Origin of the sequence: Actinospica durhamensis (assembly GCF_018139695.1) — a bacterium.
GTDB lineage: Bacteria > Actinomycetota > Actinomycetes > Streptomycetales > Catenulisporaceae > Actinospica > Actinospica durhamensis.
In genome coordinates this window covers 1-45614 of record NZ_JAGSOG010000037.1, presented here as the reverse complement: position 1 = coordinate 45614, position 45614 = coordinate 1, and the positions used below count along the sequence as shown (strand labels likewise).

Below are 45614 nucleotides of genomic sequence, written 5' to 3'. Positions count from 1 at the left end.
GTCGATGCGGTGGCCTTCGGGGAGGGACTCGGCGAGCAGGCGGGCGAGTACCGGCCATACGCCGGCCTGCTGCCAGTCGCGCAGGCGGCGCCAGCAGGTCATGCCGCTGCCGAAGCCCAGTTCCTTCGGCAGGCGCTCGAAGCCGATGCCGCGGGCGAGCACCACCAGGATTCCGGTGAGCACCGCGCGGTCGTCGAGCGGCATGCGGCCGGGGTAGCGCCTGCGGCGGGGCTTGACCGGGAGCAGGGGCTCGATCAGGGCCCACAGCTCGTCGGTGATCTCGGGGTCGCGCGCGGGGGGTTCGCTGCGGCGGGGGCGCGGGACCTTGGGCAGGCCCGCGCCGAGTGCGGGCGCGCCGATCGCGCTGGGCGAACCCGGGGCGAGACCGGCCGGGCCGCGCGGGGCGCGGGGGCGCGGCGGAGAGGGCAGGCCGCGCGCCGGAGCTGCGGCCAAGCGGGACAGCGGGGACGCGGGCAGGATCTCGAACGCATCGGGCACGTCCGGTACAACGCTCCTTCCCCCGTTCGGGTCACGCCCCGACCGATTACACTGCGCGACATGCCCTACACCACCCGGGATTGCGCCGCCTGGCCCTTCGGCGACCCGGTCGCCACCGCCCTCCTCGGCCTGCTCGAGGTCGAGTTGCGCGGCCGCGGCCTGCGCTGGCGGGTGGCCGCGCCGGAACGGCTCGAGCTGCACCGCGACGGCGCGATGCGCCCGGGCCGCACCATCGACGTCGCACCGCTGCGGGCCCGGATGGCGCGCGGGGCCAAGGCGGACTGGCCGGATCTGGTGGAGCAGGCGGTGGCCGACTGGCTGGCCGCGGCCGAGCGGGCCGAGGAGGCGGCCGCGCAGGCGGTGGCCCCGTGGGCCGCGCCGCTGCGCTCGCGGCTGCTGCCGGCCCACCTCGCCGCCGCGACGGCCGGGGCGCTGTCCCGGCCCGCGCTGCCGGGGCTGACCGAGGTCGTGCTCTGCGAAACCCCGCAGGGCGGCGGCCGGCTGCTGGCCGCGGAGCAGGCGGGCACCTGGGCCGTGCCGGTCGCCGAGGTCTTCACCGCGGCCCGGGAGAACGTGCGGCGGCAGGGGGCGTTGGAGCGCGAGCGGCTGAACGTGGACGGGGCGAACGTGACGGTGCTGGCCGGGCCCGGACCGTACTGCCCGACGCACGTGTTCTGGCTCTGCGACTACCTCGAGCGCGACGGCTACCCGGCGGTGCCGGACAACGGCGTGCTGGTCGTGCTTCCGCACCGGCACCTGTTGGCCTACCACCCGATCGAGACCACCGAGGCGGTGGCCGCGGCGGGTGCGCTGCTGCGCCTGGCCTGGCGTCAGTTCGAGACCGCGCCGGGCCCGCTGACCGACCAGCTCTACTGGTGGCGCGAGGGCACCGTCAGCGTGCTGCCGGTGGACGCGGTGGGCGAGACCGCGCGCATCCTGCCCACCCCGGAGTTCGAGGCCTTACTCGACCGGCTGCCCGGAGTCTGAGGCCACCGCGCCCGCGGGCACCGGCTCGGCGGTCGCGGGCTCGTCCGCGTCCTCGCCGTCCTCATCCTCGTCGTCGTCCTCGTCGTCCTCGTCGTCCTCGTCGTCCCAGTCCTCGTCGTCCTCGTCATCCCAGTCGTCGTCGTCCTCGAGCGCCGCCCTGGCCTTGTTCTGGATCTCCTGCGACTCGCGGTGCAGCAGCTTGAGCCAGGTGACCGGCATGACCACGGCGAAGACCCACCACTGGACCATGTACGCGATGTACATGGTGTTGTCGTAGCTGGGCCCGGGCACCGGCTGCGCGGCCGTCGCGGCGGTGTTGGCGGGGGACGAGGCGCTCAGCTGGACCGAGCCGTCGTGCAGCGTGTACGGCACCCGGCTCTGCAGATCGGTCTTGGTGATCAGGGCGATCTCGCCGGTCGGCAGCTTCGCGGTGTCGTCGGTGATCCGGGTGTTCGCGGTGGTCTCGTCCGGCTGGAGCCAGCCGGTGACGGTGACGGTTCCGCTCGGCACCGGCGGCAGCGCCGGCATGTCGGTGCTCGGCACGTCGCTGTTGGAGGTGGCGATCCAGCCCTGGTTGACCAGCACCGCGGTGCCGTCGTCGAGCACCAGCGGGGTCACCACGTACCAGCCGGCGTTCTCGTTCTGCGAGCGGTTGCGCACGGCGAACTGGTGCGCGGTGTCGTAGTGGCCGGTCATGGTCACCGTGACCCACTGCTGGGCCTGGCTGACGGTGTGGCCCACCGGGTCCACGCCGTCGATCGCGGCGGGCTTGGCGTCGAGCTTGGCGTAGACCAGCCCCTGCGAGTCCGCCCGGTCCTTCCACAGTGTGCGCTGCCAGTACCCGAGCCCGATGAAGGCGGGGATCAGCAGCAGCCAGACCAGGGCGTGGAAGGCCATCCACCGGGGTGTCAGGGCGAAGCGGTACGAACGCACGGCATCGACCGTACAACCTCATCCCCGCTGGCCTTCGGCCGCCCCCGTCGTAGCCGGAGACCGGGCGCTACTCGCCCGCCGCCACCGGGTCCTCGGCGGCGGCGCCGACCGCCGCGGCCGTCGCGGTGCGCAGGCCGAACGCCCCGGCCAGGGCCGCCCCGATCAGGTCGCCGAGGATCGTGACCAGCCGGGAGACCAGCGTGATCGCGAGGGCCGCGGTGTACGAGTGGACCATGGGCTGGAGCGTGGCGACCAGGATCGGCTCGCGCACGCCGGCGCCGGCCGGGGCGATCACGATCAGGAAGCCGACGCACCAGGCGAAGGCGTAGACGCCGATCGAGGCGAGCAGAGTGTGGCCGCCGTGCGCGCCGAGCCGTACCGCCATCACCCAGATCTGCACGCCGTTGGCGACCCAGGCCAGCATGTTCACGCCGATCGCGCTCGCCGTCGCGCGCAGGGTGAGCGGCTGCTCGGGGGCGGGGCGGCCGATCAGCCGCAGCCCGCGCTCCAGGATTGGGTTGAGCACGCGCGGGTGCAGCACGACCAGCAGCACCGGGATGAACAGGAATGCCCACCAGTAGGTGCCGGTCTTGCCGCTGTCCATGAACGGGATGCCCACCAGCGTGGCGAGCAGGCCGGAGGCCAGGCCGATCGTCATGGTGACGATCGCGATACTGGCCGAGCGCTCGCGCGGCACCTTGTAGGCGCGGCCCAGCTCCATCTGCGTGAGCACCGGCCAGACCGAGCCGGGCAGGTACTTGCCGAGCTGGCCGATGAAGAACACCCGGGAGCCGGCCCGCACCGAGAGGCGCGACCCGGCCGCGGCCAGCAGCCCGCGCCAGACCTGCAGGTTCAGGGCCAGGCCGACCAGGACGCACAGCAGCGCCTCGAAGCCCGCCATGATGCCGATGCTGTCGAGCCCGGTCTTGAAGCCGGACCACTCCCTGACCACGGTCAGCACGCCGAGCGCGACCATGAGCACGACGAAGCCGATCTTGAACGACCGGCTCTCCAGCGCGTGCATGACCCGGCCGAGCAGTCCGCGCCCGCCCTGCGTCGGGGCGTCGGGGGAAGCGTCGTCCGGCGTGGCCGGAGCGGACACAGGCGCTTCGGTGGTGCGGGGCTCGGGCATGGCGGAAGCATACGCGGTCCGACTGAGCGGGCCGCCTTGAGCGTGCGTCCGGCCGGCGTCCGGCCGGTGCCCTGGCACGCTCGGCCTTGCGGGCCGATCCCGCACATGCCCTACTGTTTCCTTCCATGCGGATTCTGTTCTTCGGCACCTACGACGTGACGGCGCACCCCCGGGTCGGAGTGCTGGCCGAGGGACTGCGCAGGCACGGCCACGAGGTCACCGAGTGCAACGCGCCGCTCGGCCTGGACACGGCCTCGCGGGTGGCCATCCTCTCCCAGCCGTGGCGGCTGCCGGTGCTCTTCGCCCGGCTCGCCTCCACCTGGCTGCGCCTGGCCCGCGCCGCGAGCCGCGGGCCCGAGCCGGACGTCGTGGTGGTCGGCTACATGGGCCACTTCGACGTGCGCCTGGCCCGGCTGCTGTTCCGCCGCAAGACGATCGTGCTCGACCACCTGATCGGGGCCAGCGACACCGCGAAGGACCGCAACATCTCCGGCGGCGGGATCAAGTCCAAGCTGCTGCGGGCCATCGACGCCGGCGCCCTCAAGCGCGCGAACGTCATCGTGGTCGACACCGAGGAGCACCTCGAGGCCCTGCCCGAGGCGCACCGCTCCCGCGGCGTGGTGGTGCAGGTGGGCGCCCCCGACGACTGGTTCGCCGCCGCGCCCGCGCCGGACGGCGAGGCTCCGCGGGTGAGTGACGGCCCGCTGCGGGTGGCCTTCTTCGGCCTCTACACCCCGCTGCAGGGCGCCCCGGTGATCGGCGCCGCGCTCGGCCTGCTCGGGGACGCCAAGGTGGAGGTCACCATGATCGGCCGCGGCCAGGAGCTCGCGGCCACGCAGCAGGCGGCCGAGGGGGGCTGCCCGGTCGAGTGGATCGACTGGGTACCCTCGCATGAGCTGCCCGCTCTGGTGGCCGAACACGACGTGTGCCTCGGCATCTTCGGAACCGGTCCCAAGGCGCTGCGCGTCGTGCCGAACAAGGTGTTCCAGGGCGCGGCGGCCGGCTGCGCGATCGTCACCTCGGACACCGCTCCGCAACGCCGGGCCCTGGGCGACGCGGCCCTGTTCGTGCCGCCCGGCGACGCGGAGGCGCTGGCGCAGGAGCTGCGCTCGCTGGCCGAGGACCTGGAGCGGCTGGCCGGGGCGCGGCGGCGGGCCCGCGCGGCGGCCCGCGAGCGCTTCGGCTGCGCGGCCGTGGTGGAACCCCTGACCGCCCGGCTGGGCGCGTGACCGGCCCCGGCCCGGCACCTGTACCTGCGACCTGACTGGGACGAGACTTGACCGGCGATCCGCACGACCTCGGCTCCGGCGGCGTGGGCAGCGACCTCGCGGGCGAGCCCGAGCCCGAGACCGCACCCGCGCCCGCAACCCCGGCGGCGCCCCGGCGCCGACCCTGGCAGCGGCTGCGCCGTCCCCGCCCGCTCGGCGTCCTCGCCGTGCTCGCCCTGGCCTTCTTCGCGCTCTGGGGCATCGGCGGCCCGCTGTTCGGCACCTCCTCGCTCGCCGCGACGAGCACGCTGGTGCAGTCCGGGCCGTACCCGCAGGCCGGGTTCAACGACTCGGCCGGCGGCAACAACCTGCTCTACGACACGTACACCGCGGCCATCCCCGGCACGATCGTGTTCAAGACCGACCTGGAGCACGGGGACTTCGCCGGCTGGGACCCGAACGGCGACGGCGGCGGCGCACTCGGCTCGGTGCCCAACGACGCGCTGCTCTCGCCGCTGACCGTGCCCTACTACGTGCTGCCGACCTGGATGGGTCCGGCGTACACGGAACTGCTCATCGTCATCTGCGGCGCGGGCGGCGCGTTCCTGTTCCTGCGCCGGCTCGGGCTCTCCCGGGTGGCCGGGACGCTCGGCGGACTCGCCTTCGCGAGCAGCGGCTTCATGACGATGTGGGTGGACTTCCCGCAGACCCGCACCGCCGCGTTCATCCCGGCGCTGTTCTGGGTGGTCGAGCGCTTCCTGCAGACCCGCCGGATCAGGGACGCGGCGCTGATCGCGATCCCGGTCGCCTCGATGCTGCTCGGCGGATTCCCCTCGGTCACCGGCTACGCGGTGGCCACGGCCTGCGTCTACGCCCTGGTCCGGCTGCTTTCGGTGCGCGCCGAGGGGCGGCGCAGGGGGCTGCTGGGCGCGGCCGGCGTGCTCGGCGGCATCATCGGCGGCGTGGGCCTGACGGCCTTCCAGCTGCTGCCGTTCGAGTCCTTCATGAAGACCTGGCTGATCATCGGCCGCAGTCAGACCTCTGATCAGCACCTGGCCCCGGCCTCGATCCTGACCATGGTCGCGCCGTGGATCTTCGGCACCGGCAACACCCAGGACCGCAGCTACTACCTGCCCACCAACGCCGTCGAGGCGGTCAACTACCTCGGCGCCGCCGCGGTCGTGCTCGTCCTGGTCGCCCTCGCGCTGCCGTGGCGGGCTCGGCTGGTGCTGCCGCGCAGCGTGTGGAGCTTCTTCGCCGTGGCCACCGGCGTGTGGCTGCTGCTCAACTACGTCGGCGGCCTGCCGCTCGCGGTGCTCCAGCAGACCCCGGTGGTGCGCACGCTGTTCGGGCAGAACTTCATCGGCCGCTCCCGCAGCCTCCTCGGCTTCCTGCTCGCGGTACTCGTCGCCGTCGGCTTCGACGTGGTGGCCCGCCGCCGCGCGGCCGCGGCGGCGCCGGCGCACCGGCTGCGCCCGCTGTGGCCGGCCGCGGTCGCCCTCGGCGCGGTCGGCATCGCCCTCGCGGCGCTGGCCGAAGGCTTCCACGAGGCGCGCACGACCGGGGCGAAGGCGATCGGGCGCTCGGCCGCGGTCAGCCTGTTCGAGCACCAGGCGCTCTACGCCGGCCTGTTCGCCGTGGCCGCGCTGGTGTGCGTCGCCGTGCTCTGGTACACCGGCCGCACCGAGGGCCCGAGCCTGGACGCGGCCGGGGCCTGGCGCTCGGTCCGCTTCGCCGCGGCGGCGGTGCTGCCGGTGCTGCTGGCCTGGCAGGGCTCGACCTTCGTCAGCTCCTACTTCCCGCGCTCGCCGGTCTCCACCTTCTATCCGGTGACCGACACACACGCGTACCTGATGGCGAATCTGGGCGAGGACCGGTACGCCGCGACCACCACCGGCATGGTCTTCGGCACCAACAGCGCGTACCCGGTGCGCGCCGTGAACGGCCACAACTTCGTCAACAAGGCCTTCGCCGCGATGATCGACGCCATCCCCAACGGCACGATCGCCTACGAGACCTACGTGGACTTCCCGGCCGACGTGTCCACCGCGACCAGCCCGATCCTGGACCAGCTCGCCGCCAAGTACTGGGTCTCGGCCCTCTCCGACCCGGTCTTCGGCCAGGCCGTGCCCGCCGCCACCGACGGCACCACGGTGGTGCTGCAGCCGAACCAGCCGGTCACGGTCACCGTCCCGGTCACCGGGCGGCTGCGCGCGGTCGGCTTCACCCCGACCGGCACGGTCACGCCCGGCAAGAACGACTCGGTCGACGTGGTGGTCCACGACTCGGCCGGCACGGTCGCGCACACCGACCGGCTGGCCACCGGGATGAACTCGGGCCACGAGTTCGACGTGCCGGTGGCCGCCGACTCGGTCGCCGCGGGCACCACGCTGACCGCCACCCTCACCTGGCACGGCTCCAAGCCGCTGACCGTCGAGGCCGACCGGTCCGCGCTCGCGCTCGACGCGGTGGCCGGCCAGAACGACGGACTGCGCCTGGTGCACGTCCAGGACTCGGCGATCTACCAGCGCCTCGATTCCCAGCCGCGCATCCGCTGGGCCTCGCAGTCCACCGTCGTGACCGACCAGAGCCAGCGCGTGAAGCTGCTGGCCTCCGGCACCGTCGGGGCGAACCAGGTGGTGCTCTCGGCCGACGGCCCGGCCGCGAGCGGGTCTCCGGCCCAGGTGTCCGTGGACGAGGACGGCAACACCACCGTCAGCGCCACGGTGGACGCCCAGGGCGCCGGATACTTCGTCGTCGCCGACGCCGACCAGGTCGGCTGGAAGGCGAGCGTGGACGGCCACAGCGCCACGCTGCGGGCCGCGGACCAGGGCCTGGTGGCGGTGGCCGTGCCCGCGGGCAAGCACGTGGTCACGCTGACCTTCGACGCCCCGCGCGCCACCCTCGGCCTGGCCGTGACCGCGGTCACGGCGGTGGGCCTGCTCGCCGCCGTGGTGGGCGAGTGGTGGTGGTGGCCGCGCCGGCGCCGCCGGGCCGCGCGCTGAGAGCCGCCTGACGGGCACCTGACGGGGCGTCGGCTTCGGCCGTCGTCCCGTCCGTCTCAGAGCCCGTGTACGCGATGGCGGGACGGCCCGGAGATAATGGGTCGCCGCGTGTCCGAGGTCACCGGTAGCGTCGGGCGGGTGCCCGCCTCTCACATGCCCCCGGAAGTGTTGATCAGGGCCGAAGGCCTGGTCAAGACGTTCAACAAGAAGAACAGCCCGCCCTTCACGGCCGTCGCCGGGGTGGACTTCGAAGTCAGACGCGGCGAGGTGTTCGGATTCCTCGGACCCAACGGCGCCGGAAAATCCACCACGATGCGCATGATCGGCTGTGTCTCGCCGGTCGGCGGTGGCCGGCTGAGCCTGTTCGGCCTCGACCCGGACACCCAGGGCCCGCAGATCCGGGCCAGACTCGGCGTGGTGCCGCAGGAGGACACCCTCGACCTCGAGATGCGGGTCAGGGACAACCTGCACGTCTACGGACGCTACTTCGGCCTGCCGCGCGCCGTCATCCGGGAGCGGGCCGAGCGGCTGCTGGAGTTCGTCCAGCTCACCGACCGCGCCGAGGACAAGGTCGAGCCGCTCTCCGGCGGCATGAAGCGCCGGCTGACCATCGCCCGGGCGCTGATCAACGAACCGGAGATCCTCATCCTGGACGAGCCGACCACCGGACTCGACCCGCAGGCCAGGCACGTGGTGTGGGACCGGCTCTACCGGCTCAAGCAGCAGGGCACCACGCTCATCCTGACCACGCACTACATGGACGAGGCCGAGCAGCTGTGCGACCGGCTCGTGGTCATGGACAAGGGCCGGATCGCGGCCGAGGGCTCCCCGCGGGACCTGATCGAGCGCTACGCCACCCGGGACGTGCTGGAGCTGCGCTTCCCGCTCGGCGAGCAGGAGCAGGCGGTGGAGAAGCTGCAGGGCCTCGGCGAGCGGCTCGAACCGCTGCCGGACCGCGTCCTGGTCTACGCCGACGACGGCGAGGCCGCGCTGTCCGAGGTGAGCACGCGCGGGCTCGAGCCGGTGACCGCGCTGGTGCGCCGCTCCACCCTGGAGGACGTCTTCCTGCACCTGACCGGCCGGACGCTGGTGGACTGAGATGGCCGTCCTCGACCCCGCCTCCGTCCCGGTGCCCTCCCCTTCCGCCTCCGGCCCGCCCGCGCCGAGCGGCTGGGTGCTCACCTGGCGCCAGGCCCGCTACTGGATCACCTTCTTCCGCCGCACCTGGCGCGGCACGGTCCTGTCCGCCGTGCTCGGGCCGCTGATGTACCTGACCGCGATGGGCGTGGGCATCGGCACGCTGGTGGACCAGGACCACAACCTGCCCGGCGGGGTGACCTATCTGTCCTTCATCGCCCCCGGCGTGCTGGCGGCCACCGCCATGCAGAACGGCATCTTCGAGGGCGCCTTCCCGGTGCTCGGCAGCCTGAAGTGGTTCGGCAACTACTGGGCCGCGGTCAACACCCCGCAGCGCCCGCGCGACGTCATGTTCGGCACCGCGCTGCAGGGCGTGGCCCGGATCACGATCCTCTCGACGGTCTTCTTCGCCGCCATGGCCGGCTTCGGCACCATGCACTCGGCCTGGGCCGTGCTGGCGCTGCCGGCGTCGGTGCTCACCGGCACGGTCTTCCTGTTCCCGATGATGGCCTTCACCGTCACCCTGGACAGCGACCAGCCGCTGACCGTGGTGTTCCGCTTCGTGATGACGCCGCTTTTCCTGTTCTCCGGGACCTTCTTCCCGTGGCAGCAGCTGCCGGCCTGGATGCACCCGGTGGCCTTCGCCACGCCGCTGTGGCACGGCGTGGAGCTGTGCCGGGAGCTGACCCTGGGCACGGTGGACCTCGGCTCGGCCCTGCTGCACCTGGCCTACCTGTTCGCCTTCCTGGCCCTCGGCGTGTGGCTGGCCCTGCGCAACTACCGCCGCCGCCTCTACCTCGACCGCTGACCGGGAGACTGACGTGACCTCGCTCGCCCTGCAACCCCGCGTCGTCCCGCGGCTTCCCGGCGCCTTCGGCACCCGGCGCTCGACCCACGTGGTGGAGCGGAACATGACCGCCTACCGGCGGATGTGGCTGATGCTGCTCACCGGGGTGTTCGAGCCGATCTTCTACCTGCTCTCGCTCGGCGTGGGCCTCGGCAAGCTGATCCCGGACGTGGCGGGCCCGACCGGCCCGGTCAAGTACGTCGACTTCGTCGCCCCGGCGCTGCTGGCCACGGCGGCGATGAACGGCGCGATGTACGACTCGACCTTCGGCATCTTCCACCGGCTCAAGTACGACAAGGTCTACGACGCGATCCTGGCCACCCCGCTGACCGCGCCGGACATCGCGCTCGGCGAGCTGATCTGGTGTCTGATGCGCGGCGGCCTGTACGCGGTGGCCTTCACCGCCGTGGTGGCCTGCTTCGGCGTGCTCACCTCGCCCTGGGCGGTGCTGGCCGTCCCGGCCGCGCTGCTGATCGGGGTGGGCTTCGCCGGACTCGGCATGGCCGTGGCCACCTTCATGCGCTCCTGGCAGGACTTCGAGATCATCACCCTGCTGATGATGCCGATGTTCCTGTTCTCCACCACGTTCTTCCCGCTCGGGGTCTACCCGCGCGGACTGCAGCTGTTCGTGGAGGCGACGCCGCTCTACCAGGGCATCGAGATCGTCCGGGGGCTGATGCTCGGCGACGTCGGGCCCATCCTGGCCCTGCGGGCGCTGTACCTGGCCGTGATGGCCGTGCTCGGGCTCTGGATCGCGTCCCGGCGCTTCGGCAAGCTGCTACTCGCCTGAGGACGCCGCGACCGGCTCGGTCCGCGCCGCGTCGGCGCCCGGCGCGTCCTCGTCTTCGTCCTCGAAGTCCTCGAAGTCCTCGTCGTCCTCATCGAGATCGTCGAGTTCGTCCTCGTCCGCCCCGAGCGGGCGGGGACGCAGCTCGCGGCGCAGGTAGACGACGTACCAGGACCCGAGTATGAGGATGAACAGCCACCACTGGAACGCGTAGCAGACGTTGAGCAGGTCCCAGGTCGTCCCGTGCGCCGGCAGCGGGGCCGGGATCAGGGCCAGACTCCCCGCGGAGGCGGCGTCGGTGGCGGTGATGTACGCGTCGCGCAGGTGGTAGGGCCACTGGTTGACCAGCGCGGCCGGGGAGATGAACTGGGTCTCGTTCGGCTTGGTCGCCGCCCCGGTCTGCTCCTGCTGGGTGATGCCGTTGTCGTTGACCTCGCCGGTGGTCGACTCCGGCTCGGCCGCCCAGCCGGTCACGGTGATCCGCCCGCTCGGCGCCGCCGGGATCGCGGGCTCGGCGCCGCCGGTGGCGGCCAGGAAGCCGCGGTTGACCACGATCGCCTGGTCCGAGCCGGTGACCAGCGGGGTCAGCACGTAGTAGCCGGTCCTGCCGTTCAGGGTCCGGCCGGGCACCAGCAGCTGCCGGGCCGAGTCGTAGCTGCCGGCCACGGTCACGGCCTGGCCGACCTCGGTGCCGTTCAGGCCGGTCGAGGTGATCACCGTGTCGATCGGCTGCGGGGTGCGCCAGGTGGCCAGTTCGGCCGCCGTCAGCGGCGCCACCTTGTGGCCGACGTCCCACTGCCAGCGACCGAGCAGAGCGAAGGCAAGCGCGAGCACGACGATGCCCACGTGCGCGGCCAGCCATCCGGGACGGCGCAGATCCTGGGGAGTGAGCCGGGGCGGGGCTTCGGACATCGACACGTCAGCCAGTATCCGCCTCGGCCGCGGGAGCGGGACCACCGGGGTGGCACGGCTCAGGACCCCGCCGGGGTGTCCTGCGGCTCGGCGGCCGTGGCGCCCGCCTGCTTCGGGACGGTCCGGGCGGCACGCTTCGCGGCCTTGGCCCGGGCCCGCGCCTCGGCCTTGGCGGCCTTCTCCGCCTCGCGGCGGTCGATGTGCCGCAGCGTCCAGTGCGCCACCAGCGGCGAGGCGAACGGCAGCAGTCCGGCCAGCGCCATCACCGCCATGTGCGGGATGGACACGCGGTATGCGAAGGCCACCACCAGGCAGACCACGACGTACAGCGGGTACAGGCCCATGCCGTGGACCAGGCCGAGGCCGTTGCCCAGGCCGGGGGAGTGCGCCCACCACTTCAGCGGCAGCGCGACGAGCTCCAGGATCGTGATCGCGGTCCCGGTGATCCAGGCGAGCACGGTGTAGGCCTTGAGCAGGAGGGGGCGGGAGGCGAAGGCGACGCGCGGGGGCGCGCTCGGCGCGGTCTCGGTCATGACGGGCGAACCTCGGTGCGTGCGATCGGGCGTGCGGGCAGGCGGAACTTTCTCCGCTCAGCAGGGTAACGCCACGCCCGTACCCCGCCCGCGCCAGGGGGTGGCGGTGGGCCCCTGGCCGCTCCGACCGGCCAGGGGCCGGGTCCGCGCGGGCGGGGCGGGCGGCCCGGTGGCGGCCCGCGCAGGCACGCCGGACGGACGGGCGCGATGTCGGCGCGCCATTCGAGGTGCCAACAGACACGTCGGTCGGATACCGTCGTGCCATGCCTGAGACGCCGCCGTCCGTCACACAGCCGCCGATCGCCACGCCGCCCGTCGCCATTCCCGCGGGCACCGCCACCGCAGCCGAGGTCCGCCAGGCCGCGGAGACGCTCAAGGCCGCCATCGACGCGCACCTGCGCGCGGTGGAGGCACGGGTGGACGAGCTCGACCCGGCCGTGCTCGAGGCCTTCGACGCGCTCGCGGCCGCCGCCGAGGCGTACGACGAGCTGCTCTACGCCGTCCACGACGAGGTGACCCCGTTCGAGGTCATGACGGAGGCGCCGCCGGACTACGCCGGCCCCGACGAGATCGAGGCGCTGTCGGTCTTCATCCGCCGGGACTACCTGGTGGCCGACCCCGACGCGCTCGCCACGGCGGCCCGCGCGGCGGCCGAGGGTGTGGACCCGGACACGGCCACCACCCGCAGCGCGCTGCTCGACATCTTCGACGCCTACGACGCCGACGAGATCGCCTACCGCGCCGAGGAGCTCGGCCTGCAGCCCGCGGACTCCACGATGTGGGTGGTGGCGGCCGACCCCGAGGGTGTCGTGGGCTGGCATGACGACCCGTTCTCCGAGGTCGACGAGGAGCAGCTGCTCTACCGCGACGACGTGCTCGACGAGGACGAGGACGACGAGGTGGACGAGGACGACGAAGAGGACGACGAGGAGCTCGAGACCGAGGACACGCTGCTCAGCTGAGCTCCGGATCCGGTCGGCTCGGTTTTCACGTACGGGCCGACTCGTATGACGGTATGACGCTCGGATCGCTCCGAGTATGGACGATCGCGGGGCCGTGATGTGCCGCGCCGCCCGCACCCGCGCCAGGTCGGCGCGGTGGCGGACGGCGGCGGTCGGCCTCGGCGGCCCCGAAGCCCCGGCTCACGCGCCGGGTGAGGTCTCCCCTTCGGTGCACACGGCCTCGACGGACAGGTCAGCGGGGATCGCGGCGGCGTGCGCGCCCGACTCGAGCGTCTTGCGCACGGCCACGATCCAACCGGTGGCGTCCGAGGTGGGGCGGCTGGTGATGACGTCGTCGGGGGCGTGGGACAGGGTCCGGCCGGCCGGGGCGGAGACGGTGAAGCCGCCGCCGAGCACACTCTCCTCCGGCGGGCACATCACCGTGCGCTCGGTGCCGTCGGCGCCCCGGGCGATGTTCGCCCCGATGATCGCGCGCGGGGTGAAGTCCGTGTGGACGGCCGCGGCGTGCGCGGGGGCGGCGGCCGCGGCGGCGAGCAGGGCCGTGGCTGCGGTGAGGGTGAGGCGGGCGGCACTGGCCATTTGAGGTTCCTTACTTCGTCGGACCGGTTTGCGGCGCCATTGGACCATGATCCCCGGCGAAACCGGCTCTCCGCCACGCGTGTCTGCATCACATTCGTCACTTCAGCTGCTTCGATAACAGCAGTCACATACCAACCCTGGAGTGTCACTGCTATGCCACGCAGACTGCCTGCGGCGTTCGCCCGCGCCGCCCTCGCCCTGACCACGACTGCGACCCTGTCCGCTGCGGTCGCCGCCGCCCCGGCGCACGCCGCCGCCCATCCGGCCCACCCCGGTTCGCCGATGGTGCGCGACGCGGGCTACCCGGACCCGATCCGCGCGCTGCGGCTCAAGACCCTGACCGATTCGCAGGCCTCGCTCAACGCCCAGTTCACCGACCTGGCCAAGTACGGCCGGTTCACCGACTACTTCTCCTCGCCCGACTTCGGCGACCACATCGCGCTGCTGCCGACCGGCAAGGTGCTGATTTTCTCGTTCGAGCGCGTCACCGACAACCCGCAGCAGGAGCCCGCGCCGACCCAGACCATCGGCAAGGAGAACGCCGGGCGCGCCTACCTGTGGGACCCGAGCCTGGGCACCGGCCTGAACGCGTTCAAGGCGGTGCCGCCGCCCATCGTCGACCTGCCGGACGGGCTCAACCAGCCGCGCCCGGCGCCGCTGTTCTGCGCCGGCCACGCCTACCTGCCCAACGGCATGGTCGCGGTCTTCGGCGGCAACTTCGGCGGCAACAACGGCGCCGGGGCCAAGTTCGTCATGGTCTTCGACCCCTGGCACGAGAAGTGGCTCAGCCAGAAGGACATGGCGGTCGGCCGCTGGTACCCGAGCGCGGTGGAGACCGCCGAGGGCCGGGAGCTGGTCATGTCCGGTCAGACCGAGCTGGGCTGGGGCACCGCCACGCCGCTGATCGAGCAGTTCCCGGCGAGCGGCTCGCCGGTGCCGCTCGGCGAGGACTACACCGAGGGCAACCCGAGCGAGGTGTGGAAGGGGTCGCAGGCGCCCTTCCGGATGGACTACCCGCACCTGTTCTCGCTCAACGACGGCAAGGTCTACGCCTTCGGCCGGGACGCGGACCAGCAGTACGCGTTCGACCCGAAGACGCAGGCGCGCACGCAGCTGCCCAACCGCCCGGACGGCGGGATGCGCGAGTACGGTTCGGCCGTCGCGCTGCCGAACGGCACCAAGGGCCCGGACTCCGTGCTCATCCTCGGCGGCGACAAGGACGACCCGAACACCTACCTGTTCTCGGGCGGCCGGTGGACCAAGAGCACCCCGCGCGCGTTCGGCCGCAACATGGACGACACGCTGATCCTGCCCGACGGCACGCTGATCACGCTCAACGGCTCGTACGGGATCCGCAACTACGGCTTCGGCGACCTCAACCCGAACTCGATCCTGAAGTACCGCCAGGTCGAGATGCGCGACGCCGCGGGCAAGTGGACCCTGGGCCCGGCCGAGCGGCTGCCGCGCGGCTACCACTCCAACGCGGTGCTGCTGCCGGACGGCCGGATCATGGTGACCGGCGACGAGCTGCAGGAGCTGGCCAACAACCCGGACATCAACAACCGGGCCGTGAACGGCACCATCGAGATCTACGAGCCCGCCTACCTGTTCAAGGGCCCGCGCCCGGAGCTGACCTCGGTGCCCGCGCACCCGGTGGGCTACAACCAGTACTTCTCGGTCGGGACCCCGAGCACCGGGATCACCAAGGCCGTCCTGGTCGCGCCGATCACCTCCACCCACTCGGTGGACACCAGCCAGCGCTACCTCGAGGTGCCGATCGTCAACACCGCCCGCAACCAGCTGCTGCTCAAGTCGCCCGAGTCGGCCCAGGCCGCCCCGCCCGGGTACTACATGCTCTTCCTGCTCGACGCGAAGGGCGTGCCCAGCATCGCCAAGTGGGTCCACCTCGACCCCGAGGCCTGAGTTCAGGCGTCTGACCGCAGACCTCTGCGGTCCAGCTCCGGGGGCGGCCGCCGCACGACGGCCGTCCCCGTCCCTCTCTACGACCGCCTACCTCCGCGGAGCACAGCCATGACCAGCAGCGCCACCGTGACCGGGCCCGGGGCCCTGCCGCTGCGCGAGAGCGCCGACATCCAGGGCGACATCCTGGCCGGCTTCAAGAAGGACCACGTCTCGCTGCTGTTCCTGCAGTTCGAGGACGCGGCGCGGGCGCGCTCCTGGCTCGCCGAGCTCGCCCCGCGGATCGCCACGACCCGGCAGGTCGCCGCGTTCAACGAGAGGTTCAGCCAGGCGCGGCGGACCTCGGGCGGCGACGATCCCGAGGCGCTGAACGCCACCTGGCTCGGCGTCAGCCTCACCTATCCCGGCCTGCGGCTGCTGAGCGGCCGGGCGGATCCGCTGCCCGCCGTGCCCACGGGCACCACGCTCGAGGCGTTCGTCCACGGCGCCGCCGCGCGGGCCCGAGCCCTCGGCGACATCGAGGACAGCGCCACCGACCGGTGGCTGTTCGGGCATGAACAGGGCCGCGCCGTGCACGCCGTGCTCACCCTCGCCTCCGACACCGCCGAGGGGCTGCAGCAGGCGATCGACGAGCAGCGCGAGGCGGCCACCCGCGCCGCCGCGCTGCTGGTGTTCCAGCAGAACGCCGCGACGCTGACCGGCGAGCGGCGGGGCAAGGAGCACTTCGGCTTCAAGGACGGGGTGAGCGAGCCCGGGGTCCGCGGCTTCGACGAGGAGGACCCGCAGCGCCCCGGGTACGTCAGGAAGCACCCGGGCACGCGGCTGATCCCGCCCGGCGAGTTCCTGATCGGCCGCCCCCGGGTGCAGCTCGAGGGCGACCGCAGGCGGTTTCCGGCCGAGGCCGTCCCGCCGTGGATGAACGACGGGTCGTTCCAGGTCATCCGCCGCCTCGCGCAGGACGTGCCCGGCTGGTGGGCCCAGGTCGGCGACCAGCTCCAGGTGCTCAAGCGCGGCAAGAACCTGGTGCCGCAGGGCGCGACCGTCGAGTGGCTCGCGGCCCGCATGGTGGGCCGGTGGCGTTCCGGCGCGCCCGTGCACAAGTGCCCGACGCACGACCCGGTCAACGACCGCGCCGCCACCTCCGACAACGACATCAGCTACCGCGACGACCCGGACGGGCTCAAGACGCCGCTGTTCTCGCACCTGCGCCAGTGCGCCCCGCGCGACGGCCTGCTCGACGGCGAACCGGTGCCGGAGCAGTTCATGGACGCGCGCCGCATCATCCGGCGCGGCGCCCCCTACGGCCAGCCCTTCGACCCGGCGCGCGGCACCGCCGGGGGGCCCGACGCCGCCCGCGGGCTGCTGTTCGTCAGCTACCAGGCGGACCTGGTGGAGCAGTTCGAGTTCATCCAGAAGGCCTGGGTCAACACGAGCGACTTCCCGCCGGGACGCGAGCACCGGCCCGGGCCCGACGCCATGATCAGCGGCCGGCTGCCCGAGTCCGACGAGGGCGGTCCGGCGCTCAACGACGGCCTCATCCGGTACGAGAGCGCGAACTCCGAGGGCACCGGACGCCAGAGCACCCCGCTCGCCCTGCGCCGCTTCGTGCGCACCGAGGGAGCCGTCTACGCCTTCGCGCCCTCCATCAGCACCCTCAAAGCCCTGGCCGAGGGGCGGCTGGACGGACACACGCCGACGACGGCGCGCATCGACGAGATCGTCGCGGTCCCGGACCAGTACCGCGTCGGCGGGGTCAGCCGGTACTGGCTCTTCCAGCAGGACCGTCAGCGCGGCATCGTCGTACGCGACGACGAGGAGAGCACCGACCTGGTCCTGCGCCCGAGCGACGACCTCGCGAACTGGCCCGCGCTGGCCGGAGTGCGACGCGTCGACGCCGTCCTGCCGGTTCCGGACCGGCAACGGGTCGGCGGCAAGAGCTGGTACTGGATCTTCCACACCACAGGCGGAACGCAGCTGTGCCGCACCATCTCGATCGCGGACGGCGAGCGGCACGTCAGCGCGCTCGAGGAGGCCGACCGGGCGCTGTCCGGGTGGCGCTCGCTCCAGGGCGTCGCCCACCTCGACGCCGTCCTGCCGGTTCCGGACCGGCAGCGCGTCGGGGGCGAGAGCCTGTACTGGGTCTTCCACACGCCGGCGGCCGCGGGTGGAAGCGAGCGGCAGCTGCACCGGATCATCTCCGTCGCCGACGGAACGCAGCACACCGACACCCTGGTCCGCGCCGACGCCGAGCTGACCACGTGGTCCTCGCTCGCCGGCATCGACAAGGTCGACGCGTTCCTGCCGGTGCCCGCCCTGCAGCGCGCGGCGGGCAAGAGCCACTTCTGGGTCTTCCACCGCGACGGGGTGCGCACCGTCTCCATCGCGGACGGCGCCCGGCACACCGACACCCTGGTCGGCGAGGACCGGGCGCTCGGCCAGTGGGTGAATCTGGGCTGACCGTCGCCGCCTATGAGGCTACGCGGGCGTGCCCCACAGCTTTCCCGGCAGCTCGCCCCGGCTGACCTCGGCCACGCCGCGTTCCGTCACCAGGGCACTGACCAGCGAGCCGGGGGTCACGTCGAAGGCCGGGTTGAAGCCGGGCGAGCGCTCGTCCGCATCCGGGCCGGTCACCTCGTGCGGGGCGCGCAGTTCGATGGGGATGGCGGCGCCGTCCGGCGTGTCCGGGTCCACCGTCGTGGTGGGGGCGGCGACGAGGAACGGTATTCCGGCGTGGGCGCAGGCCAGTGCGACGCCGAGGGTGCCGATCTTGTTGGCGGTGTCGCCGTTCGCCGCGATCCGGTCCGCGCCGACCACCGCGGCGTCCACACCCTGATACAGGATGGTGCTCGCGGCGGCGCCGTCCACCTGCACCACGTGCGCGATGCCCTCCTGCGCGAGCTCCCACGCCGTCAGGCGCGCACCCTGCAGCAGCGGCCTGGTCTCGTCCACGTAGACCAGCTCCACCCGGCCGCGCCGGTGCAGCTCGCGCACCACGCCCAGCGCCGTGCCCCAGCCCGCTGTGGCCAGCGCGCCCGCGTTGCAGTGCGTCAGCAGCCTGAGCGGCCGGTCGTGGCCGGCCCGGGCGAGCAGCCAGTCCGCGCCGAGTTCGGAGAGCCGGCGGTTGGCCGCCACGTCCTCGCGCCGCACCGCCTCGGCTTCTTCGAGCACTGCGGCCACGCCCTCCTCGAGCCGGGCCGCCGCGCGGTCGGTGCCGCGGCGCAGGTTCACCGCGGTCGGCCGGGCGTGCCTGATCCGCTCCACGGCGGCGAGCGTCGCGGCCCGGTCCCAGCCCTCGCGGGCGCCCTGGCGCAGCGCGACCGCCACGCCGAAGGCCCCGGCCACGCCCAGCGCCGGGGCGCCGCGCACGGCCAGGCTGCGGATCGCCTCGACCAGCGCGTCCACGTCGTCGATCAGCACCCGGCGCAGTTCCCCGGGCAGCCGGGTCTGGTCGATCAGCAGCAGGCCGTCGTCGGCCCACCGCACCGGACACGCCGTCAGATCCTCGTCCTGCGCCATGGGCCGCACCTCATTCGGCTCGCCGGGCTCGCTCACTCGGTCCCTCCACTCAGCTGTACACCGCCTGGGCGAGGCGGGTGCGGCAGGGGGAGTGCGGACGCTGCTCCACCGCCTCGGCCAGCGCGCGCCCGGCTCCGTGCACGATCGAGAGGTGACTGTCGGCGGGCACGAACGCGCCGAGCACCGCGGCCCGGGTCAGCGCCGCGGCCGAACCGCCGTCGAAGACCGCGACCACGGCCGGCCAGTGCCCGCCCTGCGCCTCCCGCAGCGTCAGCACCCAGGCGTGCCGCAGACCCCTGGCCTGCACGGCGTCGAGGGTGATTTCGCGCGGCTCGGCCGGGCCGTCTTCGAGGTCGAGGACGGGGATGGGCGCCACCGCCTCGGCGGCTTCGGCTTCGACGGACTCGAGGGTCTCCGCGGCCTCCACGGACTCGGCGCCGTCCTGCTTCGGTCCGCGCCCGCGCGGGGCGGCGCCGTGCGGCGGGTCCAGACGGACCGTCAGCCCCTGCGCGTCGGCCGCGGTGACGGTGCCGGTCTCGCCGCCGCGCAGCCCGAATTCGGCCAGGCCCGCGCCCTCGCGCACCACCACCCGGTCCCCGGCGTCCAGTCCGGCGCACACGCCCGGCCCCGGGTTGAGCCGCTCCTTGAGCGCCGCGTTGAGGTCGTCGGCGCCGGCCGGGCCCTGCTCGCGCACGGCGACGGCCTGCACGTCCGCGCCCTGGAAGCCGAGCGCGCGCGGGATCGAGTCGGTCACCAGCTGAGTCGTGCGCAGCCTGGTCTCGGCCGGGTCGCGCACCGGGATGATCTTCACTTCGGTGGACTGCCCGTCGCCGAGGATCTCCATCGGCGGCAGCCCGCCGTAGCGCACCGCCTCCACCAGCGCGGTGAGCGGCCCGCTCGGGCGGGTCTTGAGCTCGACCCGGGGGACCGCGCCGCCGAACTCGGGGTCGTCGATCTCCAGCAGGTCCCGCAGCAGCCGCCCGGCGCCCGCGGCGGGCAGGGTGGCCGGGTCGCCGCACAGCGCGAGGTGCGCGCCGTCCGGCAGCAGTTCGAGCAGGTTCGCGCCGAGCTCGAGCGGGATCAGCTGGGCGTCCGCGAGCACGATCACCGGCGCCTCGGCGTAGAACTGCGCCTGCTCGGCCAGCGCCCGCAGGTCCAGCGCCGCGAAGCCCTCCGCGGCCAGCGCGCGCAGCCCGGCCGGGCTCGGGCTGGCCAGCACCGCGCCGGGGAACGCCGCGGCCACCTGTCCGGGCAGCAGTGCCGAGCCGCCGGTCACCAGGGTCAGACCCTGCTCGGCCACGGCCTCCACCACCCGCCGCACCCGCTCTATGGTGGCCTGTCCGCCCGGCACGGCCTCCACCGCGGCCACCGTGACCGCCTCGCCGTCCAGCGGCGTGGCGGTGGCCAGCAGCCGCTGTACGGCCTCGGCCGCCGACTGCTCGAGGAAGGCCCACTGGTCCAGCGCCAGCAGCGTGTACGGGCTGGTGAGCATCGCCACCGGATCGTCGTCGTCCCCGGCGTCCAAGGCCTCGAAGTCGGCGTCCTCGTCCTCGTCGGCCGCCCGCGCGGCCCGGTCCTGGGCCGCCTGGATCGCCGCCCGGTCCGCGAACACCAGCGCCGCGCCGTTCTCCACCGCGTCCGCCACCGCCCCGACCGGGTCCGGCACACCCAGGGCCTTGAGTTCCTGCGTGACCGCGTCGGCGGCCGCCGCGGTGTCCCCGCGCCGGGCCGCGCGGGCCAGCAGCCAGCTCACCAGGGCCCTGCTGCGGCGCGGGTCGGCCAGCGCCTCCTCCTTGCCGCCCAGCCGCAGCAGCCGGCGCGCCAGCAGGTCCGCCGAGTCCGGCCGCACCTGCGGGAACTCCAGTACCAGCCACGGATTCTCGGCCAGCAGCTCCTCGGCCTGCGCGCCGAGCTCGGCCCGCAGCGTCCGGGCGAAGCCGGGCGGCGCGCCGAGCTCGGCCAGCCACTGCGCGACCTCGCCCCCGACCGCGGGCTCCTCCCGCGTCCCTCCCTGTTCCGACATCCTTGCTATCCCCTGTTCCAACCGTGATCCGGGTAGCCGGCGGCGGGCGCCGACACGTCGTCCAATGCGGAGCGGATCTCCTGAGGGAGCGTCAGGTCCTCTGTGGCCAGCGCTCCGCGTAGCTGTGCCGGCGTGCGCGCGCCGACGATCGGGGCCACCACCCCGGGCCGGTCGCGCACCCAGGACAGTGCCACTTCGAGCGGGGCCACGCCAAGGCCGTCGGACGCGGTGGCCACCGCGTCCACGATCCGCCGCGCCCCCTCGGTGAGGTAGGGCTCGACGAAGCCGGCGAACCGGTCCGAGGCGGCCCGCGAGTCCGAGGGCGTGCCGGTGCGGTACTTCCCGGTCAGCACGCCCCGGCCGAGCGGCGACCAGGGCAGCAGCCCGACCCCGAGCGCGGCCGCGCCGGGGGCGACCTCGCGTTCGACGCCGCGCTGCAGCAGCGAGTACTCCATCTGCACCGAGGCGATCTGGGCCCGGCCAGGCACCGCGCGCTGCCACGCGGCGGCCGTGGCCAGCTGCCAGCCGGAGTAGTTCGCCACTCCGACGTAGCGCGCCCTGCCGGAGTTGACCGCGATGTCCAGCGCGGCCAGGGTCTCCTCGATCGGGGTCAGCTCGTCGTAGGCGTGCAGCTGCCAGACGTCCACGTAGTCCGTGCCCAGCCGGGCCAGCGAGGCGTCCAGCGCGGACAGCAGGTGGCGGCGCGAGGCGTCGAACCGGCGTTCGCTGTGCGGTACGGAGACGGCCTTCGTCGCGATCACGACCTCGTCCCTGATCCCCTCGACCAGCCGGCCGAGCAGTGCCTCGGCCTCGCCGTCACCGTAGACGTCCGCGGTGTCCACCAGGTTGCCCCCGGCGTCCAGGTACGCCTTGAGCAGGTCGGCCGCCTCGCCCTCGTCCGTGTCCCGGCCCCAGGCCATCGTGCCCAGGCCCAGCCGGGTCACGCGCAGCCCGGTGTGCCCCAGATGCCGTTGCTCCATGCCAGGCAATCTACCGACTGCGGCGGACAAGGCGAGAGGGTGTCACCCGTCCGGCGGCAGGCGCACACTGTGCCCACCCCTTCGGCGTACACCCCGACTCGGCCCTGTCCTGGGCTGTCGCATGAAGTTACCAACGAGTAGTCTCTGCGATGGATCCCTACCGCACCGCGCGAAGAGACGGAGTACGCCGCCGATGAAACTGGGCGTGAACCTCGGATACTGGGGCGCCGGCAACGACGCCGACAACCTCGCTCTGGCCCGCGAGGCCGACCGGCTCGGCTACGCGGTCTGCTGGGCCGCCGAGGCCTACGGTTCGGACGCGGCCACGGTGCTGTCCTGGGTGGCCGCGCAGACCGAGCGGATCGACGTCGGCTCGGCCGTCTTCCAGATCCCCGCGCGCACCCCGGCCATGACCGCGATGACCGCCGCCACCCTCGACTCGCTCTCCGGCGGCCGCTTCCGGCTCGGCCTCGGCGTCTCCGGACCGCAGGTGTCCGAGGGCTGGCACGGCGTGCGCTTCCAGGCCCCGCTCGGACGCACCCGCGAGTACGTGGAGATCGTCAACCTGGCCCTGGCCCGCAAGCGCCTGGAGTATCAGGGCAAGCACTTCCAGCTGCCGCTGCCGGACGGCCCCGGCAAGCGGATCCAGCTCACCGTGCACCCGGTGCGCGAGCACATCCCGGTCTACCTCGCCGCGGTCGGCCCGAAGAACCTGGAGCTGGCCGGGGAGATCGCGGACGGCTGGCTGGCCGTGTTCTTCAGCCCCGCCTTCGCCCACGAGCAGCTCGCCACGATCGCGGCCGGCCGGGCCAAGGCGGGCAAGGCCCTGGACGGGTTCGACGTCGTGCCCACCGTCCCGATCGTGGTGGACGAGGACGTGGAGCGCGCGGCCGAACTCGTGCGCTGGTACGCCGCGCTCTACATCGGCGGCATGGGCAGCCGGGAGCAGAACTTCTACAACCAGCTCGCCTGCCGGATGGGCTTCGAGCGCGAGGCCGAGCGGGTGCAGGAGCTCTACCTGGCCCGGGAGCACCGCAACGCCGCCGCCGCGGTCCCGCTCGAGTTCGTCGACGCCACCTGCCTGCTCGGCTCGCCGGAGCGGATCGCCCGGCGGATGAAGGAGTTCGAGGCCGCCGGGGTGACCACGCTCAGCCTCAGCCCCTTCGCGGCGACCCTGGACGAGCGGCTGGCCGCCCTGGGCACCGCGGCGCGGCTGGTTGACGCCGAGGCGTAACCTGAGTCCGATGACCACAGTCCTGCTCATTCGACACGGGCGCTCCACCGCGAACACGGCGGGCGTGCTGGCCGGGCGCACGCCGGGGATCGACCTCGACGAGCACGGCCGGGACCAAGCCGTACGCCTCGCCGCGCGCCTGGCCGAGGTGGCGCTCGACGCGGTGCTGTGCAGCCCGCTCGAGCGCACCCGGCAGACCGCCCAGCCGCTGCTGGCCGCGCGCCCGGACACCCTGTTCGAACTCGACGAACGCTTCACCGAGTGCGACTACGGCACCTGGTCCGGGCGGACGCTCAAGTCCCTGGCCGAGGAGCCGCTGTGGCGCACGGTCCAGGCCCACCCGGCCGCCGCGTCCTTCCCGGACGGCGAGTCCCTCGCCGCGGTCTCCGCCCGCGCCGTCTCCGCCGTGCGGTCCTGGAACGCCAAGCTGGGCGAGCACGCCACCTACGCGGTGGTCTCGCACGGCGACGTGATCAAGGCCATCGCGGCCGACGCGCTCGGCATGCACCTGGACCTGTTCCAGCGGCTGCAGATCGACCCGTGCTCGCTGACCGTGGTGCGCTACCACGGCACCCGGCCGGCCGTGCTGCGGGTCAACGACGTGGGCAGCGATGTGAGCGCCCTGATCCGCGCGGTCGTGCCCGAGGCCGGGGCGGCCGGAGACGCGCCGGTGGGCGGGGGAGCGGGAGCAGGCGGCTGAGATCCGTTCTACGGGCCGCGATCCATTGTACGGTTAGGTCCGAGGCCGTTCATATGAGCGGCTTCACGCAGACGAGTCAGGAGGCGGACAGCGGTGCCCAGACAACTGTTCGTATACGACCCGCCGGAGCGTTTCGTGGCCGGAACCGTCGGTGAGCCCGGTAGCCGCACCTTCTACCTGCAGGCCCGCTCGGGCTCCCGGGTGACCTCGGTCGCCATGGAGAAGGAGCAGGTGGCGCTGCTCGCCACCCGGCTCGGCGAACTGCTCGACGAGATCGTGCGGCGCACCGGCCCGGTGGCCGGCATCCCGGAGGCGGTCCCGGCGGGGCTCTCCGACACCGCGCCGCTGGAGCAGCCGATCCTGGAGGAGTTCCGGGTCGGCTCGCTCGCCCTGGCCTGGGACGAGGCGCACGCCCGGATCGTGATCGAGGCCGGCGCCGTCACCGACGTGGAGGACGCGGCCGAGCCGCTCTCGGACGACCTGTTCGCCGAGGCCCCGGACGCGCTGCGGGTCTACATCACCGGCGGCCAGGCCCGTGCCTTCGCCGCCCGGGCCGGCGCCGTGGTCGCGGCCGGGCGTCCGCCGTGCCCGCTGTGCGGACTGCCGCTGGACCCCGAGGGCCACGTCTGCCCGCGGCAGAACGGCTACCGGCGCAGGGCCGGGTGAGCGAGCCGGCCGGGCAGGCGGAGGCGGGGGAGGCGACCGTGGACGTGGAACGCGTACTGCGCGACGGTGAGCTCACCGTCGAAGGCAGGCTCACCGAGGCCTCGAACGCCACCCTGTACTGCCGGGTCGAACTCGACGGCGTCGCGCTGGCCTGCGTCTACAAGCCGGTGGCCGGCGAGCGGCCGCTGCACGACTTCCCCGACGGCACCCTCGCCGCCCGCGAGCTGGCCGCGTACGCGGTGAGCGAGGCGGCCGGCTGGCACCTGGTGCCGCGCACAGTGGAGCGCGAGGGCCCGTTCGGGCGCGGCATGTGCCAGCAGTGGATCGAGGAGAGCGACCTGTCCGCCGCGGTCACGGTGCTCGCCGACGCCCAGGCGGACGAGGCGCGGGAGTGGTGTCCGATCCTGGCGGTGCGCCTGTCCGACGGCTCGGACGGGGTGCTGGCCCACCACGACGGCCCGGCGCTGCGCCGCATCGCCGTGTTCGACGCGATCGTCAACAACGCCGACCGCAAGGGCGGGCACCTGCTGCCGCTGGCGGACGGCCGGGTGCTGGGGATCGACCACGGCCTGACCTTCCACACCGAGGACAAGCTGCGCACCCTGCTGTGGGGCTTCGCCGACCGAGCCCTGACCGAGGACGAGCGGGCCGAGCTCACCCGCCTGCGCGAGGACGCCGACCTCGCCGAGCACCTGTCCGCGCTGCTGGCCCCGGACGAGCTCAAGGCGTTCCACGACCGGATCGGGGCGCTGCTGGCCGACGGCGTGCTGCCGGGTCCGGACGGCCGGATGCGCCCGGTGCCCTGGCCGCCGATCTAGCGACGGGGCACGGCGGCGCGGCCAGGCGGCGCGGTCCGGCACACGCCGCGCAGCCGCGATTCCGGCGTCCGCACTGGTCGGCCGAGCGGGACGGACCCTGCAGTACGTGGAGTCGGCGCCCAGCCGTTAGGGTGATGACCATGGATGCCTGGCCTACTTCCCACCTGCCGAAACTGCCCGGACACGGGCACACGCTGCGGCTGCACGACACCTCCACCGCCGCGCTCGCCGCCACGCCCGCCCGTCCCGCCGCGGACGGCCCGGCCAGGATCTACGTGTGCGGAATCACCCCGTACGACGCCACCCACCTCGGCCACGCGGCCACCTACCTGGCCTTCGACCTGGTCCAGCGGGCCTGGCTGGACGCCGGCTACGACGTGCGCTACGTGCAGAACGTGACAGACGTCGATGACCCGCTGCTGGAGCGGGCCGAGCGCGACCAGGACGACTGGCAGGTGCTCGCGATGCGCGAGACCGCGCTGTTCCGCGAGGACATGACGGCGCTGCGGATCCTGCCGCCGTACCGCTACATCGGCGCGGTCGAGTCCATCCCACTCGTGGTCGCCCTGGTGCAGCGGCTGCTCGAGTCCGGCGCGGCCTACCGGGTGGATCAGGACGTGTACTTCGACGTGCACGCCGAGCCGGGCTTCGGCAGCGTCTCAGGGCTCGAGCCCGCGCTGCGCGAGGCCGTCTTCGGCGAGCGCGGCGGGGACCCGCAGCGCCCGGGCAAGCGCCACCCGCTGGACTGCCTGCTCTGGCAGGCCGAGCGCCCGGGCGAGCCGTCCTGGGAGACGTCGCTGGGCAAGGGCCGGCCGGGCTGGCACATCGAGTGCGCCGCGATCGCCCTCGAGTACCTCGGCTCCGGCATCGACGTGCAGGGCGGCGGCAGCGACCTGGCCTTCCCGCACCACGAGATGGGCGCGGCCGAGGCCCAGGTGGTCACCGGCGAGCGGCCCTTCGCGCACACCTACGTGCACACCGGGATGGTCGGCCTGGACGGCGAGAAGATGTCCAAGTCCCGCGGCAACCTGGTGTTCGTCTCCAAGCTGCGGGTGGCCGGGCACGACCCGATGGCGATCCGGCTGGCGCTGCTGGCCCACCACTACCGCGGCGACTGGGAGTGGACGGCCCAGGACCTCGAGCGGGCCGAGGCCAGGCTCGAGCACTGGCGCCGCGCGGTGAGCCGGCCGGACGCCCCCGCGGCGGACGCGCTGCTCGCCCTGCTGCGCGAGCGCCTCGCCGACGACCTCGACGCGCCCGGCGCGCTGGCCGCGATGGACGCCTGGGCCGAGTCCGCGCTGGCCGTCCCGGCCGGCGAGCCGACCGACTCCGGCGCCCCGGGCCTCGCCGCCCGCGCCGTGGACGCCCTGCTCGGCGTCGCGCTCTAACCCACCCGTGCCCTCCGGCGCCGCGGCTGTGCCCGCGGTGCCGAAAGGCACCCCCTGAATACGCATCCGAAATTCCACTTTGATAGCGTGAGCACGTGAGGTTGACGAAGTTCACCGACCTGTCCCTGCGGGCCGTGATGCGGCTCGCCGTGGCCGGCTCGGCGGACGCGCTGACCACACGCGAGGTGGCCGAGGTCATGGACGTGCCCTACACGCACATGGCCAAGGCGATCAGCAGGCTGCAACACCTGGGCGTGGTCCACACCCGCCGGGGCCGCGGCGGCGGGCTCGAGCTCACCGCCCTCGGCCGCCAGGCGAGCGTGGGCTGGCTGGTCAGGCAGCTGGAAGGGGACGAGGAAGTGGTCGCCTGCGAGGGCGATCCGCCGTGTCCGCTGCGCGCCGCCTGCCGGCTGCGCGGCGCGCTGCGCGAGGCGCAGCGGGCCTTCTACGCCGAGCTCGACCGGATCACCGTGGCCGACCTGGTGGCTTCGCCCACCGGTCCCGCCCTGGTGGGACTCGGCGCGCGCCGCACCGGCTGATCCGCCGCACCTCACGCCCCGCCCGCCGCAACGTCGCGGCGGCTGCGACCCGACTGCCCCGACCGCCCGCGCGCGGCCGATCCCCCCTGCCCGGACAAGGCATTCCCGCGCCCTTTAATACGCAGATCACATACCAATTAAGCGCCGAGCTCAGCCGAGCCACACCGAACTAAGGAGCGTCCCATGCTCTCCGAACAGTCCGCCCCGGTCATCCGCGCCACCCTGCCCGTCGTCGGCGCGGCCGTCGAGGACATCACCGAGCTGTTCTACCGGAAGCTGTTCGAGGCCCACCCCGAACTGCTCACCGACCTGTTCAACCGGGGCAACCAGGCCAACGGCGAGCAGCGCAGGGCGCTGGCCGGCGCGGTGGCGGGCTTCGCCGCGGCGCTGGTGGCGAATCCGGGCACCGCGCCCGAGGCGATGCTCTCCCGGATCGCGCACAAGCACGTCTCCCTCGGCATATCCGCGGACCAGTACAAGATCGTGCACCGGCACCTGTTCGCCGCGATCGCCGAGGTCCTCGGCGGTGCGGTCACCCCCGAGGTGGCCGCCGCCTGGGACGAGGTCTACTGGCTGATGGCCGAGTCCCTCATCGCGCTCGAGGCAGGGCTCTACCGCGAGGCCGGGGTGGCCGAAGGCGAGGTGTGGCAGAGCCTGGAGATCGCCGAGCGGATCGAGCAGACCGCGGACGCCGTCACGCTGGTGCTGCGCCGCCCCGACGGCACCCAGGCCGGCCCGTTCCGCCCCGGCCAGTACATCAGTGTGCGGATCGCGCTGCCGGACGGCGCCCGGCAGATCCGCCAGTACAGCCTCGTGGCCGCGCCCGGGCGCGGGGACTGGCGGATCACCGTCAAGCGGGTCCCGGCCGACGCGGCGGGCCCCGCGGGCGAGGTCTCCGCGCACCTGCACGCCCGCGCCCGTCCCGGTGACCGGCTCACCGTCTCCGTGCCCGGCGGCGACCTGGTGCTGCCCGAGGGCGACGCCCCCGTGCTGCTGGCCTCCGCCGGCATCGGCGTCACGCCGGTGCTCGCCATGCTCGACCACCTGGCCGCGAGCGGTTCGAGCCGGCCGGTGACCGTCCTGCACGCCGACCGCACTCCCGCCGACCACGCGCACGAGGCCGACCAGCGCCGCCTCGTCGCCGCCCTGCCCGGGGCCGCGCTGCACCTGTGGTACGAGCAGGCCCCCGAAGGCCTGCCGGACGGCGCCGCGCTGGGCCGCGCCGACCTCGCCGGCATCGACCTGCCCGAAGGGGTGACCGCGTACCTGTGCGGCCCGCTGCCGTTCATGCGGGCCCTGCGGGACGGCCTGATCGAGCGCGGCGTACCCGCCGAGTCCGTCCACTACGAGGTCTTCGGCCCCGACCTGTGGATGGCGAACTGAGCAGCCCGAGGGCGTGTCGGCTGACGCTGCGTCAGCCGACACGCCCCCGGTGATCGGTGAATCAGTGCTCAGTAGAGCGTGGTCGAGGCCGCGGGCAGCTCCGAGTAGCAGATGCCGCCGTCGAGCTGGTAGGCGTACCCGTAGACGACGCGCGCCGTCGAGTAGCCGGTGACCGAGTGCGAGGTCAACCAGATGGTGGACCAGGACCAGTCGGAGTCGAGGTAGTCGTAGAACTCCTCGGTGCCGGTGCCCGCCGAGTCGGTGACCGCCACGTCCCAGTCGTAGTAGTAGGCGCTGGAACCGACCAGGCTGAAGCCGGTGTAGACGGTGGCCTTCTTACTCCCGATTGCGGTGTATTCCATGAACGAAGAGCCGCAGTTGCCGCTCAGCGTCACCTCGTTCTGGGGCTGCAGGGCGAGCGCGGACTGGGAGAGCCCGGCCTCCGAAGCCTTGACCGAGTACTCCCGGCCCTGCGCGTCCTTCTTGATCACGTAGCCGTGCGCCTTGGCGATGGCGGCGTCGAAACCGATGATCTTCGCCGGCGCCGTCACGTACGACGTCGTGGCGATGGTGCTGGTGGCGCTGCTCTTCGCGGCGGCCGAGCCCGTGCTCGCGGCCTGCGCGCTCGCGGCCGGCCCGGCGACGACCGCCAGGGCCAGGACGGCGGCGAACGCGCCGCCGATCTTGAAGGGATGGAGGAATCGTCTGTGCGGCATCGTCTACTCCCCAGGTATGAAACCGTCAGAACTCGTGCGCGGCACGGAGTCCGGGCAGCCCCGACCCGGGCACGCCGTGGCGAGCCCTCCCCGTCGACACCCCCGTGTTTCCCCGTTAGCCTGAGCCAGAGTATCAGCGCTCTGGCTTTAGGGGAATCAGTATGCGCAGATTAGACCGCGGGGGCACCGGCTCGGTGATGGTCAGCGACGATATGGCCTGGCAGTGGCTGTACTTCATGCACGGGGAGACGACGTCCGAGGACCTCGCGCTCCCGGCCGGATCCGGCCGTCCCGCGGTGTGGGACCCGTCCGTGCCGGAGCAGTGGGAGCGGCTGCGAGAGCGGCACACCGCGGCCCTGTGCGCGCCGCGCGTCTTCGGCTCGGACCTGGACGAGTCGCGGCCGCCGCCCGGATTGGACGAACCCGGATTCGACTCACTGCGCGACCTGCCGGGGCTGCGCGACTGGTGCATGCCGCTGTGGCCGGCGTTCCTCGCGTGGAACCGCGGGCGTGAGAACGCCCGCTCGCACGGGCACCAGGCCGCCCCGAGGCGCACCCGCCGCGATCTGATGACCCGTGCGCTTCAGCCCCGGCTGCCGGCCGACCGGGCCGTGCGGATCATCGAGGTGGGCCTGCGCCCGCAGCGCGTGCTGCACCGCTGCCGCGCCGAGACGCCCACCGGCACCGTCGTCGGCCTCGTCGTCACCACCGCCCTGCTGGACGACGAGGAGTTCTTCACCGGTGCCTGCCGCCGTGAACTGTTCGACTGACCGACGTGCTCGCGCCGGAGCGCGGCGGCCGCCAGGCCCGGCGTCAGTTCCCCGTCGCCGGACCGTCCTCGCCCGCGACCCCGCCGCCGCGGCGGCGCCGCTCGTGCCGGCGCAGGTAGCGCTCGAACTCCAGCGCGATCGCCTCACCGCTGGCCTCGGGCAGGTCCGCGGTGTCCTTCGCCTCCTCGAGGCTGCGCACGTACTCCGCCACCTCGCTGTCCTCCCCGGCCAGCTCGTCCACCCCGGTCTCCCACTCCTGCGCCTCCTGCGGCAGGTCGCCCACCGGGATGGTCAGGTCGAGTACGTCCTCGAGCCGGCGGATCAGCGCCAGGGTGGCCTTCGGGCACGGCGCCTGCGCCACGTAGTGCGGCACCGCGGCCCAGAACGAGGCCAGCGGGATCTCCTCCTGCCTGGCCAGTTCCTGCAGCACGCCGTTGATGCCGGTCGGACCCTGATAGGTCGGGGGCTCAAGGCCGTGCGCGGAGCACAGCTCCGGGTCCCCGGACGAGCCGGAGACCGGCACCGGCCGGGTGTGCGGCACGTCCGCGAGCAGCGCCCCGAGCACCACGATCGTGGTCACACCCAGGTCCCTGGCCAGGTCGAACAGCTCCTCGGCGAAGGACTGCCAGCGCATGTTGGGCTCGATGCCGTGCACCAGCACGACGTCGCGCACGGCCGGCTCCTGCGTCTCACCCGACTCGGGATGGGCCGCGGCCGGAACCCGGGCCACCGAGAACCGGGTGGTCGGCCAGACCAGCTCGCGCTCGCCGTCCTCGGTCAGCGCCAGCGTGGGCCGGTTGACCTGGAAGTCGTAGTAGTCCTCGGCATCCATCGCGCCGAACAGGTCGGCGTCGAGAACCTCGGCCAGATGGCGCACGGCGTTCGAGGCCGCGTCCGCGGCGTCGTTCCAGCCCTCGAAGGCCGCGATCATCACCGGGTCGACCAGCTCGGGCAGTTCCTCGAGCTCGATCAACCGTGCCTCCTCGTCGTCGTCGGTCCCGCCACGGCCGCGCCACCCCGATTCCGTCTGCGGCGGCCCGTGCGGCGCGCCGTGGCAACTAAGCGCATGCCCAGCCTACGCCCTGTGGACACCGGACCGGCGTGTCGTCGCCGATCGGTACGCTTAGAGCGTAAGCGGGTTTCCCCAGTTCACCGATCGAAGGGCCAGTGATGAGCAGCAGCCGCGCCGCATCGCTCCGTCAGGCGCTCACCGAGCGCGTCGTGATCGCAGACGGGGCCATGGGCTCCATGCTCCAGCAGGTCGAGCTCACGCTCGAGGACTTCCAGGGGCATGAGGGCTGCAACGAGGTCCTCAACATCTCGCGGCCCGACGTCGTGCGCTCCATCCACGACGCGTACTTCGAAGCCGGCGTGGACTGCGTGGAGACGAACACCTTCGGCACCAACCGGACCGCGCTCGGCGAATACGGGCTCGAGGACCGGATCTACGAACTGGCCGAGGCCGCGGTGCGCATCGCCCGCGAGTCCGCGGACGCTTACTCCACGCCCGAGCGCCCGCGCTGGGTGCTCGGCTCGGCCGGCGGCGGCACCAAGCTGCCCTCGCTCGGCCACATCCCCTTCGCCACCGTCCGGGACGGCTACCAGGCCCAGGTCGAGGGCATGATCGCGGGCGGCGTGGACGCCGTGCTGTTCGAGACCTGTCAGGACCTGCTGCAGGTCAAGGCCGGGGTGATCGGCGCCAAGCGGGCCATGGCCGCGGCCGGGGTGGACCTGCCGCTGATCGTCTCGGTGGCCGTGGAGACCACCGGCGTGATGCTCATCGGCTCCGAGATCGGCGCCGCGCTCACCGCGCTCGAGCCGCTCGGCATCGACCTGATCGGCCTGAACTGCTCCACCGGTCCGGACATGATGAGCGAGCACCTGCGCCACCTGGCCAAGTACGCCCAGATCGGCCTGGCCTGCATGCCCAACGCGGGCCTTCCGGTGCTCACCAAGGACGGCTCCTACTACCCGCTGACGCCCGAACAGTTCGCCGACGCGCAGGAACGTTTCATCGCCGACTACGGCCTGAACCTCGTCGGAGGGTGCTGCGGCACCACCCCCGAGCACCTGCGCCGGCTGGTCGAGCGCGTGCACGGCGCGGTCCCGCCGGTGCGCCACCCCAAGCCCGAGCCCGCCGCGGCCTCGCTCTACCAGTCCGTGCCCTTCCACCAGGACGCCAGCTACCTGGCCATCGGCGAGCGCACCAACGCCAACGGCTCCAAGGCCTTCCGCGAGGCCATGATCGCCGAGGACTGGGACGGCTGCGTGGAGATCGCCCGCGCCCAGATCAGGGACGGCGCGCACCTGCTTGACCTGTGCGTGGACTACGTCGGCCGGGACGGGGTGGCCGACATGAACGAGCTGGCCGGACGCCTGGCCACCGCCTCCACCCTGCCGATCGTGCTCGACTCCACCGAGCCCGGGGTGCTCCAGGCCGGCCTCGAGCACCTCGGCGGCCGCGCCGTGCTCAACTCGGTCAACTACGAGGACGGCGACGGCCCGGACTCCCGGTTCACCCGGGTCATGCGGCTGGCGGCCGAGCACGGCGCCGGCGTGGTCGCGCTGACCATCGACGAGCAGGGCCAGGCCCGCACCGCGGCGAAGAAGGTGGAGATCGCCGAGCGGCTGATCGCCGACATCACCGGGAACTGGGGCGTGCCGGAGTCCGCGATCCTGGTGGACTGCCTGACCTTCACCATCGGCTCGGGACTCGAGGAATCGCGCCGCGACGGCCTGGAGACGATCGAGGCCATCCGCGAGCTCAAGCGGCTGCACCCGCAGGTGCAGACCACCCTCGGCCTCTCCAACATCTCCTTCGGCCTGAACCCGGCCGCCCGCCAGGTGCTCAACTCCGTCTTCCTGCACGAGTGCTCCGAGGCCGGCCTGGACTCCGCGATCGTGCACGCCTCCAAGATCCTGCCGATCAACCGGATCCCGGAGGACCGGCGCGAGGCCGCCCTCGACCTGATCTACGACCGGCGCGCCGAGGGCTACGACCCGCTCTCCCGGCTGCTCGAGCTCTTCCAGGGCGTCTCGGCGGCCTCGGCCAAGGAGACGCGGGCGCAGGAGCTGGCCGCGATGCCGCTCGAGGAGCGGCTCAAGGCGCGCATCGTGGACGGCGAGCGCCAGGGCCTGGAGACCGACCTCGACGAGGCGCTGCAGGCCAGGCCCGCGCTCGCGATCGTCAACGAGGTGCTGCTGGACGGCATGAAGACGGTCGGCGAGCTGTTCGGCTCCGGCCAGATGCAGCTGCCCTTCGTGCTCCAGTCCGCCGAGGTGATGAAGGCCGCGGTGGCCCACCTCGAGCCGCACATGGAGAAGACCGACGCCAGCGGCAAGGCCACCATCGTGCTGGCCACCGTCAAGGGCGACGTGCACGACATCGGCAAGAACCTGGTCGACATCATCTTGACCAACAACGGCTACAACGTCGTCAACATCGGCATCAAGCAGCCGCTCACGGCGATCCTGGACGCCGCCGAGGAGCACAAGGCCGACGTCATCGGGATGAGCGGCCTGCTGGTGAAGTCCACCGTGGTGATGAAGGAGAACCTGCAGGAGATGAACGCGCGCGGGGTGGCCGCGCGCTGGCCGGTGCTGCTCGGCGGCGCCGCGCTCACCCGCGCCTACGTCGAGCAGGACCTCGCCGAGGTGTACGAGGGCGAGGTGCGCTACGCCAGGGACGCCTTCGAGGGCCTGCGCCTGATGGACGCGGTCGCCGCGATCAAGACCGGCGTGCCCGGGGCCGCGCTGCCGGCCCGGCGCGAGCGGCGGGTGGCCGGCTCCGGCGCCCGGCTGCAGGTGACCGAGCCCGAGGACATGCCGGACCGCTCGGACGTGGCCGTGGACAACCCGATCCCGACCCCGCCGTTCTGGGGCAACCGCGTCATCCGCGGCATCCAGCTCAACGACTACGCCTCCTGGCTCGACGAGCGGGCCACCTTCCTCGGCCAGTGGGGCCTGCGCGCGGCCCGCGGCGGCGACGGCCCGAGCTACGACGAGCTGGTGGAGACCGAGGGCCGGCCCCGGCTGCGGATGTGGCTGGACCGGCTGCACACCGAGAACCTGCTCGACGCCGCGGTGGTCTACGGCTTCTTCCCGGCCGTGTCCAAGGGCGACGACCTGATCGTGCTGGACGAGGACGGCGGCGAGCGCACCCGCTTCACCTTCCCGCGCCAGCGCCGCGACCGGCACCTGTGCCTGGCCGACTTCTACCGCCCGGCCGAGAGCTCGGACGGCCCGGACGTGGTCGGCTTCCAGCTGGTCACGGTGGGCTCGCGGATCGCGACCGAGACGGCGAAGCTGTTCCAGGCCAACGCCTACCGCGACTACATGGAGCTGCACGGCCTCTCGGTCCAGCTGACCGAGGCGCTCGCCGAGTACTGGCACGCCCGGGTGCGCGGCGAGCTCGGCTTCGGCTCGCAGGACCCGGCGACGCTCGACGGCATGCTCAAGCTCGAGTACCGCGGGGCGCGCTTCTCCCTCGGCTACGGCGCCTGCCCGAACCTGGAGGACCGGGCCAAGATCGTGGACCTGCTCGGCGCGCACCGCATCGGCGTCGAGCTGTCCGAGGAGTTCCAGCTGCACCCCGAGCAGTCCACCGACGCCATCGTCGTCCACCACCCGGAAGCGAAGTACTTCAATGCCTAAGCGGGGCCCGCATGCCTGAGCCGACCGCCGTGCTGTTCGACATGGACGGCACCCTGATCGACTCCGAGCCCATATGGTTCGACACCGAGGTGGCCCTGCTGGCCGAGCTCGGCTACGAGCTCGGTCCGGAGCACTGGCCGCACGTGCTCGGCCAGCCCAACGAGGTGGCCTGCAAGTACCTGCTCGAGGTCAGCGCCCTGCCGCTGACCTGGCAGGAGCTGAGCGACCGGATCGAGCGGGCGATGGTGCCGATCCTGGCGCAGGGCGTGGAGCTGATGCCCGGGGCCAAGGAGCTGCTGGTGGAGCTCGAGGCCGCGGGCGTGCCGACCGCGCTCGTCTCCGCCTCGCCGCGCAGCATCGTCGACGCCTGCCTCGGCGGGATCGGCGCGGCCTTCTTCCGGCACACCGTCTCCAGCGACGACGTGGTGCGCTCCAAGCCGGACCCCGAGCCCTACCTGCTCGCGGCCCGGCTGCTCGGCGTGTCGGCCGAGGAGTGCGTCGTGATCGAGGACTCGCCGATCGGCACGGCCGCGGGCGCCGCGGCCGGCTGCCGGGTGCTGTCCGTCCCGCACGCCGAGACCCTCATCGCGCAGCACCCGAAGGTGACCAGAGTGGCCACCCTCGAGGGCGTCGACCTCGCGTTCCTCAGCGCCCTGTGACACCGGGCCCTGAGGCTCTCAGGGCTCGAGGACGGCCGGCGAGCCTCCGCCCGCTCCCAACTTGTACAGACAAGTTGCGGACAGGGGTGGAGTTTCGCGCTAGGCTGCGAGCGTGTCGACAATGGTCGTGGCGGTGGTCCTGGGTTCCGCGGTCCTGCACGCGTTCTGGAACGCGCTCGCACACACGGCCAGGGACCGGCTCGCCGCCGTCGCCCTGATCGCGGTGGCCTCCGGCGGCGCGGCGGTCCTGCTGCTGCCGTTCCTGCGCCCGCCCGCGCACGCCGTGTGGCCCTGGATGATCGTCTCCGGCGTGCTCCAGGCGTTCTACAACTTCGGCCTCGTCCTGGCCTACCGGCTCGGCGACTTCGGCCGGATGTACCCGCTCGCGCGCGGCACCTCGCCGCTGGTGGTCGCGCTGGTGGCCACCTTCGTGGTCGGCCAGCCGATGTCAGGGCTGGAAGCCGGCGGCATCGTCGTGGTCTGCGTCGGCCTGCTCGCCCTGGCCTTCTCCGACGGCATGCCCACCCGGGCCGACCTGCCCGCGGTGGCCGCGGCCGTGGGCACCGGCCTGACCATCGCCAGCTACACCGTGGTCGACGGCGTGTCCGTGCGCCGGGCCGGCGGCTTCCTGGCCTACTCGTGCTGGTCGTTCCTCATCTCCGCCGTGCTCGTGCTCCTCGGCGTCGCCCTGCTGCGCCGCTCCCGCTTCCTGCCCTCGCTGCGCCAGGGCACCGCGCGCGGCCTGACCGGCGGCCTCGTCGCCATGACCGCCTACACCCTGGTGCTGTGGGCCCAGACCCGCGGCGGCCTGGCCGAGGTGGCCACCCTGCGCGAGACCAGCATCCTGATCGGCGCCGCCATCGGCGCCCTAGTGCTCAAGGAGGGCTTCGGCCGGCTGCGCATGGCCGCCTCGGCCGGCGTCGTCATCGGCATCATGCTGATCGCGCACTGAGATCCGGTCGGCGGCGAAGATGCCATGATGTCCGACGTGGGAACGGCGGAGTCCGCGCGGGCGGGCACACGTGAGCCACGGGTATCGGCGCCGACGGATGTCGACGAGCCGGTCGACGAGACAGCGCACCTGCTGCGCTCACCGGCCGACGCGCGACGGCTGCTCGCCGCGATCGAGCGCCTGGAGAACGATCCTGACGCCGCGTCCGCTCCGGTGTAGGCGGTCTGAATCAGCCCTCGGCGGGCCTTCCCGGCAGCACCCTCCCTCGGCCGAGCTCGACCCGCGGCCCGCCCCGGTTCCCGCTCACTCCACCTTTCCGATCCGCACCTCGGGCGCGGGCGGCTGCACCCCGCCCTGGGCCGAGCACAGGGCCCGGAAGCTGCACCAGCCGCACAGCTCCGAGGGCTTGGGCTGCCACTGCCGGCTCTCCGCCGCCTGCCGGATCGCGGCCCAAATCCCGGCGATCTTGCGTTCGACCGCGAGCAGGTCGGCCTCGCTCGGGTCGTAGGTGAGCACCTCGCCGTTGCCCAGGAACAGCAGCTGCAGCCGCTTGGGCACCACGCCGCGCGCCTTCCACAGCACCAGGGCGTAGAACTTCATCTGGAAGAGCGTCTTCTCCTCGTACCCGGGCGGCGGGGCCTTGCCGGTCTTGTAGTCCACCACCCGCAGCTGCCCGCCCGGCGCCACGTCGAGGCGGTCCACGAAGCCGCGCAGCAGCAGCTTGTCCTCGCCCTCGCCCATCGGCGCCCGCACGAACAGCTCCCGCTGCGCGGGCTCGAGCCGGTTCGGGTCCTCCAGCGTGAAGTACGTCCCGAGCAGCGCCTCGGCCTCGGTCAGCCAGGCCGCGCGCTCGTCGTCCGTGGCGAAAAGGCCGCCCAGCTCCGGGCGCTGGGCCAGCAGCTTCTCCCACTGCGGCCGCAGCAGCTCCACCGCCTCCGTCGGGGTACGCCGCCCCGCGGGCAGGTCGAACAGCCGCTCGAGCACCGCGTGCACCAGCGTGCCCTTGGTCGCCGCGGCGTTCGGCGGCTCCGGCACCTTGTCCAGCACCCGCAGCCGGTAGAGCAGCGGACACTGCTGGAAGTCGCCGGCGCGCGACGGCGAGAGCGCCGCGGGCAGCTTCACCACCCCCGGACCGGCGTCGAACAGCGCGCCGTCCTCGGTCGGAACGACCGTCTCCAAGTCGAGCTCACCCATGTCCGAAGACCCTAGCCGCCCCCTCCGACACAGGGTGCCTGCCAGGCCGCGTGAGACCTGGGAGCTGAGCAACCCGTAGCATCGCCTTGTGAGCGACCAGAACGAGAACCAGGGCGGGAAGCCGGACCCCCAGCGCACGGCGGGCGGCGGCATCCCCATGGGCGCCCCCTTCGGGATCCCCATCGTCGTTTCCCCCACGTGGTTCCTGATCGCCGCGTTCATCACCTACTACTTCGGCCGGGACATCAACAACGAGGCGTTCGGCAACTGGCGATACCTGATCGCGTTCGGCTTCGCCGTGCTGCTCTACCTGTCCGTGCTGCTGCACGAGCTGGCGCACTCGGTCGTGGCCAAGAGCTTCGGCCTCCCGGTGCGCCGGATCGTGATCTACTTCCTCGGCGGCGTCTCCGAGATCGAGAAGGAGCCGGACACCCCGCGCCGGGAGTTCGCCGTCGCGGTGGCCGGGCCCGCGCTCTCCTTCGCCCTCGGCGGGATCTTCTTCGGCGTGTGGAAGCTGATGGACCACCCGACCAGCTCGCTGCTGTTCAACGCCCTGCAGTACCTGGTCACCGCGCTGTGGGTGTCCAACATGGTGGTCGGCATCTTCAACATGCTCCCCGGCCTGCCGCTGGACGGCGGCCGGGTGCTGCGCTCGGCGGTCTGGGCGATCAGCCGCAACCCGCTCACCGGCACCGTGGCCGCGGCCTGGACCGGCCGGGTGCTGGCCGTCGGCGTGCTGATCTACGCCATGGTCACCACGCCCAACGCCACCAGCGGCGAGGGTCTCTACACGCTGGTGTGGGCCGCGTTCATCGCCTCGTTCATCTTCATCGGCGCCTCCCAGTCGCTCACCGTGGCCCGGCTGCGCGAGCGCATCCCCACGCTGCACGCCCGCTCGCTCACCCGCCGCGCCATCCCGGTCACCGCGGACCTGCCGCTGGCCGAGGCGCTGCGCCGGGCCGCGGCCGTGGGCGCCCGCAGCCTGCTCGTGGTCGACCACGACGGCCGTCCGACCGCGATCGTGCACGAGGCCGCGGTGGCCGCCACCCCGATCGAGCGCCACCCCTGGGTCCAGGTGGGCACCCTCTCCCGCGCGCTGCGCCCGGGCCTGACCCTCACCGCCGACCTGAACGGCGAGGCGCTGCTGCAGGCCCTGCGGGCCACCCCGGCCCCCGAGTACCTGGTCACCGAGCCGGACGGGGCGATCTTCGGGGTGCTCGCGGCCGCCGACGTCGAGCACGCCTTCCTCGGCCGCTGACCGGGCCCGCGACCGCCCGCCGGGCCCGGCCGCGGACCCCGCGCCGCGGGCGTTGGCCGAGTGGGCTCCGTCCGGCCGTTAGAATCCACCGGTGAGTGAAACGTACGAGTCAGCCGACCAGCGTCCCGAAGAGACCGGCAAGAGCCACCGCCAGGGCCCGTTCAAGCCCGGCGACCTGGTCCAGCTGACCGACACCAAGGGCCGGCACCACACCTTCGCGCTCACCCCCGGCAAGCAGTTCCACACGCACAAGGGGTACTTCGACCACGACGCGCTGCTCGGCGAGCCCGAGGGCACCGTGGTGCGCTCCACCGGCGGCATGGAGTACCTGGCGCTGCGCCCGCTGCTGTCCGACTACGTGCTCTCCATGCCGCGCGGCGCCGCCGTGGTCTACCCGAAGGACGCCGCCCAGATCGTGGCGATGGCCGACGTGTACCCGGGTGCCCGCGTGCTTGAGGCCGGGGTCGGCTCCGGCGCGCTGACCTGCTCCCTGCTGCGCGCCGTGGGCGACGGCGGACGGGTCTACTCCTACGAGCGGCGCGAGGACTTCGCCGCGATCGCCGAGCGCAACGTGCAGACCTTCTTCGGCGGCCCGCACCCGGCCTGGACGCTGACCCTGGGCGACCTGGTGGGCGCGCTGCGCCCGGACGAGGTGGACCGGGTCGTGCTGGACATGCTCGCCCCGTGGGAGTGCGTGGACGCCGTCGCCAAGGTGCTGGTGCCCGGAGGCGTGCTGATCTGCTACGTCGCCACCACCACGCAGCTCTCCCGCACGGTGGAGACCATCCGCGAGCACGGCCGCTTCGCCGAGCCCGCGCCGTTCGAGAGCCTGGTGCGCTCCTGGCACGTCGAGGGCCTCGCGGTGCGTCCGGACCACCGCATGGTCGGCCACACCGGCTTCCTGGTCACCGCCCGCCGCGTGGCCGACGGGGTGGAGGTGCCGGTCCGGCGCCGGCGCCCGGCCAAGGCCGCGGCCGAGCTCGGCGACGCCTGGGAGGGCGTGGAGGCCGTGGACCCGGTGGACGAGGCCGATGCCCGCGCGGCCCGGATCGCCCGCCGCGGCGACCTGCCGTAGACTTCCCGCCCCCGGAGCCGGGGCAAACCTCCCGGCTCCGCGGCGCAGGCCGGTGTGATCTCGAAGCGATCCCGGCCGAACGCGCCCCCCTGAAGTCCGTAGCCCCCTAGTCCTCCGCGAGCGGCCCCGCGACGGCCACGCCGTCCGCCCGCCGGTGGACGTGGATGCACTCGCCGGGGCACTCCTTCGCCGAGTCGATCACGTCCAGGACCAGGGCCGCCGGCACCGGGATGCGTTCCCCGGCCTGCTGGCGCAGCGCCCCGGCATCGTCCTTCACATAGGCCAATCCGTCGATGTCGAGTTCGAAGACGTCCCGGGCGTACTGCACGCACAGCCCGTCGCCGGTGCACAGGTCCTGATCGATCCAGACCTCGAGATCCTCGCTGCTCATCCGGCCGGTCATCCCCAATCTCACGAAGCCTTACACCCCCTAACCTAACAACTTCATCCCGCCCGGGGACATCCGGACCCGATTCACCGAAAGCCCTCGACAGCGGGGCACGATACGGGTAATGATCGTGCTCCGGCGCGGATCCGACCGAAACGTTGATCCGAACGGGTTGCCCAACCGTCTACATAACGAGCGGTGAAGGGGGAATCCACAGTGGAGACGGCAGTGTTGTCGACACCGGACACCCGACCAGCGGGAGGTCCGCCGACACGAGCGACGGGTGCGGCGGTTTGGCCGCCCCCGAACGCAGGTAGGGTCGTTGTGACGTCACAACACTCCGCGAGGAGGTGAAGGACCGTGCCAGCCCACGAAGACGACAAGCCCCTGCGCCCCGGCTCCCGAGCAGGCCGAGGCGGCCCGCTCGGCAGCGAGCCCGGCTCCGGCCAGGACGCGCTGAACCAGGTTGCCTTCCTCGAGCAGGAAGTGGCGCTGCTGCGCCGGCGCCTGGCCGAGACCCCGCGCGGCAGCCGTGCGCTCGAAGACCGGATCAGTGAACTCCAAGTCACCGTGTCCGGGCTCACCGCGAAGAACGAACGGCTGGTGGCGACGCTGCGCGACGCCCGCGACCAGATCGTCGCGCTCAAGGAGGAGATCGACCGGCTCGCCCAGCCGCCCAGCGGCTTCGGCGTCTTCCTCGAGGAGCACGAGGACGGCACGGTGGACATCTTCACCGGCGGCCGCAAGCTGCGCGTCGCCGTGGCCCCGGGGGTCGAGCTCGACGAGCTCCAGCCCGGCCGCGAGGTGATGCTCAACGAGGCGCTCAACATCATCGCCGTCCACGGCTTCGAGAAGGTCGGCGAGATCGTCTCGTTCAAGGAGCTGCTCGAGGACGGCGCCCGCGCCCTGGTCGTCGGACACACCGACGAGGAGCGGGTGGTGCGCCTGGCCGAGCCGCTCATGGACACGGTCATCCGGGCCGGCGACGCCCTCCTGCTCGAGCCGCGCTCCGGCTACGTCTACGAGCGCGTGCCCAAGTCCGAGGTCGAGGACCTGGTGCTCGAGGAGGTGCCGGACATCGACTACGCCTCGATCGGCGGCCTCTCCGGCCAGATCGAGCTGATCCGGGACGCGGTCGAACTGCCCTACCTGCACAAGGAGCTCTTCCGCGAGCACGAGCTGCGGCCGCCGAAGGGCGTGCTGCTCTACGGCCCGCCCGGGTGCGGCAAGACCCTGATCGCCAAGGCCGTGGCCAACTCGCTGGCCAAGAAGGTCGCGGAGATCTCGGGCAAGGAGGCGGGCAAGAGCTACTTCCTCAACATCAAGGGCCCCGAGCTGCTCAACAAGTACGTCGGCGAGACCGAGCGGCACATCCGCCTGGTCTTCCAGCGCGCGCGGGAGAAGGCCAGCGAGGGCACGCCGGTCATCGTGTTCTTCGACGAGATGGACTCGCTCTTCCGCACCCGCGGCTCGGGCGTGTCCTCGGACGTGGAGAACACCATCGTCCCGCAGCTGCTCTCGGAGATCGACGGCGTCGAGGGCCTGGAGAACGTCATCGTCATCGGCGCCTCCAACCGCGAGGACATGATCGACCCGGCGATCCTGCGCCCGGGCCGGCTGGACGTGAAGATCAAGATCGAGCGTCCGGACGCCGAGGCGGCCAAGGACATCTTCTCGAAGTACATCACCACCACCCTCCCGCTACACGAGGACGACCTGCGGGAGAACGGCGGGGACCGCACCGCCACGGTGCTGGCGATGATCCAGACCACGGTCGAGCGGATGTACTCGGAGACCGACGAGAACCGCTTCCTCGAGGTCACCTACGCCAACGGCGACAAGGAAGTGCTCTACTTCAAGGACTTCAACTCCGGTGCGATGATCCAGAACATCGTGGACCGGGCGAAGAAGTCGGCGATCAAGGACTTCCTGGACCACAACGCCAAGGGTCTGCGCATCTCCCACCTGCTCGGCGCCTGCGTCGACGAGTTCAAGGAGAACGAGGACCTGCCCAACACCACCAACCCGGACGACTGGGCCCGGATCTCCGGAAAGAAGGGCGAGCGGATCGTGTTCATCCGCACCCTGGTGTCCGGCAAGAAGGGCGCGGAGAGCGGACGGTCCATCGACACCGTCGCCAACACCGGGCAGTACCTGTAGCCACACTGGCGTACGGGGCGCGACACAGCCGTCGCGCCCCGTCCCGACTCGGGGAGAAACCGTGGTCGAAGCTGGTCCCTTCCGCAGCCGCCTGTGCCTAAGCTGGTCCTCATGAGCGAGCTTGCGAGCGAACCGATGGGCACAGCGCTCATGCATGCGTCCCCGCAGCGTGCCGAGGGAGCTAGGGCATGAGCGTTCGTCGGGTCATGGGCAGCGAAACCGAATACGGCATCTCGGTGCCGGGGCATCCGAACGCCAACGCGATGCTCACCTCCTCGCAGATCGTCAACGCGTACGCGACGGCGATGCAACGGGCCCGGCGCGCCCGGTGGGACTTCGAGGAGGAGAATCCGCTGCGCGACGCGCGCGGGTTCGACCTGGCCAGGGAGCTGGCCGACACCAGCCAGCTGACCGACGAGGACTCGGGCCTGGCCAACGTCATCCTCACCAACGGCGCCCGGCTCTACGTCGACCACGCCCACCCCGAGTACTCCACCCCCGAGGTCACCAACCCGCGCGACGCGGTGATCTGGGACAAGGCCGGCGAGCTGATCATGGCCGAGGCGGCCCGCTTCGCCGCCCTGGTGCCCGGCTCGCTGCCGATCAACCTCTATAAGAACAACACCGACAACAAGGGCGCCTCCTACGGCTCGCACGAGAACTACCTGGTCTCGCGCTCCACCCCGTTCGCCGACATCGTCCGGCACCTGACCCCCTTCTTCGTCACCCGGCAGGTCTTCGCCGGCTCCGGGCGGGTGGGCATCGGCCAGGACGGGCGCTCGCACGGCTTCCAGATCTCCCAGCGTGCCGACTTCTTCGAGGTCGAAGTCGGCCTCGAGACCACGCTCAAGCGGCCCATCATCAACACCCGCGACGAGCCGCACGCCGACCCGGAGAAGCACCGCAGGCTGCACGTGATCATCGGCGACGCGAACCTGGCCGAGATCTCCATCTTCCTGAAGATGGGCACCACCTCGCTGGTGCTTGCGATGATCGAGGACCGGTTCATCGGGGCCGACTTCACCGTGGACCAGCCGGTGCGCACGCTGCACGAGGTCTCCCACGACCCGACCCTCAAGCACCTGGTCAAGCTGCGCTCCGGACGCAAGCTGACGGCCGTTCAGCTCCAGATGGAGTACTTCGAGCAGGCCCGCAAGTACGTCGAGGACCGCCTCGGCACCGACGTGGACCCGGTCACCCAGGAGGTGCTCGACCGCTGGGAGTCGGTGCTCACCCGGCTCGAGGCCGACCCGATGCTGCTGCGCCGCGAGCTGGACTGGGTGGCCAAGCTGGAGCTGCTGGAGGGCTACCGCACCCGCGACGGGATGGGCTGGGAGGACGCCCGGCTGCACCTGGTGGACCTGCAGTACTCCGACGTGCGCCCCTCCAAGGGCCTCTACCAGCGCCTGGCCGCCCGCGGCCGGTTCGACCGGCTGGTCAGCGACGAGGAGATCGCCGCCGCGGTGGACCTGCCGCCGGAGGACACCCGCGCCTACTTCCGCGGTCGCTGCCTGGACAAGTACGCCGACTCGGTGGCCGCCGCGTCCTGGGACTCGGTCATCTTCGACCTGCCCGAGCGCGAGTCGCTCCAGCGCATCCCCACCCTCGACCCGCTGCGCGGCACCCGCCAGCACGTCGAGGGCCTGATCGACCGCTGTCGCACGGCCAGCGACCTGGTCCGCGAGCTCACCGGCGGCAACTAGAGCGCCCGCGCGCCCGGCCCGGCCCCCGCACCGCGCGGGGGCCGCGGGCACCCCCGTCCCGCGACGAACACATCACGATTGCGCGGGCGGGGCGGGGCGCGACCGTCCGAACGTGTGAACGCGCCCCGCGGGGGGCAGGGATGATCCAAGAGCGCTTCCCGAAACCGGCGCCCGTGTCCGAGGACCGGCGTAGGGTCGTGGGTGAAGCCAGTCGGGTGCGGAACTGGAGCCATGGTTCGAGAGAGGTGGGTGGTCCGGATGGCGGCCAAGGACACGGGCGGGCAGGAACGCGCCTCCCGGCAGAACGAGGAGGTCGACGAGGAGGTCGTCGAGCAGTCCAGTGACCTGAAGGAGCGTCAGGCCAAGCTCTCCGAGGACGTCGAGGACGTACTCGACGAGATCGACGAGGTCCTCGAGACCGACGCCGAATCCTTCGTCAGGAGCTTTGTGCAAAAGGGCGGGCAGTAGCCTGCGGCGTCGCGCGGGCCGATGGCAGACGCCTGATCCGCCCGCGCGATCCGGCCGGGCCACGCCCGGGTACCCGCGCTGCGGGTAAGGTTCGAGGTCGATCGATGCTTGCGAGGACGAGGAGAGGGAGCGCGTGGTAACCCAAGGGACGGGACGGCTGGGTGGTCAAGGCGGTGCGGCCGGCGACCTCGGTCTGATGCGCGCCGCGTTCTCCGGCTCGGGGAGCTCGTTCACCGAGTTCCTGGCCACCTACAACCCCGACTACCTGCCGGGGCGGCGCACGGCCGGGCTGAGCACCGGCGGCGGCCCGCTGCCCTTCGACGCCCCGCACGGCACCACCATCGTGGCGCTGACCTTCCCCGGCGGCGTGGTCATGGCCGGCGACCGCCGGGCCACCGCGGGCAACGTCATCGCCTCGCGGGAGATCGAGAAGGTCTTCCCGGCGGACGAGCACTCCTGCGTGGGCATCGCCGGCACCGCCGGGCTCGCGGTGGAGATGGTGCGGCTGTTCCAGGTCGAACTGGAGCACTACGAGAAGATCGAGGGCACCACGCTTTCGCTGGACGGCAAGGCGAACCGGCTGGCCACCATGATCCGGGGCAACCTGGGCCTGGCCATGCAGGGCCTCGCGGTGGTCCCGCTGTTCGCGGGCTACGACCTCGAGGCCGCCGAGGGCCGGATCTTCAGCTACGACCCGATCGGCGGCCAGTACGAGGAACACGGCTTCCACTGCATCGGCTCCGGCTCGGTCTACGCCCGCGGCGCGCTCAAGAAGCTCTACCGCTCCGACTTCGACGCCACCGGCGGTCCTGGTCGGCCGCGGCCAGGATGGCCGCCCAGATCGGCGTGGCCAGGCTGGTCCCGCCCACCTCGATCCACTCCGCTCCGGTCGCCGAGTACGCGTAGTAGACCGCGACTCCGGTTTGCGGAT

General features: G+C 72.6%; 40 protein-coding genes. 27 read left to right on the top strand and 13 right to left on the bottom strand.

The window, feature by feature from the left end; translation table 11 throughout:
• On the bottom strand, positions 1 to 333 hold a 333-nt coding region (locus KDL01_RS10600), incomplete at its 3' end, for a transposase (RefSeq protein ID WP_246576250.1).
• Between the two features lie 225 nt (positions 334 to 558).
• Between KDL01_RS10600 and KDL01_RS10595 the strand changes: the two genes are divergently transcribed.
• Positions 559 to 1485, top strand: coding sequence for a hypothetical protein (locus tag KDL01_RS10595; RefSeq protein ID WP_212528230.1), 927 nt, complete (start codon positions 559 to 561; stop codon positions 1483 to 1485).
• On the opposite strand, the gene KDL01_RS10590 is transcribed toward KDL01_RS10595, so the two are convergent.
• Positions 1459 to 2418, bottom strand: a complete 960-nt coding sequence (locus KDL01_RS10590) for an SURF1 family cytochrome oxidase biogenesis protein (RefSeq protein ID WP_212528229.1) — start codon at positions 2416 to 2418, stop codon at positions 1459 to 1461. The genes KDL01_RS10595 and KDL01_RS10590 overlap by 27 nt on opposite strands.
• 67 nt (positions 2419 to 2485) lie before the next feature.
• Positions 2486 to 3550, bottom strand: coding sequence for a lysylphosphatidylglycerol synthase transmembrane domain-containing protein (locus KDL01_RS10585; protein ID WP_212528228.1), 1065 nt, complete (start codon positions 3548 to 3550; stop codon positions 2486 to 2488).
• A 125-nt stretch (positions 3551 to 3675) separates the two neighbouring features.
• Between KDL01_RS10585 and KDL01_RS10580 the strand changes: the two genes are divergently transcribed.
• The 5 genes from KDL01_RS10580 to KDL01_RS10560 all read left to right on the top strand — a co-directional run bounded on the left by KDL01_RS10580 (position 3676) and on the right by KDL01_RS10560 (position 10537).
• A complete protein-coding gene (locus KDL01_RS10580; protein WP_246576239.1) occupies positions 3676 to 4779 on the top strand; it encodes a glycosyltransferase in 1104 nt (367 codons plus the stop codon).
• A gap of 47 nt (positions 4780 to 4826) precedes the next feature.
• Positions 4827 to 7763 carry a YfhO family protein gene (locus KDL01_RS10575; RefSeq protein WP_212528227.1) on the top strand — a complete coding sequence of 979 codons (2937 nt, stop codon included), beginning with the start codon at positions 4827 to 4829 and terminating at the stop codon, positions 7761 to 7763.
• A 153-nt stretch (positions 7764 to 7916) separates the two neighbouring features.
• A complete protein-coding gene (locus tag KDL01_RS10570) occupies positions 7917 to 8861 on the top strand; it encodes an ABC transporter ATP-binding protein (RefSeq protein ID WP_212528234.1) in 945 nt (314 codons plus the stop codon).
• A 1-nt stretch (position 8862) separates the two neighbouring features.
• On the top strand, positions 8863 to 9708 hold the full coding sequence (locus KDL01_RS10565) for an ABC transporter permease (protein WP_212528226.1): 846 nt from the start codon (positions 8863 to 8865) through the stop codon (positions 9706 to 9708).
• 13 nt (positions 9709 to 9721) lie between these two features.
• Positions 9722 to 10537 (top strand): ABC transporter permease, encoded by an 816-nt coding sequence (locus tag KDL01_RS10560; RefSeq protein WP_212528225.1) that lies wholly within the window; start codon positions 9722 to 9724, stop codon positions 10535 to 10537.
• Here the strand turns inward: KDL01_RS10560 and KDL01_RS10555 are convergent.
• Positions 10526 to 11446: an SURF1 family protein gene (locus tag KDL01_RS10555; protein WP_246576247.1), complete on the bottom strand. Its 921-nt coding sequence runs from the start codon at positions 11444 to 11446 to the stop codon at positions 10526 to 10528. The genes KDL01_RS10560 and KDL01_RS10555 overlap by 12 nt on opposite strands.
• Positions 11447 to 11505: 59 nt before the next feature.
• The gene (locus KDL01_RS10550) at positions 11506 to 11979 is read right to left on the bottom strand and encodes a DUF3817 domain-containing protein (RefSeq protein WP_212528223.1); all 474 of its coding nucleotides are present in this window, start codon (positions 11977 to 11979) and stop codon (positions 11506 to 11508) included.
• A 263-nt stretch (positions 11980 to 12242) separates the two neighbouring features.
• Between KDL01_RS10550 and KDL01_RS10545 the strand changes: the two genes are divergently transcribed.
• The gene (locus tag KDL01_RS10545) at positions 12243 to 12941 is read left to right on the top strand and encodes a hypothetical protein (protein WP_212528222.1); all 699 of its coding nucleotides are present in this window, start codon (positions 12243 to 12245) and stop codon (positions 12939 to 12941) included.
• Between the two features lie 180 nt (positions 12942 to 13121).
• Here the strand turns inward: KDL01_RS10545 and KDL01_RS10540 are convergent, their stop codons facing one another.
• The gene (locus tag KDL01_RS10540) at positions 13122 to 13520 is read right to left on the bottom strand and encodes a hypothetical protein (protein ID WP_212528221.1); all 399 of its coding nucleotides are present in this window, start codon (positions 13518 to 13520) and stop codon (positions 13122 to 13124) included.
• 153 nt (positions 13521 to 13673) lie between these two features.
• Between KDL01_RS10540 and KDL01_RS10535 the strand changes: the two genes are divergently transcribed.
• Both KDL01_RS10535 and KDL01_RS10530 read left to right on the top strand, forming a co-directional pair.
• Complete coding sequence (locus KDL01_RS10535; RefSeq protein ID WP_212528220.1) at positions 13674 to 15443, top strand: galactose oxidase early set domain-containing protein; 1770 nt, start codon at positions 13674 to 13676, stop codon at positions 15441 to 15443.
• Between the two features lie 108 nt (positions 15444 to 15551).
• Positions 15552 to 17897, top strand: coding sequence for a Dyp-type peroxidase (locus tag KDL01_RS10530; RefSeq protein WP_212528219.1), 2346 nt, complete (start codon positions 15552 to 15554; stop codon positions 17895 to 17897).
• 18 nt (positions 17898 to 17915) lie between these two features.
• Here KDL01_RS10530 and mtnA read toward each other — a convergent pair whose 3' ends face one another.
• From mtnA to KDL01_RS10515, 3 genes are read right to left on the bottom strand one after another with little or no spacing between them, the layout of a single operon-like run.
• Entirely contained in the window at positions 17916 to 18956 is a 1041-nt protein-coding gene (gene mtnA, locus KDL01_RS10525; RefSeq protein WP_212528218.1) for an S-methyl-5-thioribose-1-phosphate isomerase, read from the bottom strand.
• Between the two features lie 49 nt (positions 18957 to 19005).
• Complete coding sequence (locus KDL01_RS10520; protein WP_212528217.1) at positions 19006 to 20979, bottom strand: helix-hairpin-helix domain-containing protein; 1974 nt, start codon at positions 20977 to 20979, stop codon at positions 19006 to 19008.
• A 5-nt stretch (positions 20980 to 20984) separates the two neighbouring features.
• Positions 20985 to 21959: an aldo/keto reductase gene (locus KDL01_RS10515; protein WP_212528216.1), complete on the bottom strand. Its 975-nt coding sequence runs from the start codon at positions 21957 to 21959 to the stop codon at positions 20985 to 20987.
• Between the two features lie 193 nt (positions 21960 to 22152).
• Here KDL01_RS10515 and KDL01_RS10510 point away from each other — a divergent pair, with 193 nt between their 5' ends.
• The 7 genes from KDL01_RS10510 (at position 22153) to KDL01_RS10480 (ending at position 28687) form a co-directional block, all read left to right on the top strand.
• On the top strand, positions 22153 to 23193 hold the full coding sequence (locus KDL01_RS10510; protein ID WP_212528215.1) for an LLM class F420-dependent oxidoreductase: 1041 nt from the start codon (positions 22153 to 22155) through the stop codon (positions 23191 to 23193).
• A gap of 10 nt (positions 23194 to 23203) precedes the next feature.
• Positions 23204 to 23893, top strand: a complete 690-nt coding sequence (locus KDL01_RS10505) for an MSMEG_4193 family putative phosphomutase (RefSeq protein WP_212528214.1) — start codon at positions 23204 to 23206, stop codon at positions 23891 to 23893.
• A gap of 93 nt (positions 23894 to 23986) precedes the next feature.
• Positions 23987 to 24559 carry a DUF3090 family protein gene (locus KDL01_RS10500; protein ID WP_212528213.1) on the top strand — a complete coding sequence of 191 codons (573 nt, stop codon included), beginning with the start codon at positions 23987 to 23989 and terminating at the stop codon, positions 24557 to 24559.
• Entirely contained in the window at positions 24556 to 25377 is an 822-nt protein-coding gene (locus KDL01_RS10495) for an SCO1664 family protein (RefSeq protein ID WP_212528212.1), read from the top strand. The genes KDL01_RS10500 and KDL01_RS10495 overlap by 4 nt, the downstream gene beginning before the upstream one ends.
• 140 nt (positions 25378 to 25517) lie before the next feature.
• Positions 25518 to 26765, top strand: a complete 1248-nt coding sequence (gene mshC, locus KDL01_RS10490; RefSeq protein ID WP_212528211.1) for a cysteine--1-D-myo-inosityl 2-amino-2-deoxy-alpha-D-glucopyranoside ligase — start codon at positions 25518 to 25520, stop codon at positions 26763 to 26765.
• A gap of 95 nt (positions 26766 to 26860) precedes the next feature.
• Positions 26861 to 27304, top strand: coding sequence for an RrF2 family transcriptional regulator (locus KDL01_RS10485; RefSeq protein ID WP_212528210.1), 444 nt, complete (start codon positions 26861 to 26863; stop codon positions 27302 to 27304).
• Positions 27305 to 27487: 183 nt separating this feature from the next.
• Complete coding sequence (locus KDL01_RS10480) at positions 27488 to 28687, top strand: globin domain-containing protein (protein WP_212528209.1); 1200 nt, start codon at positions 27488 to 27490, stop codon at positions 28685 to 28687.
• Positions 28688 to 28755: 68 nt separating this feature from the next.
• Here KDL01_RS10480 and KDL01_RS10475 read toward each other — a convergent pair whose 3' ends face one another.
• Positions 28756 to 29403 carry a hypothetical protein gene (locus tag KDL01_RS10475; protein ID WP_212528208.1) on the bottom strand — a complete coding sequence of 216 codons (648 nt, stop codon included), beginning with the start codon at positions 29401 to 29403 and terminating at the stop codon, positions 28756 to 28758.
• Positions 29404 to 29564: 161 nt separating this feature from the next.
• On the opposite strand from KDL01_RS10475, the gene KDL01_RS10470 reads away from it, so the two are divergent.
• Positions 29565 to 30173 (top strand): hypothetical protein, encoded by a 609-nt coding sequence (locus KDL01_RS10470; protein ID WP_212528207.1) that lies wholly within the window; start codon positions 29565 to 29567, stop codon positions 30171 to 30173.
• Between the two features lie 43 nt (positions 30174 to 30216).
• Here KDL01_RS10470 and KDL01_RS10465 read toward each other — a convergent pair whose 3' ends face one another.
• Positions 30217 to 31146 carry a PAC2 family protein gene (locus tag KDL01_RS10465; RefSeq protein WP_212528206.1) on the bottom strand — a complete coding sequence of 310 codons (930 nt, stop codon included), beginning with the start codon at positions 31144 to 31146 and terminating at the stop codon, positions 30217 to 30219.
• A 197-nt stretch (positions 31147 to 31343) separates the two neighbouring features.
• On the opposite strand from KDL01_RS10465, the gene metH reads away from it, so the two are divergent.
• The 4 genes from metH (at position 31344) to KDL01_RS10445 (ending at position 36656) form a co-directional block, all read left to right on the top strand.
• Complete coding sequence (metH, locus tag KDL01_RS10460; protein ID WP_212528205.1) at positions 31344 to 34826, top strand: methionine synthase; 3483 nt, start codon at positions 31344 to 31346, stop codon at positions 34824 to 34826.
• Between the two features lie 11 nt (positions 34827 to 34837).
• Positions 34838 to 35485 carry an HAD family hydrolase gene (locus KDL01_RS10455; RefSeq protein ID WP_212528204.1) on the top strand — a complete coding sequence of 216 codons (648 nt, stop codon included), beginning with the start codon at positions 34838 to 34840 and terminating at the stop codon, positions 35483 to 35485.
• Positions 35486 to 35606: 121 nt separating this feature from the next.
• On the top strand, positions 35607 to 36437 hold the full coding sequence (locus tag KDL01_RS10450) for an EamA family transporter (RefSeq protein ID WP_246576243.1): 831 nt from the start codon (positions 35607 to 35609) through the stop codon (positions 36435 to 36437).
• Between the two features lie 27 nt (positions 36438 to 36464).
• The gene (locus tag KDL01_RS10445) at positions 36465 to 36656 is read left to right on the top strand and encodes a type II toxin-antitoxin system Phd/YefM family antitoxin (protein ID WP_212528202.1); all 192 of its coding nucleotides are present in this window, start codon (positions 36465 to 36467) and stop codon (positions 36654 to 36656) included.
• A gap of 84 nt (positions 36657 to 36740) precedes the next feature.
• Here KDL01_RS10445 and KDL01_RS10440 read toward each other — a convergent pair whose 3' ends face one another.
• Positions 36741 to 37631: a RecB family exonuclease gene (locus KDL01_RS10440; protein WP_212528201.1), complete on the bottom strand. Its 891-nt coding sequence runs from the start codon at positions 37629 to 37631 to the stop codon at positions 36741 to 36743.
• An 88-nt stretch (positions 37632 to 37719) separates the two neighbouring features.
• On the opposite strand from KDL01_RS10440, the gene KDL01_RS10435 reads away from it, so the two are divergent.
• Both KDL01_RS10435 and KDL01_RS10430 read left to right on the top strand, forming a co-directional pair.
• Complete coding sequence (locus KDL01_RS10435; protein ID WP_212528200.1) at positions 37720 to 38889, top strand: site-2 protease family protein; 1170 nt, start codon at positions 37720 to 37722, stop codon at positions 38887 to 38889.
• A 91-nt stretch (positions 38890 to 38980) separates the two neighbouring features.
• Complete coding sequence (locus KDL01_RS10430; RefSeq protein WP_212528199.1) at positions 38981 to 39964, top strand: tRNA (adenine-N1)-methyltransferase; 984 nt, start codon at positions 38981 to 38983, stop codon at positions 39962 to 39964.
• A gap of 106 nt (positions 39965 to 40070) precedes the next feature.
• On the opposite strand, the gene KDL01_RS10425 is transcribed toward KDL01_RS10430, so the two are convergent.
• Positions 40071 to 40355, bottom strand: a complete 285-nt coding sequence (locus KDL01_RS10425) for a ferredoxin (RefSeq protein ID WP_246576238.1) — start codon at positions 40353 to 40355, stop codon at positions 40071 to 40073.
• 357 nt (positions 40356 to 40712) lie between these two features.
• Between KDL01_RS10425 and arc the strand changes: the two genes are divergently transcribed.
• From arc to prcB, 4 genes are all read left to right on the top strand, one after another.
• Entirely contained in the window at positions 40713 to 42512 is a 1800-nt protein-coding gene (gene arc, locus KDL01_RS10420; RefSeq protein ID WP_212528198.1) for a proteasome ATPase, read from the top strand.
• Positions 42513 to 42700: 188 nt separating this feature from the next.
• Positions 42701 to 44215, top strand: a complete 1515-nt coding sequence (gene dop, locus KDL01_RS10415) for a depupylase/deamidase Dop (protein WP_212528197.1) — start codon at positions 42701 to 42703, stop codon at positions 44213 to 44215.
• A gap of 258 nt (positions 44216 to 44473) precedes the next feature.
• Complete coding sequence (locus KDL01_RS10410; RefSeq protein ID WP_212528196.1) at positions 44474 to 44683, top strand: ubiquitin-like protein Pup; 210 nt, start codon at positions 44474 to 44476, stop codon at positions 44681 to 44683.
• A gap of 196 nt (positions 44684 to 44879) precedes the next feature.
• Positions 44880 to 45614 (top strand): proteasome subunit beta (gene prcB / locus KDL01_RS10405; RefSeq protein WP_212528232.1); only part of this gene is annotated, 735 nt, incomplete at its 3' end.

Coding starts and splice junctions, on each gene's coding strand:
- dop (WP_212528197.1), top strand. CDS start 42,701: ATGAGCGTTCGTCGGGTCATGGGCAGCGAAACCGAATACGGCATCTCG.
- KDL01_RS10440 (WP_212528201.1), bottom strand. CDS start 37,631: ATGGGTGAGCTCGACTTGGAGACGGTCGTTCCGACCGAGGACGGCGCG.
- KDL01_RS10545 (WP_212528222.1), top strand. CDS start 12,243: ATGCCTGAGACGCCGCCGTCCGTCACACAGCCGCCGATCGCCACGCCG.
- KDL01_RS10450 (WP_246576243.1), top strand. CDS start 35,607: ATGGTCGTGGCGGTGGTCCTGGGTTCCGCGGTCCTGCACGCGTTCTGG.
- KDL01_RS10540 (WP_212528221.1), bottom strand. CDS start 13,520: ATGGCCAGTGCCGCCCGCCTCACCCTCACCGCAGCCACGGCCCTGCTC.
- KDL01_RS10530 (WP_212528219.1), top strand. CDS start 15,552: ATGACCAGCAGCGCCACCGTGACCGGGCCCGGGGCCCTGCCGCTGCGC.
- KDL01_RS10550 (WP_212528223.1), bottom strand. CDS start 11,979: ATGACCGAGACCGCGCCGAGCGCGCCCCCGCGCGTCGCCTTCGCCTCC.
- KDL01_RS10520 (WP_212528217.1), bottom strand. CDS start 20,979: ATGTCGGAACAGGGAGGGACGCGGGAGGAGCCCGCGGTCGGGGGCGAG.
- KDL01_RS10555 (WP_246576247.1), bottom strand. CDS start 11,446: ATGTCCGAAGCCCCGCCCCGGCTCACTCCCCAGGATCTGCGCCGTCCC.
- KDL01_RS10470 (WP_212528207.1), top strand. CDS start 29,565: ATGCGCAGATTAGACCGCGGGGGCACCGGCTCGGTGATGGTCAGCGAC.
- KDL01_RS10535 (WP_212528220.1), top strand. CDS start 13,674: ATGCCACGCAGACTGCCTGCGGCGTTCGCCCGCGCCGCCCTCGCCCTG.
- KDL01_RS10445 (WP_212528202.1), top strand. CDS start 36,465: ATGTCCGACGTGGGAACGGCGGAGTCCGCGCGGGCGGGCACACGTGAG.
- KDL01_RS10480 (WP_212528209.1), top strand. CDS start 27,488: ATGCTCTCCGAACAGTCCGCCCCGGTCATCCGCGCCACCCTGCCCGTC.
- KDL01_RS10410 (WP_212528196.1), top strand. CDS start 44,474: ATGGCGGCCAAGGACACGGGCGGGCAGGAACGCGCCTCCCGGCAGAAC.
- KDL01_RS10565 (WP_212528226.1), top strand. CDS start 8,863: ATGGCCGTCCTCGACCCCGCCTCCGTCCCGGTGCCCTCCCCTTCCGCC.
- KDL01_RS10425 (WP_246576238.1), bottom strand. CDS start 40,355: ATGAGCAGCGAGGATCTCGAGGTCTGGATCGATCAGGACCTGTGCACC.
- metH (WP_212528205.1), top strand. CDS start 31,344: ATGAGCAGCAGCCGCGCCGCATCGCTCCGTCAGGCGCTCACCGAGCGC.
- KDL01_RS10515 (WP_212528216.1), bottom strand. CDS start 21,959: ATGGAGCAACGGCATCTGGGGCACACCGGGCTGCGCGTGACCCGGCTG.
- KDL01_RS10580 (WP_246576239.1), top strand. CDS start 3,676: ATGCGGATTCTGTTCTTCGGCACCTACGACGTGACGGCGCACCCCCGG.
- mtnA (WP_212528218.1), bottom strand. CDS start 18,956: ATGGCGCAGGACGAGGATCTGACGGCGTGTCCGGTGCGGTGGGCCGAC.
- KDL01_RS10570 (WP_212528234.1), top strand. CDS start 7,917: ATGCCCCCGGAAGTGTTGATCAGGGCCGAAGGCCTGGTCAAGACGTTC.
- KDL01_RS10595 (WP_212528230.1), top strand. CDS start 559: ATGCCCTACACCACCCGGGATTGCGCCGCCTGGCCCTTCGGCGACCCG.
- KDL01_RS10455 (WP_212528204.1), top strand. CDS start 34,838: ATGCCTGAGCCGACCGCCGTGCTGTTCGACATGGACGGCACCCTGATC.
- KDL01_RS10505 (WP_212528214.1), top strand. CDS start 23,204: ATGACCACAGTCCTGCTCATTCGACACGGGCGCTCCACCGCGAACACG.
- KDL01_RS10475 (WP_212528208.1), bottom strand. CDS start 29,403: ATGCCGCACAGACGATTCCTCCATCCCTTCAAGATCGGCGGCGCGTTC.
- KDL01_RS10585 (WP_212528228.1), bottom strand. CDS start 3,550: ATGCCCGAGCCCCGCACCACCGAAGCGCCTGTGTCCGCTCCGGCCACG.
- mshC (WP_212528211.1), top strand. CDS start 25,518: ATGGATGCCTGGCCTACTTCCCACCTGCCGAAACTGCCCGGACACGGG.
- KDL01_RS10510 (WP_212528215.1), top strand. CDS start 22,153: ATGAAACTGGGCGTGAACCTCGGATACTGGGGCGCCGGCAACGACGCC.